45 protein-coding genes and 2 pseudogenes (1 of these 47 only partly in view) are annotated in these 57,671 nt (G+C 63.1%); 27 read left to right on the forward strand and 20 right to left on the reverse strand.

Annotated features, from left to right (window positions below; genetic code table 11):
- From ileS to gloB, 3 genes are all read left to right on the forward strand, one after another.
- Window positions 1-2,329, forward strand: partial view of an isoleucine--tRNA ligase gene (gene ileS / locus QMG80_RS10110; RefSeq protein ID WP_085772703.1) — the 3' portion only. Its footprint begins 746 nt before the window's first position; the window shows 2,329 of its 3,075 coding nt (coding positions 747-3,075); its start codon lies beyond the left edge, outside the window; its stop codon occupies window positions 2,327-2,329.
- Between the two features lie 61 nt (window positions 2,330-2,390).
- Window positions 2,391-3,809 carry a lipopolysaccharide biosynthesis protein gene (locus tag QMG80_RS10115; protein WP_245300276.1) on the forward strand — a complete coding sequence of 473 codons (1,419 nt, stop codon included), beginning with the start codon at window positions 2,391-2,393 and terminating at the stop codon, window positions 3,807-3,809.
- 259 nt (window positions 3,810-4,068) lie between these two features.
- The gene (gene gloB / locus QMG80_RS10120; protein WP_085772705.1) at window positions 4,069-4,845 is read left to right on the forward strand and encodes a hydroxyacylglutathione hydrolase; all 777 of its coding nucleotides are present in this window, start codon (window positions 4,069-4,071) and stop codon (window positions 4,843-4,845) included.
- Window positions 4,846-4,856: 11 nt separating this feature from the next.
- Here gloB and QMG80_RS10125 read toward each other — a convergent pair whose 3' ends face one another.
- Entirely contained in the window at window positions 4,857-5,444 is a 588-nt protein-coding gene (locus tag QMG80_RS10125; protein WP_085772706.1) for a YqhA family protein, read from the reverse strand.
- A gap of 52 nt (window positions 5,445-5,496) precedes the next feature.
- Window positions 5,497-6,576 (reverse strand): CobW family GTP-binding protein, encoded by a 1,080-nt coding sequence (locus QMG80_RS10130; RefSeq protein WP_085772707.1) that lies wholly within the window; start codon window positions 6,574-6,576, stop codon window positions 5,497-5,499.
- Between the two features lie 1,187 nt (window positions 6,577-7,763).
- Here QMG80_RS10130 and ftsH point away from each other — a divergent pair.
- From ftsH to mfd, 3 genes are all read left to right on the forward strand, one after another.
- Window positions 7,764-9,689, forward strand: a complete 1,926-nt coding sequence (gene ftsH, locus QMG80_RS10135; protein WP_085772710.1) for an ATP-dependent zinc metalloprotease FtsH — start codon at window positions 7,764-7,766, stop codon at window positions 9,687-9,689.
- A 149-nt stretch (window positions 9,690-9,838) separates the two neighbouring features.
- Window positions 9,839-10,144: an FAD assembly factor SdhE gene (locus tag QMG80_RS10140; RefSeq protein WP_085773805.1), complete on the forward strand. Its 306-nt coding sequence runs from the start codon at window positions 9,839-9,841 to the stop codon at window positions 10,142-10,144.
- Complete coding sequence (gene mfd / locus QMG80_RS10145) at window positions 10,141-13,692, forward strand: transcription-repair coupling factor (RefSeq protein ID WP_085772711.1); 3,552 nt, start codon at window positions 10,141-10,143, stop codon at window positions 13,690-13,692. The genes QMG80_RS10140 and mfd overlap by 4 nt, the downstream gene beginning before the upstream one ends.
- A gap of 16 nt (window positions 13,693-13,708) precedes the next feature.
- On the opposite strand, the gene QMG80_RS10150 is transcribed toward mfd, so the two are convergent.
- On the reverse strand, window positions 13,709-14,422 hold the full coding sequence (locus QMG80_RS10150) for a hypothetical protein (protein WP_158658833.1): 714 nt from the start codon (window positions 14,420-14,422) through the stop codon (window positions 13,709-13,711).
- Window positions 14,423-14,564: 142 nt separating this feature from the next.
- The gene (locus tag QMG80_RS10155; protein ID WP_432806976.1) at window positions 14,565-15,998 is read right to left on the reverse strand and encodes a tryptophanase; all 1,434 of its coding nucleotides are present in this window, start codon (window positions 15,996-15,998) and stop codon (window positions 14,565-14,567) included.
- 173 nt (window positions 15,999-16,171) lie between these two features.
- Here QMG80_RS10155 and QMG80_RS10160 point away from each other — a divergent pair, with 173 nt between their 5' ends.
- From QMG80_RS10160 to QMG80_RS10215, 12 genes are all read left to right on the forward strand, one after another.
- Window positions 16,172-17,284: a Vgb family protein gene (locus tag QMG80_RS10160; protein ID WP_085772713.1), complete on the forward strand. Its 1,113-nt coding sequence runs from the start codon at window positions 16,172-16,174 to the stop codon at window positions 17,282-17,284.
- A 56-nt stretch (window positions 17,285-17,340) separates the two neighbouring features.
- A complete protein-coding gene (locus QMG80_RS10165; RefSeq protein ID WP_085772714.1) occupies window positions 17,341-18,177 on the forward strand; it encodes a DMT family transporter in 837 nt (278 codons plus the stop codon).
- 153 nt (window positions 18,178-18,330) lie between these two features.
- Window positions 18,331-18,735, forward strand: a complete 405-nt coding sequence (gene msrB, locus QMG80_RS10170; RefSeq protein ID WP_085773807.1) for a peptide-methionine (R)-S-oxide reductase MsrB — start codon at window positions 18,331-18,333, stop codon at window positions 18,733-18,735.
- Window positions 18,736-19,420: 685 nt separating this feature from the next.
- Window positions 19,421-21,151, forward strand: a complete 1,731-nt coding sequence (locus QMG80_RS10175; protein WP_085772715.1) for a formate--tetrahydrofolate ligase — start codon at window positions 19,421-19,423, stop codon at window positions 21,149-21,151.
- 102 nt (window positions 21,152-21,253) lie between these two features.
- Window positions 21,254-22,447 carry an aminotransferase class V-fold PLP-dependent enzyme gene (locus QMG80_RS10180; protein WP_085772716.1) on the forward strand — a complete coding sequence of 398 codons (1,194 nt, stop codon included), beginning with the start codon at window positions 21,254-21,256 and terminating at the stop codon, window positions 22,445-22,447.
- A gap of 101 nt (window positions 22,448-22,548) precedes the next feature.
- On the forward strand, window positions 22,549-23,490 hold the full coding sequence (locus QMG80_RS10185) for a D-2-hydroxyacid dehydrogenase (protein ID WP_085772717.1): 942 nt from the start codon (window positions 22,549-22,551) through the stop codon (window positions 23,488-23,490).
- Between the two features lie 156 nt (window positions 23,491-23,646).
- Complete coding sequence (locus QMG80_RS10190) at window positions 23,647-24,507, forward strand: NADP-dependent methylenetetrahydromethanopterin/methylenetetrahydrofolate dehydrogenase (RefSeq protein WP_085772718.1); 861 nt, start codon at window positions 23,647-23,649, stop codon at window positions 24,505-24,507.
- A gap of 130 nt (window positions 24,508-24,637) precedes the next feature.
- The gene (gene fchA / locus QMG80_RS10195) at window positions 24,638-25,270 is read left to right on the forward strand and encodes a methenyltetrahydrofolate cyclohydrolase (protein ID WP_085773808.1); all 633 of its coding nucleotides are present in this window, start codon (window positions 24,638-24,640) and stop codon (window positions 25,268-25,270) included.
- A 26-nt stretch (window positions 25,271-25,296) separates the two neighbouring features.
- The gene (locus tag QMG80_RS10200) at window positions 25,297-26,466 is read left to right on the forward strand and encodes a malate--CoA ligase subunit beta (RefSeq protein WP_085772719.1); all 1,170 of its coding nucleotides are present in this window, start codon (window positions 25,297-25,299) and stop codon (window positions 26,464-26,466) included.
- Window positions 26,467-26,492: 26 nt separating this feature from the next.
- Entirely contained in the window at window positions 26,493-27,380 is an 888-nt protein-coding gene (sucD, locus tag QMG80_RS10205) for a succinate--CoA ligase subunit alpha (protein ID WP_085772720.1), read from the forward strand.
- A gap of 305 nt (window positions 27,381-27,685) precedes the next feature.
- Complete coding sequence (locus tag QMG80_RS10210) at window positions 27,686-30,424, forward strand: phosphoenolpyruvate carboxylase (protein ID WP_085772722.1); 2,739 nt, start codon at window positions 27,686-27,688, stop codon at window positions 30,422-30,424.
- Window positions 30,425-30,442: 18 nt separating this feature from the next.
- Window positions 30,443-31,414 carry an HpcH/HpaI aldolase/citrate lyase family protein gene (locus QMG80_RS10215; protein ID WP_085772723.1) on the forward strand — a complete coding sequence of 324 codons (972 nt, stop codon included), beginning with the start codon at window positions 30,443-30,445 and terminating at the stop codon, window positions 31,412-31,414.
- 164 nt (window positions 31,415-31,578) lie between these two features.
- Here QMG80_RS10215 and QMG80_RS10220 read toward each other — a convergent pair whose 3' ends face one another.
- From QMG80_RS10220 to QMG80_RS10230, 3 genes are all read right to left on the reverse strand, one after another.
- Window positions 31,579-31,941 (reverse strand): endonuclease domain-containing protein, encoded by a 363-nt coding sequence (locus QMG80_RS10220; RefSeq protein ID WP_085772724.1) that lies wholly within the window; start codon window positions 31,939-31,941, stop codon window positions 31,579-31,581.
- A gap of 73 nt (window positions 31,942-32,014) precedes the next feature.
- The gene (locus QMG80_RS10225) at window positions 32,015-32,401 is read right to left on the reverse strand and encodes a DUF1636 family protein (RefSeq protein ID WP_158658834.1); all 387 of its coding nucleotides are present in this window, start codon (window positions 32,399-32,401) and stop codon (window positions 32,015-32,017) included.
- A 113-nt stretch (window positions 32,402-32,514) separates the two neighbouring features.
- Window positions 32,515-33,861 (reverse strand): alpha/beta hydrolase family protein, encoded by a 1,347-nt coding sequence (locus QMG80_RS10230; RefSeq protein ID WP_085772726.1) that lies wholly within the window; start codon window positions 33,859-33,861, stop codon window positions 32,515-32,517.
- A 201-nt stretch (window positions 33,862-34,062) separates the two neighbouring features.
- On the opposite strand from QMG80_RS10230, the pseudogene QMG80_RS10235 reads away from it, so the two are divergent.
- Window positions 34,063-35,358: pseudogene (locus tag QMG80_RS10235) on the forward strand (APC family permease); the annotation flags it as partial.
- Between the two features lie 1,284 nt (window positions 35,359-36,642).
- Window positions 36,643-37,392 (forward strand): SDR family NAD(P)-dependent oxidoreductase, encoded by a 750-nt coding sequence (locus QMG80_RS10240; RefSeq protein ID WP_085772728.1) that lies wholly within the window; start codon window positions 36,643-36,645, stop codon window positions 37,390-37,392.
- Window positions 37,393-37,471: 79 nt separating this feature from the next.
- On the opposite strand, the gene QMG80_RS10245 is transcribed toward QMG80_RS10240, so the two are convergent.
- The 3 genes from QMG80_RS10245 to QMG80_RS10255 all read right to left on the reverse strand — a co-directional run bounded on the left by QMG80_RS10245 (window position 37,472) and on the right by QMG80_RS10255 (window position 40,943).
- A protein-coding gene (locus tag QMG80_RS10245) for an IS630 family transposase (RefSeq protein ID WP_102938125.1) occupies window positions 37,472-38,414 on the reverse strand; the annotation gives its coding sequence in 2 pieces (ribosomal slippage) (window positions 37,472-38,078 and window positions 38,077-38,414; 945 coding nt in all).
- Between the two features lie 188 nt (window positions 38,415-38,602).
- On the reverse strand, window positions 38,603-39,160 hold the full coding sequence (locus tag QMG80_RS10250; RefSeq protein WP_085772729.1) for a DUF992 domain-containing protein: 558 nt from the start codon (window positions 39,158-39,160) through the stop codon (window positions 38,603-38,605).
- A 286-nt stretch (window positions 39,161-39,446) separates the two neighbouring features.
- The gene (locus QMG80_RS10255) at window positions 39,447-40,943 is read right to left on the reverse strand and encodes an outer membrane beta-barrel protein (RefSeq protein WP_085772730.1); all 1,497 of its coding nucleotides are present in this window, start codon (window positions 40,941-40,943) and stop codon (window positions 39,447-39,449) included.
- A 410-nt stretch (window positions 40,944-41,353) separates the two neighbouring features.
- On the opposite strand from QMG80_RS10255, the gene QMG80_RS10260 reads away from it, so the two are divergent.
- The gene (locus QMG80_RS10260) at window positions 41,354-41,692 is read left to right on the forward strand and encodes a P-II family nitrogen regulator (protein WP_085772731.1); all 339 of its coding nucleotides are present in this window, start codon (window positions 41,354-41,356) and stop codon (window positions 41,690-41,692) included.
- A gap of 182 nt (window positions 41,693-41,874) precedes the next feature.
- Here QMG80_RS10260 and QMG80_RS10265 read toward each other — a convergent pair whose 3' ends face one another.
- Together QMG80_RS10265 and QMG80_RS10270 are read right to left on the reverse strand one after the other, a co-directional pair.
- Window positions 41,875-43,368, reverse strand: a complete 1,494-nt coding sequence (locus QMG80_RS10265; RefSeq protein ID WP_085772732.1) for an ammonium transporter — start codon at window positions 43,366-43,368, stop codon at window positions 41,875-41,877.
- 35 nt (window positions 43,369-43,403) lie between these two features.
- On the reverse strand, window positions 43,404-43,742 hold the full coding sequence (locus QMG80_RS10270) for a P-II family nitrogen regulator (protein WP_085772733.1): 339 nt from the start codon (window positions 43,740-43,742) through the stop codon (window positions 43,404-43,406).
- 419 nt (window positions 43,743-44,161) lie between these two features.
- Between QMG80_RS10270 and QMG80_RS10275 the strand changes: the two genes are divergently transcribed.
- From QMG80_RS10275 to QMG80_RS21705, 5 genes and pseudogenes are all read left to right on the forward strand, one after another.
- Entirely contained in the window at window positions 44,162-44,677 is a 516-nt protein-coding gene (locus tag QMG80_RS10275) for an EF-hand domain-containing protein (RefSeq protein WP_085773809.1), read from the forward strand.
- Window positions 44,678-45,339: 662 nt separating this feature from the next.
- Complete coding sequence (locus QMG80_RS10280; protein ID WP_085772734.1) at window positions 45,340-46,530, forward strand: amidase; 1,191 nt, start codon at window positions 45,340-45,342, stop codon at window positions 46,528-46,530.
- 387 nt (window positions 46,531-46,917) lie between these two features.
- The gene (gene mauJ / locus QMG80_RS10285; protein ID WP_158658835.1) at window positions 46,918-47,955 is read left to right on the forward strand and encodes a methylamine utilization protein MauJ; all 1,038 of its coding nucleotides are present in this window, start codon (window positions 46,918-46,920) and stop codon (window positions 47,953-47,955) included.
- A gap of 63 nt (window positions 47,956-48,018) precedes the next feature.
- Entirely contained in the window at window positions 48,019-48,207 is a 189-nt protein-coding gene (locus QMG80_RS10290; protein ID WP_085772736.1) for a hypothetical protein, read from the forward strand.
- 15 nt (window positions 48,208-48,222) lie between these two features.
- Window positions 48,223-48,405 (forward strand): annotated as a pseudogene (locus QMG80_RS21705) (DUF6602 domain-containing protein); the annotation flags it as partial.
- On the opposite strand, the gene QMG80_RS21710 reads toward QMG80_RS21705, so the two are convergent.
- The 6 genes from QMG80_RS21710 to QMG80_RS10315 form a co-directional block, all read right to left on the reverse strand.
- Window positions 48,331-48,834, reverse strand: a complete 504-nt coding sequence (locus QMG80_RS21710; RefSeq protein WP_432806977.1) for an imm11 family protein — start codon at window positions 48,832-48,834, stop codon at window positions 48,331-48,333. The pseudogene QMG80_RS21705 and the gene QMG80_RS21710 sit on opposite strands and share 75 nt — an antisense overlap.
- Window positions 48,835-49,380: 546 nt before the next feature.
- A complete protein-coding gene (locus QMG80_RS10295) occupies window positions 49,381-50,040 on the reverse strand; it encodes a 4'-phosphopantetheinyl transferase family protein (RefSeq protein WP_158658836.1) in 660 nt (219 codons plus the stop codon).
- Window positions 50,037-50,516 (reverse strand): arsenate-mycothiol transferase ArsC, encoded by a 480-nt coding sequence (locus QMG80_RS10300; protein WP_085772740.1) that lies wholly within the window; start codon window positions 50,514-50,516, stop codon window positions 50,037-50,039. The genes QMG80_RS10295 and QMG80_RS10300 overlap by 4 nt, the downstream gene beginning before the upstream one ends.
- A 120-nt stretch (window positions 50,517-50,636) precedes the next feature.
- Window positions 50,637-51,119, reverse strand: coding sequence for a UPF0262 family protein (locus QMG80_RS10305; protein WP_425351441.1), 483 nt, complete (start codon window positions 51,117-51,119; stop codon window positions 50,637-50,639).
- Between the two features lies 1 nt (window position 51,120).
- Window positions 51,121-52,422, reverse strand: a complete 1,302-nt coding sequence (gene hisD / locus QMG80_RS10310; protein ID WP_085772742.1) for a histidinol dehydrogenase — start codon at window positions 52,420-52,422, stop codon at window positions 51,121-51,123.
- A 143-nt stretch (window positions 52,423-52,565) separates the two neighbouring features.
- Entirely contained in the window at window positions 52,566-53,039 is a 474-nt protein-coding gene (locus QMG80_RS10315) for a DUF2948 family protein (protein ID WP_085772743.1), read from the reverse strand.
- A gap of 361 nt (window positions 53,040-53,400) precedes the next feature.
- Between QMG80_RS10315 and QMG80_RS10320 the strand changes: the two genes are divergently transcribed.
- The gene (locus QMG80_RS10320; protein ID WP_085772745.1) at window positions 53,401-54,495 is read left to right on the forward strand and encodes an ATP-dependent DNA helicase; all 1,095 of its coding nucleotides are present in this window, start codon (window positions 53,401-53,403) and stop codon (window positions 54,493-54,495) included.
- Between the two features lie 90 nt (window positions 54,496-54,585).
- Here QMG80_RS10320 and QMG80_RS10325 read toward each other — a convergent pair whose 3' ends face one another.
- Complete coding sequence (locus QMG80_RS10325; RefSeq protein ID WP_085772746.1) at window positions 54,586-55,752, reverse strand: hypothetical protein; 1,167 nt, start codon at window positions 55,750-55,752, stop codon at window positions 54,586-54,588.
- Window positions 55,753-55,843: 91 nt separating this feature from the next.
- Window positions 55,844-57,139, reverse strand: coding sequence for an adenylosuccinate synthase (locus tag QMG80_RS10330; protein WP_085772747.1), 1,296 nt, complete (start codon window positions 57,137-57,139; stop codon window positions 55,844-55,846).
- Window positions 57,140-57,671 lie beyond the last annotated feature (532 nt).

Consider the following 57,671-nt stretch of genomic DNA (forward strand, 5'->3'; position numbering starts at 1 on the left):
GGGTAATCGGGCGATCTCCTATTCGCATAAGATCGCCTATGGGCTCTATCGCGTGACGGCTGCGCCCGAGAACAATTGGGCCAAGGTCGGGGCCGAATATGTGCTCGCCGACAAGCTCGCCGAGGAGGTCTTCAAGTCTTCGAAGGTTGAAGCCTATGAGCGTTTGCGGGACGCGCCAGCCGAGGAGCTCGCGGGCCTCACTTGCGATCATCCGCTTTCGCATCTGGGTTACAGCTTCCCGGTCCCGCTCCTCGACGGCGATCACGTCACCGACGACACGGGCACGGGCTTCGTGCACACGGCGCCGGGTCACGGCCGCGACGACTTCGACATCTGGATGGCGAGCGGACGCATGCTCGCCGAGCGCGGGATCGGGACGCGCATCCCCTATACCGTCGATGCGGACGGCTTTTACACCGAGGACGCCCCGGGCTTCGCCGGCAAGCGCGTGCTGACCGAAAAGGGCGAGAAGGGCGACGCCAATGAGGCGGTGATCGCGGCGCTCATCGCCGTCGGCAATCTGCTCGCGCGCGGGCGCCTAAAGCATCAATATCCGCACTCCTGGCGTTCCAAGAAGCCGGTGATCTTTCGCAACACGCCGCAATGGTTCATCGCGATGGATCAGCCGTTGGGCGCAACGCCGGTCGCCTCCTCCCCCCTTGCGGGGGAGGGTGAGGGTGGGGGGGCCGGAATTCACGCACAAGGCGCCGTCACCCCCCTCTCTAACTCTCCCCCACAAGGGGGGAGAGAACAGACTCGGGCCGCGGAGACAGGCCACAACGCGCCCACGCTGCGCCAGCTCGCGCTTTCGGAAATCGCTCGCACCCATTGGACGCCGGCGGCCGGCGAGAATCGCATCACCGGCATGATCGCGACGCGGCCCGATTGGGTCGTTTCGCGCCAGCGCGCCTGGGGTGTGCCGATCGCGCTCTTCGTGAAGAAGGGGACGCATGAACCGCTCGTCGACGCGCGGGTCAATGAGCGCATCGTCGAGGCCTTTCGCGTCGAGGGAGCGGACGCCTGGTTCGAGAAAGGCGCGGCGGAGCGCTTTCTCGCCCCGGAATATGATCCCGGTGATTATGAAAAAGTCGCGGACGTGCTCGACGTCTGGTTCGACTCGGGCTCCACCCACGCCTTCGTGCTGGAGGACAAGAATAGTTTTCCGACGCTCGGAAACATTCATCGCAAACGCGACGGCGGCGCCGACGAGATCATGTATCTCGAGGGCTCCGATCAGCATCGCGGCTGGTTTCACTCGTCCCTCCTCGAGAGCTGTGGCACGCGACATCGCGCGCCCTATGACGCCGTGCTCACGCATGGCTTCACGCTCGACGAGAAGGGCCGCAAGATGTCGAAATCGCTCGGCAATACGGTGGCGCCGCAAAAGGTGATCGCGGATTCCGGAGCCGACATTCTGCGGCTATGGGTCGCAAGCTGCGACTACGCCGACGACCAGCGCATCGGTCCCGAAATCCTCAAATCGGTGACCGACCATTATCGCAAGCTCCGCAACACGCTGCGCTGGATGCTGGGAACGCTCGCGCATCACGAGCCGATGCCCTCAGACCTCGACCACCCTGAGGAGCTGGAGCGCTTCATGCTGCACCGCCTCGTCGAGCTCGACGAGGCCGTCCGCGCCGCCTATGCGACCTATGACTTCAAGAGGATCGTCGCGCTGCTGACGCCCTTCATGATCAGCGATCTTTCCGCTTTCTACTTCGACATCCGCAAGGACGCGCTTTACTGCGATGCGCCGTCGTCGCCAAAGCGCAAGGCGGCGCTGGGCGTGATCGACTGGATCTTCCGCTGCGTGACGAGCTGGCTCGCGCCGATCCTCGTCTTCACGGCGGAGGAGGCGTGGCTTTCGCGCTTCAAGGACGCCGGAAGCGTGCATCTCGAGCTTTTCCCGGACATTCCTTCGCATTGGCGCGACGAGGCGCTTGCAAAGAAATGGGCCGATATTCGCGCGATCCGCAGCGTCGTGACGGGCGCGCTCGAATTGGAGCGTGCGCAAAAACGTATCGGCTCCTCCCTTGAAGCCGCGCCGATCGTGCATGTTTCGGATCCGAAGCTGCTGATGGCGCTCGACGGCGTCGACTTCGCCGAAATCTGCATCGTTTCCGACATTAAAATCGAAAGCGAGGGCGGGGCGCCGGAAGCGGCTTTCCGCTTGCCCGAGGTAAAAGGCGTCGCCGCCGTCTTCGCGCCGGCCGAAGGCGTCAAATGCGCGCGCTCATGGCGCTATTTCGATCCCAAGACCGCCGATCCGGCCTATCCCGACGTGACTCCGCGCGATGCGCAGGCGTTGCGCGAGAAGGGCAGGGCATGAGGGGAAATCGGTCGGGCGAGACGCTCAAAGCTGCGCGGAGGATCTCGGGCCGGTGAAGGTGATGCTCGCCTTTTTGGCCAATTCCCTCACGAATTTCGTGATCGGAATTCTCGTCGCCAAATATCTGGGCCCGGGCGAATACGGGCGCTTCGCCATCGCCTTCTCCATCGTGGGCGTGGTGCAGACCGCCCTCTTCGATTGGATGCGTCTCGCGGCGACGCGTTTCTATTCCGAGAAAGTGCGCGAGAACCAGCCGGTGGTGCGCGCAAGCCTGGACCTGTCCTTCGTCGTCGTGACGTGCGGGCTCGCCCTCGCCACGCTGCTCTATGCGCTCTTCGGTCCGAAGCTCGATTTCGACTCGACGCTGATCTTGCTGGCGCTGGCGATCGCCGCGGTCAATGGGCTCTTCGATTATCTGATCGCGCTGGTGCGCGCGCGCTTCGAAGACCAGCTTTTTTGGCGCCTTGTCCTCGGCAAGAACGTGCTGTCCCTTGTTCTGACAGGCGGGGGCGCCTTTCTCTTTCACTCCGCCGCGGTGGCGATGGAGGGCGTCATCGCAAGCCTCTTGGGCACGGTGATCGCCGCACGAGCCTCCTTGACCGACCGGCACGCGCAGTCTCACTTCGCGCGCCGCAACATGGCTGCGACGCTCGCCGCCTATAGCGCGCCGATCGTCGCCGCGCATCTCATCTATCAGGCGGTGCCGCTGGCGACGCGCGCGGTTGTCGCAGACGTCTTCGACTTCGCCGAGACCGGACAATTTGCGCTCGCCTTCGATCTCGGCATGCGCGCAATCCTCGCGCTTGGCTCGGCGCTCGATGTTTTGCTGTTCCAGATCGCGGTCGCCGCCCATGAGAACCACGGCGACGATGAGGCGCGTTGGCAGGTCGGACGTAACATGGCTGTGGTGCTGGCGGTGCTGCTGCCGGGCTGCGTCGGTGTCTATTTCATCATGCCGTCGATCGAGCTGCTGATCGTGCCCGGCCAGTTTCGCGGGCCCTTCGGACATTATCTCAGCTTGCTCCTGCCGGGGCTCTTCTCGATGGGCATGATCCTCTTCGCGGTCAATCCCGTCTTCCAGATCGCCAAGAAGACCGGACCGATGATCGCGGCGGCCCTCGCCGGAGCCCTCGCCGGCGTCGTTCTGTTCTTCCTCTTGCCTTGGGGTGAGGACGCCTCCAATCTCGCGCTTGCCCAATGCGGCGTCTATGTCGTCGCGCTACTCGCGACCCTCGCCTTCGCTGCTCGTGAGAAGCCGATCTGGCCGCGTTTGCGCGACCTCGGCGCAAGCGTGGCGGCGACGCTCGGCATGGCGGGAGCGCTGGCTTCCATGCAGGATCTGGCGCCCGGATTTGTGACGCTGGTCGCGCAGATCTGCGTCGGCGCATTGGCTTATGGCGCGCTGACCTTCGTTTTCGACACGGCGGGGCTCCGTGGGGAGTTGATGGGTTGGGCGAAGAGCCGCAGGCAGCCGGTCTAGAGCGAATTCTCATGTCCAAAAGTTGATCGACTCTTGCGGAATCGGCTCTAGACCACGCTGCATTCAGGCGGACTGAATGCAGAAAGCGTGATCGATTCTAGAAGTTAGAGCGCAATTTGTGCGAAAAGCCGGTTTCCACTTTTTCGCGTCGCGCCAAGTCAAAAAGTTAGAGCATGTCATGACCGGAAAACCGCTTCGCACTTTTCCGTGACATGCCCTAAGTTGCAGACGATGGCTTGTGAGCCTCGAGGAGGAGCGCATGGGGATATCCGTTCATCAATTCATTTGCCTGACCGACAATTTCGGCCTGCTCGCTCGCGACGAGGAAACGGGCGCCGTCGCTTCGATCGATGCGCCGGACGGTGAGGCGATCGCTAGGGAAGCGGGCCGCATCGGCTGGCCGTTGACGGACGTCTGGCTTACCCATCATCACCTCGACCATATCGAGGGCGTTCCCGCTTTGCGTCAGGCTTTTTCAGGACTCCGCGTCGTCGGCGCGCGCCGGGACGAGCATCGCCTAGGCCGCCTCGACCTCCTAGTTGAGGATGGCGATCATGTGATGCTCGGGAATTCCAGCGCTCGCGTCATCGACGTCTGCGGGCACACCAGAGGCCACATTGCCTATTACTTTGCGGAAGACGAGATCGTGTTCGTCGGCGACACGCTGTTCTCGCTCGGGTGCGGCAAGGTATTCGAGGGCAGCATGGCGGAGATGTATGACTCGCTTCAAAAGCTCGCCGATCTTCCCGACGAGACGCGCGTATATTGTGGCCATGAGTACACGCAGACCAATGCGCGATTCGCCCTGACCGTGGATCCGGAAAATCCCCTGCTCGCTCAGCGAGCGAAAGAGGTAGATCGGCTACGGACACAAGGATGCGCCACGCTGCCGACGACGATCGGGCTCGAGCGCGCGACCAACCCATTTCTGCGCGCGGACGATCCTTTGGTTCGGCGCGCGATCGGAATGAGCGAGGGCGAGCCGGTGCAGGTCTTCACCAAGATTCGCGAGATGAAGAGCGCTTTTCGCGGGTGAGAGCTGTCGCCTCAGTATAACGGCTGACCATCTCCAGCCTTCTCTCGGGCGCCGTGCCGCTCTTGAAACCCGTGGCTTTCTTGGGATCCGCGGCCTTCGGCGGGGCTGTGCTTTCCAGCGAGGCGTTCTGCCGCCGCCAGCGCGACGGTCGAGAAGACGAAGGTCAAATGGATGCCGATATAAAAATAGAGGTCGCGATCCGAGGTCTCGCGGACGTCGATAAAGGACTCGAGCAGTCCGATCGCCGTGATCGCGACGATCGTGCTCAAGAGCTTCATTTTCAATTGCCAGAAGTCGATATCGCCCATCCAGCTCGGCCAGGTGCTCCGGTCGTCGCTTGTGACGCGCGAGATGAAATTCTCATAGACCGAGATCGTCACAATGACGATCAGCGCGCTGGTCAGCGTGATGTCGACCAGATTTAAGACCGTCAACGCAGCATGATCGTCCTGCCCATTGGCGAGGAGAAAAACCAGGGTTAGGGCTTTCTTGGCGCCCTTGTAGATAAGGGCCAGCTGAGTCGCCGTCAGCAGCACGAGAAAGGGCGCAAGGAGCCAGCGCGTAAGGAGCAGGTAGGATTCGAACAGCCGCTTCAACATGAATCGATTGCTTTCAGCCGTTGGAAGAGTTTCTGTGGCGCCGAGAAATGGCTCAGGCGACCGTTTCCGCGAAGCCCTTGCGGATCTCAGCTTCCTTCAGCTTGCGGCCGATGAAGACAAGCCGCGTGCTGCGCTTTTCATCCTCTCGCCACGCGCGCTGCAGATCGCCGTCGAGTATCATGTGCACGCCCTGAAACACAAATTGTCGAGGCTCGTTCTTGAAGGAGACGATGCCCTTGCAACGCAGAATGTCGGGGCCGTCGCGCTGCGTCAGCTCCTCGAGCCAAGGCACGAAGCGCTCGGGATCAACGTCGCCCTCATGGCGGATCGAGACGGACTGCATGTCTTCATCATGATAGGCCTTCAGCGTCGGGCGTTCCTGCTGCTCCGCATGGCTGTGATGATGGTGATCGTGATCGTGGTGGTCGTGCCCGCAATCCGGACCGCAGGCGTGATCGTGATGGTGATCGTCGTGCGCGTGATCGCCGGCCGCGAGGAAATTTGGCTCGATTTCCATGATCCTCGAGAGGTCGAAGGCGTTGCGCTCCAGCACCGCCTCGAGCGGCACGGCCGCTTTTACCGTCCGATGAATTACGGCGTAAGGATTGATCCCACGGATGCGCGCCTCGATTTCCGACAATTCGTCGGGCGCGACGAGATCCGTTTTGTTGAGGATCACGACGTCGGCGAAGGCGATCTGATTCTTCGCCTCCGGGGCATCCTGGAGACGCGCCAGGAGAAATTTCGCGTCGGCGAGCGTCACGACGGCGTCGAGCCGCGCGGCGTCTTTCACGTCGGCGTCGACGAAGAAGGTTTGAGCGACGGGGGCGGGGTCGGCCAATCCGGTTGTCTCGACGACGATAGCGTCGAATTTGCCTCGACGGCGCATCAGGCCTTCGATGATGCGAATGAGATCGCCGCGCACGGTGCAACAGATGCAGCCGTTGTTCATTTCGAATATTTCCTCGTCCGCGCCCACGACGAGGTCGTTGTCAATGCCGATTTCTCCGAACTCGTTAACGATGACCGCGTAGCGACGGCCGTGCGGCTCGGTGAGAATGCGGTTGAGCAGAGTGGTTTTTCCGGCCCCCAGATAGCCGGTGATGACGGTGACGGGAATCTTGTCGTTCAAGTCATCTCTCCAAGGCGCCGGACGAGGAGGCGGGTCGGCGCGCCGCTCTTTATAGCGGGTTCGGAGAGAGAAACGGCGTTCGCCTCAATTTTTTTCGCACATGAAAAAAGACCCGGACGCCGCGCGGGCTCCGGGTCGGAAAGGCGGGAGCGAGAGACACCCATGTGGCGCGACCCTACGGGCGGCGCAAGCGGGCAGCAGCCTTCGGTCGGCGTGAACCGTCAAACGGCGACCCAGGAGGTGATGGCGAGCGTGATGGCGGCTGAGGCGGCCAAAATAGCGAGAATGGCGGTGGGAGCGTTCATCGACGTTTCTCGAATTGTTCAAGGGCCGGCCCTGACCCTCACGGACCAAGGCGCCGCCGCGCGTCGGGGGAATTCCCGGACCTTTTCGCGCCGCGGGGCGTAAAAAGTTGAGTCTCAAGCTTTTACGTTGCGACAAAATAACGCATGGAGTCGCCATTGAGTTCAAGGCGAAAATATGTTGCGCCGCCGAGCGCTTAAGTCGCGCGTTGCGGCCGCGCTGACGCCGTTCCTTCATACGCTTCCACCTCTTGGGTAGATATCGCGGCGCAATGACGATTTTTACATAGATCGGCCGCGCTTCAGCTGCTGGCGGACATTCCGCGCTCTCGAATGCGCGGCGAGCGCCTTGTTAAGCTCGCCTGCGTCAAAAGCCAGTCTTGACATGCGCGCTCACTTCGAACGGGCCCAAGGAGGCAACGGCGCTCGGCGTCGCGCAGGCGGTCGTCAAAGGGCGAGCCGTCGGTGCAGTCGTTGCGCAGCGTGACCTCGATTTTTCTGCGCTGCGCGACGACGTCGCGAAGCCGCGCGCTCTTCTTCGCCAGGCGCATCGCCCTTCAGGAAGCGGCAATTGAGGCCGAGAATCGCGCCCTCGCCATAGCGAGTCATGCGCTGGGAGCAGCGCGCGCCACGACGCGGCGAGCCTGTTCGCAGGCATTGCACTTCGCAGAAATGCTAAGTTTAAACAGCTGGTTAGCTCGGCAACGAAGATCTATCTTGGGCATTCCGCTCGCGCGCGTTGGCGAGTCGCGCAGCCAACTTGTTGAACGCGCGATAATGCTTATTTTTGCCACAGGAGCAAAATGCAGTTTAAGATGGCGGCAAGCCCATCTGGCGGTTCGTCTCAATGGAGGCGACGCGTTCGGCATGTCCGGGAGACAGAGGATGAATCCCAAATTGAAAAAATTCGCGCCTTGGATCCTGATCGGCGCGCTCACCGCGCTCGGGATCTATCTCGCGCTGGATCAGCGCGGGCAGCGCACATCGATCCGCGACATCACCTATAGCGAGCTGCTGATCCAAATCGACGAAGGCCGCGTTCACGACGTGACGATCTCCGGCAACGAGATCACCGGCCACTTCAACGACAACCGCAGTTTCGCGACTTATGCGCCAAACGACCCGGACCTCGTCTCGAAGCTCGAGACCAAGAAGGTGCAGATTTCGGCCAGGCCGTCGGGCGACGTGAACGGCTTCTGGATGACGCTGTTGCTCAACGCCTTGCCGCTCGTGCTGTTCATCGGCCTGTGGATTTACATGTCCCGCCAGATGCAGGGCGGCATGGGCGGCCGGGCCATGGGCTTTGGCAAGTCGAAGGCGAAGCTTCTGACGGAGTCGCAGGGCCGCGTGACCTTTGAGGACGTCGCCGGCGTCGACGAGGCCAAGGAGGATTTGCAGGAGATCGTCGAGTTCCTGCGCGATCCGCAGAAGTTCCAGCGGCTCGGCGGCCGCATTCCGCGCGGCGTGCTGCTCGTCGGTCCGCCCGGCACCGGCAAGACGCTGCTCGCGCGCGCCATTGCGGGCGAGGCGAATGTGCCCTTCTTCACGATCTCGGGCTCGGACTTCGTCGAGATGTTCGTGGGCGTCGGCGCCTCGCGCGTGCGCGACATGTTCGAGCAGGCCAAGAAGAACGCGCCCTGCATCATCTTCGTCGACGAGATCGACGCGGTGGGCCGCCATCGCGGCGCGGGGCTTGGCGGCGGCAATGACGAGCGCGAGCAGACGCTCAATCAGCTGCTCGTGGAGATGGACGGCTTCGAAGCCAATGAAGGCATCATCCTGATCGCCGCAACCAACCGTCCGGACGTGCTCGATCCGGCGCTGATGCGTCCGGGTCGCTTCGACCGTCAGATCAACGTGCCGAATCCGGACTTCATCGGCCGCGAGAAGATCCTGAAGGTTCACGCGCGCAAGGTGCCTTTGGCGCCGGACGTGGATCTGAAGGTGGTGGCGCGCGGCACGCCCGGCTTTTCGGGCGCGGATCTGATGAATCTCGTCAATGAGGCGGCGCTGCTCGCGGCGCGGCGCTCGAAGCGCATCGTGACCAAGGCCGAGTTCGAGGACTCGCGCGACAAGATCATGATGGGCGCGGAGCGGCGCACGCTGATGATGACGGATGAGGAGAAAAGCCTCACCGCCTATCACGAAGGCGGGCATGCGCTGGTGTCCCTGAACATGAAAGGCTCGGTGCCCATTCACAAGGCGACGATCATTCCGCGCGGCCGCGCGCTCGGCATGGTGCAGGGCCTGCCCGAGCGCGATCAGATCTCGCAGAGCTACGAGCAGTTCATCGCGATGCTCGCGATGGCGATGGGCGGGCGCGTCGCCGAGGAGCTCGTGTTCGGGCACGACAAGGTCACTTCGGGCGCCGCGAGCGACATTCAGCAATGCACCCGGGTCGCTCGAGCGATGGTGACGCAGCTCGGATTCTCCGACAAGCTCGGCACGGTGGCCTATGCGGATCCTCAGCAGGAGCAGTTTCTCGGCTATTCGCTCGGCCGGCAGGTCACCTTGTCGGAGGCGACTCAGCAGACGATCGACGCCGAGGTGCGCCGCCTCGTGTCGGAAGCTTACGCTACGGCGAAGCGGATCCTGTCCGAGAAGCGTGAGGACCTCGAAACCATCGCCAAGGGCCTTCTCGAATTCGAGACGCTGAGCGGCGACGAGCTGAAGGGATTGTTGAACGGCGTGCAGCCGGTGCGTGAGGATACGAGCAGCGCGCCGCCACAGCCGCCGCGCTCCTCGGCCGTTCCTTCAACCGGCCGCAAGCCCGAGCCGGACGTCGGCGGCCTGGAGCCCCATCCCGTTTGAGGACGGGCGCACTTAAGAAAAACCCGGCGCGACGCCGGGTTTTTTTCGTTGCAGGGCTCCCTCTTTTCTTTCCCGCGCGGCTGGTCTAAGCGAGATTGATCTTCATCGACGCGCGCCGCGCCGAGATCCTCTTCCACTTACCAAGACCCATGACCGGCAAAGACGGCGTTTCGGCCGACGTTCCTGCATATTTCGACGAAGCCGCCGCCGCGCGCCGGAGAATTCGGGTGCGCGCTTGGCGGCGCGGCATGCGCGAGATGGACATTCTGCTCGGGGGCTTCGCCGATGCCCGAGTCGACGCGCTTGACGCGTCGGCGCTCGCTCAGTTCGAGGCGCTTCTGGAAGCCCCAGACGACGAGGCGTTCCGCTGGTTTTGCGCCGGAGTCGCGCCCGCGCCCCATGACACGCCGCTCTTCGCCGAAATCCTCGCCTTTCACAGGGAGCGGGAGCATTGAGCGCGCTGGCCGAAAATCTCAAATCCGCGGATGCGGGGCTTTTGCGTGCGGCGCTCTCGGGTTTCGCCGCCGGCAAGAAGCTGCTCTTTGCTCGCGCGCCGGAAGGCTTCGACGCCTTCGTCGCGGGCGACCTCGCGCGCGCGCTTGCGGCGAGCGCGGAGGGTCAGGCTGCGGTCTTCGTTCATGTCGCGCGCGATGCGCAGCGTTCGGCGCAGTTTCGCGAGGCGCTGCGCTTCTGCGTGCCCTTCTGCGAAATTCTCGATCTTCCGGGCTGGGACTGTCAGCCCTATGACCGAGTCTCGCCCTCGGCCGTGGTCGCGTCGCGGCGCATGGTGGCGCTCGCGCGCCTTGCCCGCGCGAAATCCTCGGCGGCGCGGCCCCGTGTCGTCGCGACGACGATTGATTGCCTGCTTCAGCGCGCGCCGCCGCTTGCACGCGTCGCCGCCGATACGCTTTCGGCCGCGCCCGGCAACGTCGTCCGACTCGACGAGCTGACCGGCTGGCTCGAGACCAACGGCTTCACGCGCGCGACGACCGTGCAGGAGGTTGGAGAATATGCGCAGCGCGGCGGGCTGATCGATCTCTACGCGCCGACCTTGCCTGGGCCTATTCGCCTCGACTTTTTCGGCGACACGCTGGAGTCGATCCGCAGCTTCAATCCCGAGACCCAACGCACGACGGGCCAGTTGCGCTCGCTCGATCTTGTGCCGATGAGCGAGCTGCGCATTGTCACTGAGACTATGCGACGCTTCCGCCAGTCCTATACGGCGCGCTTTGGCGGCGAGACGCGCGGCGACTCGCTCTATGAGGCGATCAGCGAGGGACGCCGCCATCCCGGCGCCGAGCATTGGCTTCCGCTCTTCTATGAGCGTCTCGACACGATCTTCGATTATGTCGGCGATGCGCCGCTGCTGTTCGACGCGCGCTGCGCGGAGGCGGCGAGAGCACGTCTCGCGCAAATCGCCGATTATCACGAGGCCAGAAAGAGCGCTTTTGAGCTCGAGGGCGCGCGCTGCAATTACAAGCCGCTCGAGCCCGAGGCGCTCTATCTCTCGCAAGAAGAATGGTCCGCCCGCCTCGACGGCCGCGCGCAGGCGCGTTTCTCCGCGCAGGAGGCGCAGGCTGGCGAGCGGGACGCGCTCGATTTCGGCGCGCGCGTGGGACGCGATTTCGGGCCCGAGCGGGCGCAGACCGAAGTCAATGTGTTCGAGGTTGCGGCGGCGCATGTGCGGTCCCTAGCGGCTTCCGGCCGCAATGTCGTCATCGCCGCCTGGTCCGACGGCTCGCGCGAAAGGCTTGGCCATGTGCTTGCCGAGCATGGCCTCATCGAGCCGCCTTTCGTTTCTGACTGGCCCCAGGCGCAGAGCTTAGGGCCGGGCGCGGTGTCGCTCTCGGTGCTTGGCGTCGAGCACGGCTTCGAGACGGCCGATCTAGCGATCATCGGCGAGCAGGACATTCTCGGCGATCGTCTCGTGCGCCGCCGCCGCAAGGCGAAGCGCGCCGAGGCCCTGCTGAGCGAGGCCGCGGCGCTTTCCGCTGGCGATCTCGTCGTGCATGTCGATTACGGCATCGGGCGTTTCATCAAGATCGAGACGATCACCGCGGCGGGCTCGCCGCATGATTGTCTCGAGATCCATTATGCGGAAGGGGCCAAGCTCCACCTCCCGGTCGAGAACATCGAGCTCGTCTCGCGCTACGGCACGGAGGACGCGGAAGCTCAGCTCGATCGCCTCGGCGGCGCTGCTTGGCAGAACCGCAAGGCGCGCCTGAAAAAGCGCATTCGCGAGATGGCCAAGGGCCTCATCGCGATTGCCGCGCAACGCATGCTGCGCGCCGCCGAGAAGCTGACGCCGCCCGAAGGGCTCTACGACGAATTTTGCGCGCGTTTTCCCTATGACGAGACCGAGGATCAGGCGGCGGCGATCGACGCGACGCTCAGTGATCTCGCGGCGGGGCGGCCGATGGATCGGCTGGTGTGCGGCGACGTCGGCTTCGGCAAGACCGAGGTCGCGTTGCGAGCCGCCTTTTGCGCGGCGATCGAGGGCAAGCAGGTGGCGGTGGTCGCGCCGACGACGCTGCTCGCGCGCCAGCACTACGCCAATTTCACGCAGCGGTTCGCGGGCTTTCCCATTCGTGTCGGCCGCCTTTCGCGCATGGTCGGCGCGGCGGAGGCGCGCGAGAGCAGGCAGGCGCTCGCCGCCGGAAGCATCGATATTGTCGTCGGCACGCATGCGGTGCTCGGAAAGACCGTGAGCTTCAGGGAGCTCGGCCTCGTCATCATCGATGAGGAGCAGCATTTCGGCGTCGGCCACAAGGAGCGCTTGAAAGAGCTGCGCGCCGAGGTGCATGTGCTGACGCTCTCGGCGACGCCCATTCCGCGCACCTTGCAGCTCGCGATGACCGGCGTGCGCGAATTGTCGCTGATCGCGACGCCGCCAATCGACCGGCTGGCGGTGAGAAGCTTCGTCTCGCCCTTCGACCCGCTCATCGTTCGTGAAGCCTTGCTGAGAGAGCGCTTCCGCGGCGGCCAGGCCTTTTTCGTGTGCCCGCGCATCGAGGACCTCGAAGAGGCTGCAGCCTTTCTGCGCGAGAATGCGCCGGAGGCGAAATTCGTCGTCGCGCACGGCCAGATGCCGCCGAGCGAGCTCGAAGAGAAGATGTCCGCCTTCTACGACGGCAAATACGACATCCTGCTTTCGACGAGCATCGTCGAATCCGGTCTCGACATTCCCAACGCAAACACTTTGATCGTCTGGCGCGCCGACATGTTCGGCTTGGCCCAGCTTTATCAGCTGCGCGGCCGCGTGGGCCGCGGCAAGACGCGAGCCTATGCGCTGTTCACGACGCCGGCGAACCGCACGATCACGCCGCAGGCGCAAAAGCGTCTCGACGTGCTGCAGTCGCTCGACACCCTCGGCGCCGGCTTCCAGCTCGCAAGCCATGACCTCGATCTGCGCGGCGCCGGCAATCTCCTCGGCGACGAGCAATCCGGCCACATCAAGGAGGTCGGCTACGAGCTTTATCAGCAGATGCTCGCCGACCAGATTGCGCTTCTGAAGGCGGGCGTCGAGGAACCGCTGGAGGAGGTCTGGTCGCCGACGATCTCCGTGGGCGCGCCGGTGACGATCCCAGAGGATTATGTCCCCGATCTGACCTTGCGCCTGCAGCTCTATCGGCGTCTCTCGACGCTCGAGACCGACGCCGACATCGAAAGCTTCGCAGCCGAAATGGTTGATCGCTTCGGCAAGGCGCCGCCGGAGGTCGAGCTGCTATTCAGGATCGTCGCGATCAAGGCGCTCTGCCGCCGCGCCCATATCGAAAAAATCGACGCCGGGCCCAAGGGCGTCACGCTCTCGTTCAAGGACAATCTCTTCGCGGATCCGGCGGGGCTCGTGCGATTCATCGGCGAGCAGGGGTCGCGCGCCAAGGTGCGGCCGGATCAGAAGATCGTGTTCACTGGCGACTTCCAGTCCTTGAAGGACCGGCTCGCCGGGGTCAGGCACATTCTGCGCGCGCTCGTCGCGATCGCCGAGAAGAAAAGAAAATAGCGAGAGCGTTGCCGGCTCAGCGCGGATGCATCGCAACCTTGGCGCCCGCGGCATGCTGGGCCTTGGAGATCGTCACGGCGGGAGCCGGCTTGGCGGCGGCGTCGAGACCATCATCTGGCGCTGCCGGCTCGCTAGCGGTCCGCGCAGTGACCGCCGCGACCATCTTGGAGACCAGCACGTCACGCACATTGGCGCCTTCCGCCGTGAGGATGACTTTGTAACAGCGCAGCGGCGCCCCCAGCTGTTTGGCGGGAGCATATTTGTCGCCCGTTCGGATACGCCAATCGACGCGGCTCTTGGTCTCCGGGTCGTCCTCGATCGTGGCCAGTTTTAAATCGTGAAGGCGATCGTCGAGCGTGGCGGCTTCCTCGGCCTTCCAATCTTGCGTGTCGTATTTGCAGAGGTCCTTGAGACTTTCGACAAAGATGAGGCGCTTCATCAAGGGCGCATTCAATTGTCTGATGTCCCGAGCGATCTTACGGCTCGTCTCGCTCGTGAGGTCGTTTTGATCGATATCGAACAGGCGTTCCGCCGCGCGGATGTCCTGCGCGTCGAAGGTGAGGTCCGCGCCGGCGAGCTTCAGCTCGTGCAAAGAGTCGAAGCGGTCGGCGAGATAGCTCACGATCGGCTGGATGTTGAGGGCCGAGTAGAGGATCACTGCGGCGAAAACGAGAGTGCAGAGGCAACGATTGACGAGCGACGAAAGCTCCTTGATGGATTGCATGTTCATTTCCCCCTCCCCGAGCCGAATAGGTCTCGGCGACTTCCAGGGTTAAAATTCCCTTAAATTTGTCGCGGGTCCGTGCGCCGTCGCTCCTATCGACGGGTTTGCTCATTTTCCCGATGAGCTTGGGCTGGTCATGTGCTCTGCTTCACGCGGCTTCAAAGCGCGCTGTGAAGTGGCGCAGGAATGGCGCCTGCTGAACAATGTGATGCGGGCGAATCCGGTCGCGCGTGCGCCAGACAGCGTCAATTACCTCGATCACATAGTCGAAGTGGCTCTGCGTGTAGACGCGACGGGGCAGGGCGAGCCGCACCAGCTCATGCGCCGCCGGCTCTTCGTCACCTCCCGGCCGCGCCTTCCCGAACATGACGCTGCCGAGCTCGACCGCGCGAACGCCGCCTTCCAGGTAGAGGGCGTTGACGAGGCCGATCCCCGGATAATCTCGCGGCGAGAGATGGCTGCAAAAGGCGGCGGCGTCGATGAACACCGCGTGACCGCCCGGCGGCCGAACGAGAGGCACGCCTCGCTCCATGAGCCTTCGAGCGAGATAGTCCACGGTGGCGTGGCGATAGCGCTGGTAGTCCTCGTCGAGCGCCTCCATCAGCCCGACGGCGATCGCCTCGAGATCGCGTCCGGCCAAGCCGCCGTAAGTCGGGAAACCCTCGGTAAGGATCAGGAGATTGCGGAAGTCTTCCGCCCATTGATCGTCGTGGCAGCCGAAAAATCCGCCGATATTGGCCAGCCCGTCCTTCTTCGCGCTCATCGTCGCGCCATCGGCGAAGGAAAACATCGCGCGAGCGATTTCGATGAGGCTCTTGTCGCTCCAGCCGGCCTCGTGGCGTTTGATGAAATAGGCGTTCTCGGCGAAGCGGCAGGCGTCGAGAATGAGCGGAACGCCGTGTTTCTTCAAGAGTTGCTTCGCGTCGCGGATGTTTTGCATCGACACGGGCTGTCCGCCGCCGGAATTGTTCGTGACGGTGATCATGCAGAAGGGGATTTTCTGCGCGCCCTCGGTCTCGATCAGACGCTCCAGCGCAAAGAGGTCGATGTCGCCCTTGAAGCGCTGCTCGGAATAAAGGTCGCGGCCCTCTCGCGTCAGCAGATCGACCGCCTGGGCGCCCACATATTCGATGTTGGCGCGCGTCGTGTCGAAGTGGCTGTTGTTGGGGACGATTTCCTTCGCCTTGAGACGCGTCGCAGCGAGGATGCGTTCGGCCGCGCGTCCTTGATGCGTCGGGAAGATGTGCTTAAATCCAGTGATGTCGCGCACGACGCGCTCGAAATTGCGCCAGGAGCGGCTTCCGGCGTAGCTCTCATCACCCAGCATTAGCGCCGCCCACTGCCGATCCGACATGGCGCCCGTGCCGCTGTCGGTCAAAAGATCAATCGTCACATCCTCGGCCGCGAGCAGGAAGACATTGTTGTGCGCGAAGGCAAGCCGAGCCGCGCGCGCTTCGCGCGTCGTCAGCGGCAAGGCTTCTGTCATCTTAATTCGGAATGGCTCGATGATCGTGCGCAACTTGCGACTCCTGCGCGCGGACTTCGAGACCGGCTCCGCCGCCGAGCGGAGCAGGGCCGGCACGGCGAACCCCCGCGATAGATTACCTTGGCGGGCTGTTCGCAGCGTCAAGCTCCATTTGCGATGGGTTCGGAGGTTTCTCCGGCGCGACTGCGCTGGCGGGAGAAAAGGCTGTTGAAGAAGCGGGCGATCGATCTATCTGCCGGGCTGAATCTTTAACGCTCGGAGCGCCGCCTGTGACCTTTGAACGCTTTTGCCTGCGGCGGGCCGCCGCGCCGCTTTTCATCTTAGCCATCCTCTCGCTTCCGGGCGCACAACGCTCTTTCGCGGCGGACCGCTCGCCCGCCGCCGGGCGGTTCGCGATCCTCGACGCAAAGGCGGAGGCGGGACTCGAGCCGCGCGTCGAATTTCAGGAGTGGGCGACGCCAACCCCAGGCGAGCATCCGCATGATCCGCTCGCCACGCCCGACGGGGCGATTTGGTACACGGGGCAGAAGGCCAACCTGCTCGGACGCGTCGACCCGAGCAACGGCAAGATCAAGGAATTTCCCCTGCCAATTCGCGATTCCGGACCGCATGGACTGGTCTCGGACAAGGATGGGGCGATTTGGTTCACTGCGCAAAGCGGGGGCTATGTCGGTCGGCTGGATCCCAAGACCGGCCAGGTGCGCGAATATTTCCCCAAAGACGCGCGGAAAATCGACCCGCATACGCCCATCTTCGATGCGAGCGGCGCGCTGTGGTTCACGGCGCAATCCGCCAATCTGATCGGCCGGCTCGATCCGGCGAAGGGCGAGATGGAGCTACTGCAGTCGCCGACGAAGGATTCGCTTCCCTATGGCGTCGTCATGGGCGCTGACGGGTCGCTCTATGTCGCCGAATTTGGCGCCAACAAGATCGCGCGGATCGATCCCGCCACGCGGCGCATCCAGGAATTCGGATTGCCGGACGAGGACGCGCGGCCGCGCCGCATCGCCGCGACCAGCGACGGCTTCATCTGGTACACGGATTTTACGCGCGGTCGGCTGGGACGCTTGAATCCCAAGACCGGGGAGGTCGTCGATTGGGAGTCGCCCGGCGGCCCGCAATCTGGGCCCTACGCCATCGCAGTTCTCGACGGAGAGGTCTGGTACGCCGAGACCGGCGCCGAGCAGAACATGCTGGTTCGCTTCGATCCCACGAGCCAGCGCTTCGAGAGCTGGCCGATCCCGGGAGGGGGCGGCGTCGTGCGCAACATGACGGCGACGCCGGGCGGCAGTCTCGCTCTCGCGCTTAGCGGCGTGGATCGAATCGCACAGGTCGCGATCGTCCGTCCGGGGCTGGACTCAGCGCCAAGGCCTCGTCAATAAACTTCGTCGAAGGCGGCCGGTGAAACCGGCCTTTGGCGGAGGATGCTTTCGCTAGAATGAGCGCCCCGGAAACGGCTTCCGTTCTTATCGTCTCGTCCGGATTCCTGCACGCGATTGTCAATTCGCTGCTCAAGGCCGGCAAGGACAAGCTTTCCGGAAGAGCGCTGATCGACGGCTTCAGCGCCCTGCTCGTCGCGCCGCTCGCCCTGGTCACACCCTTCCCGACCGGGGCGTGGAACTGGCTGGCGCTGGCCTGGGTCGTGCGGCTCTTCTATCTCGTGAGCCTCGTCAACGCCTTCCAGCATCTCGACTTGCTCGTCGCCTATCCGATCGCGCGCGGCGTGGCGCCTCTGCTTGCAGCAGCGGCAGCCGTCGCTTTCTTCAATGAGCCGATCTCGGGCGCGGTGCTTTGCGGCGCGCTGCTCGTCAGCTTCGGCATTCTCGCCATCGGCGGCGCCCGCGGCGTGGACCGCCGCGCGCTCGGCTGGAGCCTTCTCAACGGCGGCTGCGTCGCGCTCTACACCGTGATCGACGCGCAGGGCGTGCGCGCCGCGCCCTCGGCGGAAAGCTACATCGTCTGGACGTTCATCGGGCTCGGCTGTGGCGTGTCCGCGGTCTTCGCGCTATGGCGCGGCCCCGCGTTCCTGGTCGCTGCGGTCGAGCAATGGCGCCCGGGGCTGGTCGCGGGAGCGCTCTCCGTTCTCAGCTATGGCGCCGCCTTGGCGGCTTTTCGTCTCGGCGCGACGCCGCGACTGGCTTCCCTGCGCGAGAGCTCGATTCTCTTTGCGACCCTGATCGCGGTCGTGTTTCTCGGCGAGAGGCTGACGAGGGCTCGCGCGTTCGGCATTGGCGCGATCGCTGCGGGCGCTGCGACCCTGCTGTTTCTGCGCTGAGGGATGACGGCGCTGACGAAAGAGATAAACGTCAGCAAAACTCTAGGATCATTTATCGCGACGCGGACGCGCTTCGCTTCCTGGCGTCAGAACTGCATTGAATCGTCGTCCAATCGGCATAAGTGCAGTTCGAGGAGGGACAGAGAGCCCATGATGAACGATATGAAGGCTTTTCCCGTCACCCGCACCGACGAGGAATGGCGCGCGCGGTTGACGCCGGAGCAATATCAGGTGATGCGGCGCCACGGCACCGAGCCGCCGGGAAGTTGCGCGCTCAACCACGAGAAGCGCCTGGGCGTCTTTTCTTGCGCCGGCTGCGACCAGCCGCTCTTCGTCTCGGGCCGCAAGTTCGAAAGCGGCACCGGCTGGCCGAGCTTTTTCGAGCCGCTTCAAGGAGCCATCGAGACGAGCCTTGACGAGAGCTATTTCATGCGCCGCATCGAGGCGCATTGCAGCCGCTGCGGCTCGCATCTCGGCCATGTCTTCCATGATGGGCCGCCGCCGACCGGCTTGCGCTATTGCATCAATGGAGTCGCGCTGAACTTCGCTCCCCAGTAAGCGCTGCTGCAGCAAAATTTTCGACTGCGGCAAGGCGCCGCACGGCGGTGGGCCGGGCCCTGTCTGCGGGGATGGGCGCGCCTCTGCAATGAGACGCGGAACGTATTTGCGCTGGCGGCGCGCTCCCCGCCTGTTGGTTTTCAGTCCACGAGGCGGGCGAGCAAGAAACGCCCCAGACGCAGGGCTATCACCCGCGCAGGTGAACGGCGCCCGTTACCGCCTATGAGGGTAGGGAGAGGATAGGCATGGGCGCCTATTCGAATTGCTTTGCGGATTTCCTGTTCGTCTCGTCGCTCGAGCGGGACGACGTCGGAAAGCGCTCCGTTCAAGCCTGAACGCGCGTAAATTTCCCGATATTTCCGCTTGACGCGGCGTCTCTTGCTCCCGCATAGGGGCGCTCAAGAACAACGAAGCAGGCGCGCGCGAGCCGGCCGGACGCGACGGGTCTTTTTGTGGCTTGACGCGACTTCCTGTCGCTTGATGACCGTTGGATAAAATTCTAGGGTCGCTGCAATAAGGCCGACGACGCATTGATCGTCGGCGCGGCTGCCGTCGGGGGCGGAAGCCAGGCGCATCACGCGTTTTACGCCCTTCCTTCTCCGGCGCGTCGCTTAAGAGCGCCGGCAAAGAGCGCTTTTGAACACGGCGAGACCGCCCGCGCGGCTCGCGAAGGGAGAGACGGATTATGACGACGGCAACGCCGGCGCCGAGCGCGAGCGGGAAGAACAACCAACATATTTCGCCCAAGTCCGACATCGAGATTTCCCAGGCCGCCAAAATGCGGCCCATCCTCGACGTGGCGCGCGAAAAGCTCGGCATTCCCGCCGAGCACGTTCAGCCCTACGGGCATTACAAGGGCAAGATTGCGCTCGATTACCTCGAGCAGCTCGAATCGAAGCCCGACGGCAAGTTGATCCTCGTCACCGCGATCACGCCCACGCCTGCGGGCGAAGGCAAGACGACGACGACAGTCGGGCTGACGGACGGCTTGAACTTCATCGGCAAGAAGGCGCTCTGCTGCCTGCGCGAGCCCTCGCTCGGACCCTGCTTCGGCGTCAAGGGCGGCGCGGCCGGCGGCGGCTACGCCCAGGTCGTGCCGATGGAGGACATCAACCTCCATTTCACCGGCGACTTCCACGCGATCGGCGCGGCCAACAACCTTCTCGCCGCGCTCGTCGACAACCACATCTATTGGGGCAACTCGCTCGGTCTCGACACCCGCCGCATCTCCTGGCGGCGCGTCGTTGATATGAACGACCGCGCGTTGCGGTCGATCGTCTCCTCGCTCGGCGGGGTCTCCAACGGATTTTCGCGCGAAGACGGGTTCGACATCACGGTCGCCTCCGAGGTCATGGCGATCTTTTGCCTCGCCTCAAGTTTTGCGGACCTGCAGAAGCGCCTCGGCAACATCGTCGTCGGCCAGACGCGCGAGAAAAAGAACATTCGCTCCTCTGAGATCAAGGCGGCGGGCTCGATGGCCGCGCTTTTGAAGGACGCGATCGCGCCCAATCTCGTGCAGACGCTCGAGAACAATCCGGCGATCATCCATGGCGGTCCCTTCGCCAACATCGCCCATGGCTGCAATTCGGTCATCGCGACCAAGGCCGGCCTCAAGCTCGCCGATTACGTCGTGACCGAAGCGGGCTTCGGCGCGGATCTGGGCGCGGAAAAATTCTTCGACATCAAGTGTCGCAAGGCGGGTCTGAAGCCCGATCTCACCGTGATCGTCGCCACGATCCGCGCGCTGAAGATGCACGGCGGAGTCGCCAAGGACGATCTCAAAACCGAGAACGTCGCCGCGCTCGAGGCCGGCTTCTCGAACCTCAAGCGCCACATCGGCAATGTTAAGAAGTTCGGCGTGCCGGTGCTCGTCACCGTCAACAAATTCTCCTCGGACACGCCGGCGGAGATGGCGGCGCTGGAGAAGCTCTGCAAGGCCGAGGGCGTCGACTGCGTCGTGGCCGACAATTGGGGCTCGGGTGGTGAAGGCGCTGCGGAGCTCGCCCGCTATGCAGTTGCGACGATCGAGAAACAACCCTCGAACTTCAAGCCGCTCTATGCCGACGATCTGCCGCTCGTCGAGAAGCTGCGCACGATTGCGCGCGAGCTTTACGGCGCTGCCGACATTTCCTACGACTCCGCCATCAAGTCGCGCTTCGCGGAACTCGAGAAGGAAGGCTTCGGCCATTTCCCGGTCTGCGTCGCGAAAACGCAGTACAGCTTCTCGACAGACGCGAATGCGAAGGGCGCGCCCTCGGGTCACGTGATCCCGGTGCGCGAGCTCCGCCTCTCGGCGGGAGCCGAGTTCGTCGTCGCGGTATGCGGCGACATCATGACCATGCCGGGCCTGCCCAAGGTTCCGGCGGCCAACAATATCGAAGTTGGGCCGGACGGGCGCATCCAGGGCCTGTTCTGATCCAAGACACGATGCACGGCCACTGCGCGCCAAGGGCTCAAAGCCCAGGCCGCGGCGGCGATCCCACTCAAACCAGCCAAAGGCGCTCGAAGGGAGCCAGAAATGTCGAATTCCAGAATTCCCGGCCGCAATTTTCTCTTTGTGCCGGGCCCGACCAATTTGCCGGATCGCGTGCAGCGCGCGATGATGGTCGCGTCCGAGGACCATCGCTCGCCCATCTTCCCCGATCTGGTGAAGCCGCTGTTCCCGCAGCTCAAGAAGGTCTTCGAGACCGAAAAGGCTCACGCCTTCATCTTCCCGGCGTCGGGCACTGGCGGCTGGGAAGCAGCGATCACCAACACGCTTTCGCCCGGCGACAAGGTGCTTGCGCAGCGCTTCGGCCAATTCTCGCATCTGTGGATCGACCTTGCGAACCGTCTCGGTCTCGAGGTCGTCAAGCAGGAGCGTCCCTGGGGCACCGGCAATGATCCGGAGCTGATCGAAGAGACGCTGAAGGCCGACAAGAACCACGAGATCAAGGCCGTCTTCGCCACGCACAACGAGACGGCGACAGGCGTGACCTCCGACATCGGCGCGGTGCGCAAGGCCATCGACGCGGCGAAGCACCCCGCGCTGCTCTTCGTCGACGGCGTGTCCTCGGTGGCGTCGCTGCCGTTCCACATGGACAAGTGGGGCGTCGACGTGATCGTGTCCGGCTCGCAGAAGGGCTTCATGCTCCCGGCCGGCCTGCTGCTGATGGCGGCGAGCCCCAAGGCGGTCGAGGCGGGCAAGTCCAACAAGTCCAGGCGCGCCTATTTCGAATTCCAGGACATGATCAAGAACAACGAGACCGGCTATTTCCCCTACACGCCGTCGATCCCGTTGCTGCACGGCCTCAAGGAATCGCTGGCGATCCTCTTCGAGGAAGGTCTCGATCAGGTTTACAAGCGCCACCATCACCTCGCCAGTGGCTGCCGCGCCGCAGTCGAGGCGTGGGGCCTCAAGACCTGCGCCAAGGAGCCGAAGTGGAACTCGGACACGGTGACGGCGATCGTCGTGCCGGAGGGCTTTGACGCGGCCAAGGTCATCGCCACCGCCTATAAGCGCTACAATCTGGCGCTCGGCGCCGGTCTCTCCGAGGTCGCGGGCAAGGTCTTCCGCATCGGCCATCTGGGCGATCTCAACGAGCTGATGCTGCTCGGCGCCATCGCCGGCGCGGAGATGGCGATGCTCGACAACGGCATCAAGATCCAGCCCGGTTCCGGCGTCGCCGCCGCCCAGGCTGTCTTTCGCGCCGACCCGCTTCTGAAGGTCTAAAAACAATAGGCAGTCGGCGATAGGCGGTCGGATTTGACGACTGCCTATTGCCGACTGCCGCTACAAAAATATCCAATATTCGCCGGATGGGGGGAAACGGCATGTCGCATAAAATCGTCTTTCTCGATCGCGAGACGCTCGACGCAAATTTGCGCAAGCCGAATTTTCCTCACGAGTATAAGGAATATGCGCAGACCGCCTCCACGGAAGTCGTCGAACGCTTGAAGGGCGCCGACATCTGCATCACCAATAAGGTGCCGCTGCGGGAGGATGCGCTCAAGCAGCTGCCGGAGCTGAAGCTGATCGCCGTCGCTGCGACCGGCACGGACGTGATCGACAAGGCCTATACGAGCGCGCACGACATCACGGTCTCCAACATCCGCAACTATGCCTTCAACACGCTGCCCGAGCACGTGTTCGCGCTGCTTTTCGCGCTGCGGCGCAACCTCGTGAACTACCATAATTCGGTGTTCCACGGGCGCTGGGGCTACAATAGTCAGTTCTGTTACTTCGATTATCCGATCTACGACATTGCCGGCTCGACGCTCGGCATTATCGGCTATGGCGCGCTCGGCAAGGAGATCGAGAAGCGAGCCGAGGCGCTCGGCATGAAGGTGCTCGTCAACGATGTGGTCGACCTGCCCAACAAGGTCGATGTGCCGACGCTGCTGCGTGAATCCGACATCGTCACGCTCAATCTGCCGCTGACGCCGCAAACCAAGAACATGATCGGCGCGAAAGAGCTCGCGTCCATGAAGAAGACCGCTTGCATCATCAACACGGCGCGCGGCGGCATCATCGACGAGGCGGCTCTCGCCGACGCCTTGCGCAAGGGCGTCATCGCCGGCGCCGGGATGGATGTGTTGACCGTCGAGCCGCCGAAGAATGGCAATGTGCTGCTCGACCCGACGATACCGAACCTGATTGTCACGCCGCATGTCGCCTGGGCCTCGAAGGAGGCGATGCAGGTGCTCGCTGATCAGCTCATCGATAATATCGACGCCTATGTCGCCGGCTCTCCACGCAACGTGGTGGCGGCTTAACGTTTAGAATGAGGGTTGCGACGCTCTGCCGTCATTGCGAGCGAAGCGAAGCAATCCTGAAGCCGTAAACAGCGGCAAAACGAGCAGCAAACCGTAATCCCGCTGATGGGTTCGCTTCGCTCGCAATGACGCTCTAGACCGCCATCGAGATCCGACATGACCAAGAAACTTCTCTTCCTGCTCGACACCGATCCTGTTCCCAGCGTCTTCGACACGGTCGTCGGCTATGACGGCGGCGCGGATCATGTGATCGGCTACGGCGGCGTGACGCCGGAGAATGTCGGCGCGCTGGTCGATGGCGCGATTTACACGCGCGGACCGAAGGAAAAGCAATTCACCGCGCTCTTCGTCGGCGGCGGCAGCATGGTGAAGGGCGAAGAGCTGTTCAAGGTCGTCAAGAAACGCTTCTTCTCCAGCTTCCGCGTGTCGACCATGCTCGATTCGAACGGCTCCAACACGACGGCCGCGGCCGGTGTCGCGCTGCTCGCCAAGGCCAAGCCGCTTGCGGGCTTGAAGGCGGTCGTGCTCGCCGGCACGGGGCCGGTCGGCATGCGCGCCGCGGCGATGCTTCATATCGAGGGCGCCGAGGTCGCGCTGACCTCACGCCAGCTGTCGCGCGCCAAAGCTTCAAGCGAGGCGATCAAGGAGCGTTTCGGCTTCGCGCCGACTCCGATCGAGGCTTTCGACAATGCGGCGCGCGCCGCCGCCGTCAAGGGCGCGCAAATCGTCTTCGCCGCTGGCGCGATCGGCGTGCCGCTGCTCGACGAGAAGGACTGGCAGAACGATCCCACGATCGAGCTGCTCGCGGATTGCAATGCGCAACCGCCGCTGGGGCTCGGCGGGGTCGAGGCGACGGACAAGGCGAAGGAGCGTCACGGCAAGATCGTCATCGGCGCGCTGGGCTTGGGCGGGTTGAAGCTCAAGCTGCATCGCGAATGCGTGGGCAAGATGTTCGAAGCCAGCGACAAGGTGTTCGACGCCGAGAACATTTACGCCTTGGCCAAGGAACTCGCTTAGCGTCGCTTGGCCCTCGAACGAATTCGGTCGGGCGACAGGAAATTACGTAAGAACAATAAGTTGGGGCGAATACCGGTCGCAAGAGGATCAACTTTTGCGCGAGTTTGCTCTGAACAGAGGGGGCGCCGCAGTGAGCGCGAAGAACGAACAGATTGGCAATTTCCTCGATGCGCTGGCGAGCGAGAAGCCCACGCCCGGCGGCGGCGGCGCGGCGGCGATCATGGGGGGCGTCGGGGCGGCGCTCGTCTCGATGGTCGCCAATCTCACGATCGGCAAGAAGGGCTATGAAGCCCATGACGCCGATCTCAAGGCCGTCAATGAGAAGGCGGAAGCCTTGCGCGCGGAGCTGACCGCCGCGATCGACGAGGACGTCGTCGCCTTCAACGCGGTGATGGGCGCTTATGGCCTGCCGCGCGGCACCGACGAGGAGAAGGCGGCGCGCGCCGCGGCGATCCAGAAGGCGCTGAAGGAAGCGACCGACGCGCCGCTGCGCGCCGTGAAGGCTTGCCATGAAGTGATCAAGCTCTCCACGATCGTCGCGGAGAAGGGCAATTTGAACGTAATCAGCGACGCGGGCGTCGCGGTGCTTGCCGCCAACGCTGGCCTTCGCAGCGCCGCGCTCAACGTGTTCATCAACGCCAAGTCGATCAAGGACCGAGACTTCGCCGAGACGCGCCTTGGCGAGGTCAATGCGCTGCTCGACCTCTCGGCCAAGAAGACCGAAGAGGTCTACGACGTCGTGCGCGGCAAGATCGGCTCGTGAAACATATCGGTTGAAGGAGGTCGAGAATGGACGTCCACGAATATCAAGCCAAGGAACTTTTAGCGAAGCACGGCGTCGCGGTTCCGCCCGGGACGATCGCCTTCAGCCCTGACCAAGCCGTCTATGCGGCGACGGAGCTCGGCGGATCGCATTGGGTCGTCAAGGCTCAGATTCACGCCGGCGCGCGTGGCAAGGCGGGCGGCGTCAAATTCTGCCGCACTTACCACGAGGTGCAGCAGGCGGCCCGCGAGCTTCTCGGCAAGCGCCTCGTCACCGGGCAGACCGGCCCGGAGGGCAAGCCCGTGCAGCGGGTCTATGTCGAGCTCGCCGACCCCTTCGAGCGCGAGATCTATCTCGGCTATGTCCTGGACCGGAAGCTCGAGCGCGTGCGCGTGATCGCCTCCAAGCATGGCGGCATGGAGATCGAGGAGATCGCCAAGAACACGCCCGAGGAGCTCCTGCAGGTCATCGTCGAGCCGGCGGTCGGCCTGCAGCCGTTCCAGGCGCGCGAGCTCGCCTTCCAGCTTGGCCTCAATTTGAAGCAGGTCTCTCGCGCGGTTCAGACGATACTGGGCGCCTATCGCGCCTTTCGCGATTGCGACGCGACGATGCTCGAGATCAATCCGCTCGTCGTGACCAAGGACGACAAGGTCCTGGCGCTCGACGCGAAGATGTCCTTCGACGACAACGCGCTTTTTCGGCGCCGCAACATCGTCGACATGCAGGATCCTTCGCAGAGCGATCCTCGCGAGGCGGAGGCTGCGAAATATAATCTCAACTACATCGGCCTCGACGGCGAGATCGGCTGCATCGTCAATGGCGCCGGATTGGCGATGGCGACGATGGACATGATCAAGCACGCGGGCGCCAGCCCGGCGAACTTCCTCGACGTCGGCGGCGGCGCCTCGGCCGAACGCGTAGCCACCGCCTTCCGGCTCGTGCTCTCCGACTCTCGCGTCAAGGCGGTGCTGGTCAACATCTTTGCCGGCATCAACCGCTGCGACTGGGTGGCGCAGGGCGTCGTCGACGCGGTGCGCGAGACCAATATCGCCGTGCCGCTCGTCGTGAGGCTTGCGGGCACCAATGTGGAGGCGGGCCGCAAAATCCTCGAGGAAAGCGGCATCAACATCATCACCGCCGACACGCTGAAGGAGGCCGCGGAAAAAGCCGTCGCCGCCATCGGCAAGACGGCCTGAGAAGAGGCGCGGTCGCGGAGGACAGCATGAGCATTCTGATCGACGAGACGACGCCAATCCTGGTCCAGGGCATCACCGGCGACAAGGGCAGCTTCCACACCAAGGAGATGCTCGATTACGGCAGCAAGGTCGTGGCCGGCGTGACGCCCGGCAAGGCCGGCAAGGCGATGCATGGCGTGCCGGTCTTCAACACGGTCAAGGACGCCGTGAGGGAGACGGGCGCGACGACGAGCATCACCTTCGTCGCGCCGCCCTTCGCGGCGGACGCGATCATGGAGGCGGCCGACAGCGGCATTAAGCTGATCTGCTCGATCACCGACGGCATTCCGGCGCAGGACATGATGCGGGTGAAGCGCTACTTCATGCGCTACCCCAAGGACCGCCGACCCATGATGGTCGGGCCGAACTGCGCCGGCATCATCAGCCCCGGCAAGGCGATGCTCGGCATCATGCCCGGCCATATCTACAAGCGTGGCAATGTCGGGCTGATCTCGCGCTCGGGCACGCTTGGCTATGAGGCCGCCTCGCAGCTCAAGGCGCTCGGCTACGGCATTTCGACGTCAGTCGGCATCGGCGGCGACCCGATCAACGGCTCCTCCTTCCTCGATCATCTCGTGCTGTTCGACAAGGATCCGGAGACGGCTGCGGTGCTGATCATCGGCGAGATCGGCGGCCCGCAGGAAGCGGAGGCCGCCGCGTGGATCAAGGACAACTTCTCCAAGCCGGTGATCGGTTTCGTCGCAGGTCTGACGGCTCCGAAGGGGCGCCGCATGGGGCACGCCGGCGCCATCATCTCGTCGACCGGCGACAGCGCGGCCGAAAAGACCGAGATCATGCGGTCCTTCGGCCTCGTGGTTGCGCCCAGTCCCTCGGAATTCGGCGAGACCGTCGCAAAGGTGTTGAAGAGCGCCTAGAGCATGTCCCGGAAAGGCGCGAAGTGGTTTTCCGGTCAAGACATGCTCTCAGTTCTTGATTTGGAGCTTAGTCCTTTCGGTCGCGTGGTTCCACGCGATCGGGACGCGCTCTAAGGCCTCGTCGGCGCCTGGCGGCGTAGGCGGATGCGAGGCTTGAAGCGGCAGAGCGAATTTTGCGCAAAAGTCGGTCGGCTTTTGCGATGGGAATTCGCATATTGATCCGGCGATTTTCTTGATCCGCGAACAATTCCGTTCGATGGACAAGGCGCTACAGGAATTCGCGAGACGAAGGGGATTAAGTCCGCATGAACGACGCCGGTCCCGCATCCTCGTCCGCTGCGCCCTCGGCTTTCGCGACGCGTTCCGTCAAAGAAGCCTCGGCATGGCTCGTCGAGCAGCTTTTGCTCGTCGTCGAGCGGCAACTGCCGGAGATCGCTCCCGTGCTGCGCGGCTTCTCCGCGGGCTCGAAGCTCACCGACTATGAGATGGGCCGCACCCTGCAGGCGCAGGGCATTCTGTTTCAGCTCGTCTCGATCGCCGAGCAGGCCTATGCGATGCGTCGGCGCCGCCATATCGAGCGAGAGCGTGGGCACGATCAGCTGCTCGGCACCTTCGATCAAGTGCTCGCCGGGGCGAAGCGGGCGGGCGTCACGGCCGACGAGATCCGGGCGCAGCTTCAGACCCTGCGCATCCGGCCGGTGATCACCGCGCATCCGACCGAAGCCAAGCGCGTTTCGATCCTGGAGAAGAACCGCAAGATCTATCTCTTGCTGCGCGAGCTCGAGTCCACGCGTTGGACCGACCGTGAACGCAACGCGCTCGGCGCGCAGCTGCGCGATCAGGTCGAGCTTCTGTTTCTGACCGGCGATCTCCACCTCGAGAAGCCCACGGTCGAGCACGAGGTCGCCTGGGGCCTGCATTTCTTCTCGGAGACGATCTTCGATCTTGCTCCCGAGGTCCTCGCGACCTTCGAGCAGGCGCTCGCCAAGCACTATCCCGATGAAACCTTCGAGGTGACGCCCTTCTTCCAGTTCGGCTCCTGGATCGGCGGCGACCGCGACGGCAATCCCTTCGTCACCAATGCGGTGACGCGCCAGACCATGCGCGACAATGCGCTGGCGAGCCTGAATTATTATCGCGGCCGCACCACCGAGCTTGGCCGCATGCTTTCGATCAGCCCGCGCGCCTCGCATATTCCGCAGATGTTGCGCGACGAGCTGGAGAAGCGGCTGTCGGCCTTGAAGGACGCGAGCTCGATCAGAGCGCGCAACCAGATGGAGCCCTATCGCCAGTTCTGCAATCTCATCCTCTATAAGCTCAATCAGACCCTGCTCGCGACGCGTGGAGAGCCGACGACCGATCAGCGCTACGCCAACGCCGACGAGCTGATCGCCGATTTCAAATTGATGGAGGCGGCGCTCGCCGAGGGACGCTCGGCGGCGCTCGCGACCGATCTCGTGCGGCCGCTGCGCCGGGCGGTGGAAGTGTTCCGCTTCTCGACCGTGCGGCTCGACCTGCGCGAGAACACGACGCGCACGACCCATGCGCTCGCGGACCTGTGGCGGGCGACGCGGGAAAACGATCCGCCGCAGGTCGACTCCGCCGAATGGCGCGCCTGGCTCGACGAGCAGCTGCAAACCCCGCCGCTCAGCATCGAGGAGCGCGAGCGCTTTTCCTCGGAGACGCGCGACACGATCGAAATGTTCGAGCTCGTCGCCGAGCTGCAGTCGAAGCTCGACCGCGAAGCCTTCGGCAGCTTCATCCTCTCGATGACCCATAGCGTCGCGGACGTGCTCGGCGCCTATGTGCTCGCCAAGGAAGCGGGGCTCGTCAAGCAAGGCTCCAAGGGCGTCTACTGCTCGCTGCCGATCGTGCCGCTGTTCGAGACGATCGAGGATCTTCGCGACGCGCCCGCCATCATGCGCGAGCTCCTCGCCATACCGATCGTCAAGCGCAGCGCCCAACGCCAGGGCGATCTGCAAGAGGTGATGATCGGCTATTCCGACAGCAACAAGGACGGCGGCTTCCTGCCGTCGAACTGGGAGCTCTACAAGGCGCAGGCGCGGCTCACGGCGGTCGGCCTGGAGCAGGGCGTCGCGATCGCCTTCTTTCACGGCCGTGGGGGCTCCGTCTCGCGCGGCGGCGCGCCGACGGGGCACGCCATCTCCGCTCAGCCGGCGGGCTCGATCCGCGGGCGCTTCCGCGTCACCGAACAGGGCGAGGTCGTCTCGTTCAAATACGCCAATCGCGGCACTGCGGCCTATCAGATGGAGCTTCTCGCCTCATCCGTCTTCACCCATGCGTTGAAGTCCGAGCGCGAGGATGCTCTGATCCCCCGCGCGGAATTCGAGCAGGCCTTCGAGGACCTCTCGAGCGCGGCGCTGAGGGCCTATACGGAATTCGTGGGCGACGCCAATCTCGTGCTTTATTTCCAGGCGGCCTCGCCGCTCGAGGAGATCTCGCTCCTCAATATCGGCTCGCGCCCAGCGCGGCGCTTCGGCGCGAAAAGTCTGGCGGATCTGCGCGCGATCCCCTGGGTGTTCGCCTGGGCGCAGAACCGCCACGCGATCACGAGCTGGTTTGGCGTCGGCTCCGGCCTCAAGCAGTTTCTCGATGAGCGCGGCGAGCCGGGCTTGGAGCTTCTGCGCCGGATGCATGCGGATTCACGACTTTTCCGCCTCGTGCTCGACGAGGTCGAGAAGGCGCTGATGCTGGTCGATCTGGAGATCGCCGGCAAATATGCGAGCCTTGTCGAGGACGTCGCCGTCCGCGAGAGCATTTTCGCGAAGATTGCGGCAGAGCATGAGCTCACCCGCGCCATGGTCCTGAAAGTGACGGGAGCGGCGACGGTCGGCGAGCGCTTCAAGGCCTATAAAGCGCGGCTCGATGATCGTTTGTCAACGATCAATCAGGTCAATCTCGAGCAGGTCGAGCTGCTGCGCCGCTTCCGCAGCGCGCAGGACGAAAACGCGCGGGAGCTGATCAAAATTCCGCTCCTGCTCTCCATCAGTTGCATCGCCTCTGGCCTTGGCGCCACGGGCTAATCAGAAAGGAAGGGATACATGTCTTTCACGCTCATCGAACAGGCCACGTCGCGCCTGCATCGCTCCGAGCTCGCCGTGCCGGGCTCGGCGCCCGGCATGTTCGAGAAGGCCGCGGCGTCCAAGGCGGACGTGGTGTTCCTCGATCTCGAGGACGCGGTCGCGCCCGACGATAAGGAGCAGGCGCGCAAGAACATCATCCAGGGCCTCAACGACATCGATTGGGGCAAGAAGACGATGACGCTGCGCATCAACGGCCTCGACACGCATTACTGCTATCGCGACGTCGTCGACGTGCTCGAGAACTGCCCGCGCCTCGACGTCGTGCTGATCCCGAAGGTCGGCGTGCCGGAGGACGTCTATGCGATCGACATGCTGATCACGCAGATCGAGCAGTATAAGAAGCGCACGAAGAAGACCGGCATCGAGATCCTGATCGAGACGGCGCTCGGCATGGCCAATGTCGAAGCGATCGCGAAGTCCTCGAAGCGCCTCGAGGCCATGTCCTTCGGCGTCGCCGATTATGCGGCCTCGACCCGCGCGCGCACGACCGTCATCGGCGGCGTCAACCCGGACTACGGCGTGCTCACCGACAAGGACAAGGACGGCAACCGCGACTATTACTGGATGGACCAGTGGCATGCGGCGCAGACGCGCATGATGGTGGCCTGCCGCGCCTATGGCCTGCGTCCGATCGACGGGCCCTTCGGCGACTTCAACGATCCGGAAGGCTACAAGGCCGCGGCGAAGCGCGCCGCCGTGCTCGGCTATGAGGGCAAGTGGGCCATCCACCCCTCGCAGATCGAACTCGCCAACGAGGTCTTCACGCCGTCCGAGGCCGAGGTGACCAAGGCCCGCCGCATCCTCGACGCGATGGCCCAGGCCGCCAAGGAAGGCAAAGGCGCTGTCTCGCTCGACGGCCGCCTTATCGACATCGCCTCGATCCGCATGGCCGAGGCGCTGATCGAAAAAGCCAGCGCGATGGCTGCGTAATTACGCCTCGCGAATGCCTTCTGCGCCCTCTCCCGTCCGCGGGGGAGGGCGTTTTTTTCAGGAGAGCATCTTCATCTTTGCCGCGCACTCCTTCTCCCACTTGTGGGAGAAGGTGGCCCGCCGAAGGGGGGTCGGATGAGGGCCTCGCCCGCATCGCAGCCTCTTCATTCCCCCTGCATGATCGCCTCGCGGATCATGTCCAGCGCAATGTCGCCGCCACCGATTACGACGTCATTCTTCAGCCGCAAGATGCGGTAGCCGCGCTCGCGCAGATAGGCGTCGCGAAGCGCGTCATGATCCTGCTGCTCCAGAGCCTCATGCGGCGCGCCGTCCAGCTCCACGACGAAGCGCCGCTCGACGCAGAGAAAATCGACGACGAAACGTCCAATCGGAACTTGGCGGCGGAACTTCAGATTGGCGAATTTCTTTCCGCGCAATGCGCGCCAGAGCATTTCTTCCGCCGTCGTCATCCGGCGGCGCAAGCTGCGCGCGAAGGCGGTCTTTGATTTTTCGACCCGGGCGGGCATTCCGAACCCTCATCCGACCCTCGCTAACGCGAGGGCCACCTTCTCCCACTTGTGGGAGAAGGACTCCGCAGCGTTACCCCTCCCTTGGCGCTTCCCCAAGCGGCGGCGTGCGCGAGACGACGTTGCGCTTGAAGCATTCGGGACGGTCGCGCCAGGGCGGCACGCCGTCCTGGCTCAGGGCGTGCTGTTTCGCCGCCGTCACGATGTCTTCGACATGCGGCGCGGACTCGAGGCCTGTCATCACATAGGTCCATTTGCCGGGAGCCGCGAGCGCGACGCTCGTGGGCCGCTTGCAGATCGAGAGACATTCGACAGCGACCGCGCGGATCGGCGCGGAGTCGCCGCTCTTTAGGCGTTCGTCGAGCGCCTCGTAGAAGTCGCGGCCCGGCCGGGCCTCGGCGTCGTCTTGCCCGCGACAGGTCACACAAACGAAAATCGTCGTCGCCGCGTCCTGCGTCACTTTTGCCTCTCCCAAATCTAAGCTTCGCGCCTCTCGCACGGGCGCCGTCACAAAGGCAAGCCGCCGCCGATGTGCTCGGCGGCGGGCCTTTTCGCTTCGACTTAAGCTGAACGTTACCGCGCCGCTGTCCGATCTCGCAGCGCCGGGCTCTGCGAGGCGACATTGTCGCTCGGGCCGACGCCCGGAATGCGGGCGAGCACATCCTTGATCGGGAACTCCGTCCAGGCCTGCGTCACATAGCTCTCGTGGGTATAATCCGAGCCCGTGTCGAAGAAGGTGACGCCGCGGCCGACCTTCGAATCGTCGTCGTTGAACGGCACGCCCCTCGAGGCGAGCATGTGCTTGAGGTCGTTATTGTGTCCCTTCGTCGATAGCGTGTAGGAGCTCACGAAGAAGCCGCCGGTCTTATGCTCCCGGGCGGCCCATTGGGCATAGGTCTCCAACTCGCCATAGGCGGCGTCGAGCAGCACCACGCCCTTCACCCGATTGGTCGAGGCGATGTCCCTGAGGCAGAAGGCCGCTGGCGCGAAGCCGCCGCTATAGGCGACCATGACGATCGGCATCTTCTGAAAGACGGCCTCCGAATCCGGGTCCCCGCGCAGCGTGGCCAAATGATGCGCCGCCTCGCCAAGGAAACGGGTGAAGGCGCCATGCTGCCAGAAGCGGCCGGCGCTGCCGTCGCGGGCGTCGACGGCGAATTGCGGCGCGACGAGCACCGCGTTGGCGCCCGAGGCCGTCACTTGCGCCGGCACCTTCTGGCGACGCAGCACGTCGCGCGTGAGCGTCGCCCCGAAGCCGTGGAAGAATACGACCATCACGGCGGGCTTGGTCGGGTCGAAGGTTTCCGGCACGTGAACCAGCACGCGCGAATCGCCGAAAGTCTCGTTCTCCCAAAGAACCCTGCCGGTGTACGAGCGGTGGCCGCGCTGGTCGCCGTCCCTCACGTCGAGAAAGGCCCGGCCGCCGGGAACGAGACCGTCGTAGGGAAAGGGCGCCGAGCCGAAGGCGACGAGCTTCGTCAGGCTCTCGGAAGGGCGATTGTTCATGCTCGGCATGCTCGGCGTGAAGACGCTGGCCGCGCGCTGCGGGGGTTCGTCCTCGACAGCGGCTGCGCTTTGCGACCATAGGCGCAGGTCGGTTGGCGGAATGGCGAAGGAGACATCTTTCGGCTGCGGCTCCGCTGCGCGGGCCTCGACCTTTTCCGACCTCAGCCGGGCAAGGCGCTCCCGGCGCGCGCCACTGGCGGAAAGGCTCTGGGCGTCCAAGCCGTTGTCCATTCCCTGGGGGCGCGTCGCCACATTCTGAGCCGCATTGCGATCGCAGGCCGCAACGAGCGTCAAGAGTCCGAACGCTGCGACCTTGAGCAGCGCGGCGCCCCCATTGCGGGCGGAGATCGCGCTTCGTCGGCTGGCGTGCGGCCTCAGCTCGACGCGCACGGCGGCTTTTCGCCAAGAGTTCATCGCGTCTACCTTTTTACGGACGCTCGGCGCTGCCGCGCTCAATCTCTGCAAGCTATGCGTCCTTGGTTACCAATTGCTTTCCCTTGAGCCGAGACACGCCCGAAGGACCTGTCTGGCGTTGGGGTTAATCGAAATTACGCATTGCGAAGGCGGCAGGTTTATGGTGTAAATGCGATAAATTCTTGCAAGGTCCCGCGCGCAATGACCTCTCCCTCCCAAAGCAATACGAACGTCGCCGCAGTCTCTCTGGTCGCCGCCACGGCCATAGTCATAGCAGACATGGTCGGAGTCGGAGTTTTTACTAGTCTCGGCTTTCAGGTTCAGGGTTTGTCTTCGCCTCTGGTGGTGCTGCTCCTTTGGCTTGTGGGCGGCGTCGCCGCTCTTTGCGGGGCGATGTGCTACGCGGAGCTTGCGGCGATGTTTCCGCGCTCGAGTGGGGATTACAATTTCCTCACCCACGCATTCGGGCCCGCCGTCGGCTTTCTCGCCGGCTGGCTGTCCGCGACGGTCGGGTTTTCCGCGCCGGTGGCGCTCGCGGCGATGGCGCTTGGAGAATATGCGAAATCTCTCTTGCCCGGCGTTTCGCCAATGATGCTCGGGCTGGGCTCGATTCTCTTTGTCACCATGGTTCACCTGAGCGGCGTCCGTCAGGGCAGCGTCTTCCAGATCGCCTCGACGGGGTTGAAGATCGCGGTGATTGTCGGCTTCATTGTGGTCGGCGCCGTCGCCGGTTGGCGCGCGCCGGCGCTGGATCTGGCCGGTTCGTTCCAGGCCAATCAAGTGTTCAGCGCACCCTTCGCGATCAGCCTCGTCTTCGTCATGTATGCTTATTCGGGCTGGAACGCCGCCACCTATATCGTCGGAGAAATCCGCGATCCGCAGAAGAACTTGCCGCGCGCGCTGTTCATGGGAACGGGCGTGGTGATCTTCCTCTATGTCGCGCTGAACGCAGTGTTCCTCTTCACCACGCCGATCGCAGAGTTTTCGGGCAAGATCAATGTGGCGGAAATCGTGGGAACACACCTGTTCGGGGAAGCCGGCGGACGTCTCGTCGACGCGCTGATCTCGATCGGTCTCATCTCTACGGTGAGCGCGATGATGTGGATCGGCCCGCGCGTCACGATGGTTATGGGCGAGGACCTCCCGGCGCTGCGGCCTTTCGCACAGCGCAGCCGGAACGGCGCGCCGACCTTCGCGACCCTCGTGCAGATGGTCGTGGCGAGTCTGATGCTCTTTTCGCAGAGCTTTGAGTCGGTGCTTGAATTCACGCAGTTCAGCCTGACCTTCTGCTCCTTTTTGACTGTTTTCGGAATGGTGAAACTGCGCTATACGCGTCCCGATCTCCCGCGCCCTTATCGAGCCTGGGGGTTTCCGCTGGTCCCGCTTGTCTTCCTCTCGGTGACGCTCTTCATGATGTACTATCTCCTCGAAACGCGTCCGCTGCAATCCGTTGCCGGATTGGCGGTTATGCTCGCCGGTCTCTTGGTTTACGCCGTCGTTTCGTCGGCACAGCTCGGCGCGATGGCGACCCGGCTTTCAAAACTGCGGCTCGGCCTGATCTTCGCCGTTGCAGCGCTGGGCGGGCTCAGCTTGGCGTCGCCGAAGGCGCAGGCGGCGAGCCCAGACGACAACGCCCGCTTTCTCGCGGGCCTGCCCGTGCCGGCCGAATCACCGCTGGCGCCGCTGACCAAGACCGCCGCCTGGGAGAATCACGCAAGGAGCTTCGACGGGGCCTTCAAGCTCGTCGACGCCACGCAGCTTTCTCACGTGCGTAATTGGGCCAAGGACAATTTGAACCTGCCGAAGCGGTCGAATCTGTTCTATCTCTTCAGCGGGCCGGACTTCCTTTACGCCAACGCCTTCTTTCCCGACCGCAACACCTATGTGATGGCCGGGCTGGAGCCTCCGGGCACGCCGCCGGACGTAAGCAAGATACCGGAAAAATTGGTCCCCACCGCCTTGCAAGGGCTCGAGAGAGCGACGCGCACGATCCTCCAGGTGAGCTTCTTTCGCACGGCGGAGATGTCCGGCCAGTTCAGCCTGACGCCGACGAAGGGAACGCTGCCCGTCCTCTATGTGTTCCTGACGCGCTCGGGCAAAGTCATCCACGACGCGCAGGTCGTGCGGCTGCTTGAAAACGGCGATATCGTCGAGGGTGAGAAGGCCATGGACGCGTCCACCGGCGGGACCAAGGGCGCCAAGATCGTGTTCTCGTCGCCCGGCGGTCCCGATCAGACGCTCTATTACTTCCAGGCCAATGTCATTAACGGCTCCTTCGCCAAGACCGGGCTCGACGCCCTGTTCACGAAGCTTGGAGACGGCGACGCCTTGGTCAAGAGCGCCTCCTATCTGCTTCACGGCACGCCCTTTTCCGACGTGAGGAACTCTCTCCTCAATCACGCCAGCGCGATCCTGCAGGACGACACCGGCGTTCCCTACAGGATGTACGGCGGGGGCTGGAGCGTGAAGCCCTTCGGCCATTATTCGCGCCCCATTCCGATATTCCACTACGCCTGGCAAGGCGATCTGGCGAAGCTCTATCAGAAGGAGGCGCCCGCGGCGCTGCCTTTCGGCATCGGTTATCGCTGGCGGCCGAACCAATCGAGCCTCATCCTCGCGGTCAAGAAAGAAACCAAGGCCGCGGCGTCGCAGAGCGCGCCGGGGGCGGCGGCCGCCGCTCCGGCACAGGCGCCGACTCCGCGAAACTAGGCGGTCAGCCCGGGCAGGGAGCGGTCGACGACCGACCGCCCCCTGTGAGGCCGAGCGCGCTCATTCCTGAACATGTCGGACACGCCGCCCTCCCGAATTGCGCTGGTGACCGGCGCCTCACGAGGCGTGGGCCGCGCGCTGGCGCTAGCGCTGGCGCGAGAAGGCGCGCATGTCGTCCTGCTCGCGCGCACGATGGGCGCGCTCGAGGCGCTCGACGACGAGATCGCCGGTTTTGGCGGGGCGGCGACCCTAGTCCCCTGCGATCTCGCGGACTTTGAAGCGCTTGACCGGCTCGGCGCCGCGCTCAACGAACGCTTTGGCCGGCTCGACGCGCTCGCGTGCGTTGGCGGCCAGCTCGGGCCGCTCACGCCGCTCGCCCATGTCGAGCCGAAGGACTGGGAGATGCTGGTGGCGGTCAATCTGACCGCCAATTGGCGGCTGCTGCGCTCGCTCGATCCTCTGCTTCGGGCCGGCCGTTCGCCGCGGGTGCTCGTCGTCACCTCGGGGGCGGCGCATCGCGCGCGGCTCAAACCCTATTGGGGACCCTACGCGGTCACGAAAGCGGGGTTGGAGGCGCTCGCGCGCACCTACGCGGCCGAATGCGCCAACATTTCTGAAATTAAGGTGATGCTCGCGAACCCCGGGCCCTTGCGCACCGCGATGCGGGCGAAAGCCATGCCCGGCGAGGACCCGGCGAGCTTGCGCACGACGCAAGAGTTTGCGCAGAAGGCTGTCGCGCTCCTTCGACCCGAGTGGAGCGAAAGCGGGCGGCTTTATGATTTCCCCTCCGACCGGCTGCTCGACTTCGCAGCGCCTTCATAAACGGGGCAGGGGAGTCGGCGAATTTCAGCTAACTCGCCGCCGCTTGAAACAAGCATTTGATGGCTAGAGTCTTTCCGACTTAGGCTGAAGCGTATCCGGCGCCCTTGAGGTATGCGGCGCATTCTTGTGGCGGAAAGTCATCGAGGAGAATCCCGACCCTTCGCCAGAGCGCGTCGATGGTTCTCTCCTCGGCCTTGCGCAACATGCGTTTTAGCTTCGAGAACACCTGTTCGATCGGATTGAGGTCGGGCGAGTATTTGGGCAGGAAGATGAGGCGCGCGCCTTTCGCGCGAATGGCTTCTCTGACGGCGGCGCTCTTATGCGAGCCGAGATTGTCCATGACGACGACATCTCCCGGCGAGAGCGTCGGCGCCAAAATCTGTTCGACATAAGCGAGGAAGCTTTCGCCGTTGATCGGCCCGTCGAACACGCAAGGCGCGGTGATTTGGTCGCAGCGCAAGGCTGCGAGAAAGGTCGTGGTCTTCCAATGGCCGTATGGAGCCTTGGCGAAGAGCGCGAGACCGCGCTCCGTCCAGCCATGGGTGCGCGTCATATTGGTTTTCGCCCAAGTTTCGTCGATGAAGACGAGGCGCTTCGGGTCAAGCTTCGACTGGATCTTTTTCCAGCGCGCGCGATGGCGCGCGACGTCGGGCCGATCCTGTTCGGCGGGCAGAAGCGTTTTTTTTGAAGCTGATTTTCTCCTTGCGCAAGAAACGCCACAAGGTGTCGCAGGACACGACCACGCCGCGTTCGCGCAATTCGCCAAGCAGCGCGTGAAGGGTCAAATCCGGCTTCTCGGCAAGGCGCGCCAGCAGAAAATCGCGCTGGCCCGCGAGCAGATAGGGACGCTTGCCGCCCATAGGCTTCGCCGCCGCGCTGCCCGTCGACCGCGCTGCTCGCGCGAAACGCACCGAACTCGCGACGCTCACCTGCATGAGCGCCGCCGCCGCCCGAACCGTCAACCCACTCAACACCAACGCAGCAACACGCTCACGAAGATCATTCGAGTAGGGTCGCGCCATTCCTTCCGGCCTCCGAATCCCGGCCGCCCATTTGAATCAGATCGCGCCACAAAAGGGAATCCCTCGCCGATTCAGTCAGTGTCGGAAAGACTCTAGTTGAGCGATCGCGCTCTAAGACTTTGGAATCGATCGCTTTAGATGCGTTTGAGCGAATCCGCTCAAACGCATCGTAATCTAAGCCCTGTCACTTAGCCGTGGTGATGGTGACGCCTGCGGTAGCTGTGCGGGAACGCCGGCGGCGGGGCGTCGGGCACATAGGTGAGCGCCAGGTTTTCGATGCCGGCGGTCAGCCCGAAGCCCTTGCCAGCTTCGGCCTCGAAAGGCTGCAGCGAAATCGTGTTGTTGTTGCCGCCAATGAGGATCGCGCCGCCGCCGCCCACGCCGACCTTCACCGTGGTTTCGGGACCCGCATAGGTCCCTTGCAGCGCGCCAGGGCCGACATGACCCGTGGCCGCGATAACGCCCCAGACCATCTCGCCCGGTCCGTTGATGCTGATATTGGCTCCGACCTTGGAGAGCGTGCCGACGTAATGCGCAGGCGCGACGCCCTCCGCATCGTCCTCGAAAAGGCAGTCCACAGTCTGGTTCTCGACCAGAATGCCGAGCGAGTTCCCGGAAAGCCGGCACTGCAGCGACCCGATGCGATCTCCGGCCAGAGCCTGGCTCGGAACCAGGACCGCGAGCAGCGCCGCCGTCGAGAGCGCGCCGGCCCAGCCGTTCAGCCGAAATGCAGATAGTTTGCGCATTCTTATCCTCCCACTGCAGGCCCGCGAGCGCTTCCGCCAGAGCCAGCCACATTCTACGGGTTCTACCTAACCATCGGCCGGCAAAATGCCAAGACTCAGCCTGTCCCTGGCGGGCGGGGCGCAATGCCGCATCGGGCGCGGGGCCGAGAGAGGTCTCTATTTCCAAAAAGCCGCAAAGCTTTCGCCGGCAAAGTCTTCGCGCGCAAATTCTTAGGCTTGCAAAAAAGGACGCCACGAGCCCTTGCGAGCTCGTGGCGGGATCGGAGATGCTCTGGTTTACTCGACTTTATTTGAGCGTGAAGGGCACGACCACGTCCATGCCGATCGTGACCTGGTTGCTTTTTCGACCGCCGCCGAGCCACGGCGAATAGCCGCCGATCGTGGTGTAGTAGGCCGCCGGTCCGTTGAGCGACGTGAAGAAAGGCTGCGCACCGTTCAACGTCGTGTCGTAACGCACTTCCGGACGCAGGATGATGTTCTTGATCCAGTCATTCTTCGGCAGTTCGGGTGTAATCTGCGCGCCGGCCGTCAGGGAGAAGTAGGTCGTGCCGGCATTTTGAGGGCCCGCAAAGATGGTGGAGGGCGCCGCGAAGCCGTGAACGTTATTGACTTCGTCGAAGTAGCCAGGATAGCCCGCGACGAAGAAGTTATTGTTGTCACGGAAGATCTCAACACGCCCGCTGAGCTTGATAACATCGGTCCACTGATAGGTGATGTAGCCTGTGGCCCCGTAAGCGGAGACGCCCGCAGATCTCACCGGGATCAGCCCGGTGTTGATCCCCGTCAGCCCGTTGAGGAGAGCCAACCCTCCGGGGTTCAGTCCGCTCACCGACTGCGTGTTCCAGCCGTTGTCGTGATAGTAAGCCGAGTCGAGGATGAGGGTCAGCTTGTCGGTCGCTTTATAGGTCACGTTGAAGTTGTTGAGGAAACGCCAAGTGTCCGTTGGGTTGCACCCGCAGGCGACGGGCGTGCCGCCGATGACGCCGCCGGGCCAGCCCACGAGGTAGGGATCGAGCTGTTTGGGATTCTCGGGGCCGGCATGCGTGGCGGCGTTCATCACGAGCTTGCCGTCCAGCAGGGTGGCGGTCATCCCCACGAGCAGCGACGGCGAATTCTGATTGTCGCCGGACCAGCCGAGGCCGGTGTTCTCACCGGTCGTGATGCCGGCGAAAACGTCGAGCCAGGAGGTGAAGTGGTCGGTGGCAAGAACGCCGGTGTGTTGGAAGGGTCCGAAGTTGAAGAGGTAGGTGTGCGAGTAGAAGATGTTGTCCGGCGAAGTAATGAGCTCGGTGCCGAGCGGCGTCACAAATTGACCGATTTTCAGATCGATGCCGCCTTCGCTGAACGCTGACACCCAAGGCAGATGCATGATCGCGAAAGCCTCAAGCGGCGTGATCTGCGTGCGGTCGTGCATCGCGTAGTCCAGCTCGCCAGTATAATGCGAATAGCGCACGTCCGCGCCGATAAGTCCGACGAACTTGTAGCCGAAGTCATATCCCGTCGCCTTCGGATCGAGGGGGCGCTGCATGACGATGCCCGCCTGATTGAACATGGGCGTGCCCGCCCGGTCATCGAACAGGCGACCATAGTTCAATCCGTTGTACGGATTGTTGAAGTTGGGCGTTGCGCCGCCGTCAACCCAGCCGGTGATCGTGGTGTCATCCCACAGCGACTTGAGCGGCGCCGGCTCATCTTTCTTCTTCGTTGCGTCCACGTCCGCCGCGAAGGCGGGAGCGGTGAGGAGCGCCATGGCCGCGACGGCCGAAAGGTAGGGCAGCTTCATTGTTGGACTCCTTATCCGTGAGAAAAGCTGCGCCTATACTGCTATCTTCCGCGCGTTTCGCAAGATTAACTCTCGGATTCCTGCCTATTTTTTGATCAAATGTGGCGGTGCAGCGAATTTTTCCGGATCGCGTGGCAAAAATGTCACAATCACTTTTCGACTGTGGCAAATATGCCACACTCAATCTTTCGAAAACATGGACTTCCGTCGAGTTTTTGGGCGTGTCGCCAAGCATGACTTGACTAAGCGCGGCTCAGGCAAGCTTTGCGTCTATCAACGCACGGAATGAGAGGCCCGAATCGTCAGCCGGCCCTTCCGACGATGATTCGCGTGCTCCCAAAAATTTCTCTTGTGCGGCGGCTGCGCTTCGCCCTGAATAGGCGAATTCTGCTGCCGGGGAGCGCTCGCCTATGAAGGTGGTCGTCGCAATCATCAAGCCGTTCAAGCTCACCGACGTTCATGACGCGTTGCATGCGATCGGGGTTCATGGCTTGACCGTCTATGAAGCCAAGGGGCACGGGCATCAAAAAGGCCATTCGGAGATCTATCGTTCGGTCGAATATGTCGCCCATTATCTCTCGAAGCTTCGCGTCGAGGTGATCGTGGCGGACGAGCGGGTCGACAAGGTCGTTGCGACAATCTCCACCGCCGCCCGCACCGGACAGACGGGAGATGGAAAGATCTTCATCCAGGCGATCGAAAAAGTGGTGCGAATACGCAATGGCGAAGCGGACGAAGCCGCTTTGTGACTTCAGGAAAGCAAAACACGCTTTCTCGCAGGATATAATTGCGCAGCGTCGGACTTTTGCCCGCCTGGCCGGATTTTTGAGCGCAATGCGAAAAAGCGGAGATCGGCGATTTCGTATCGATCACGCCGCGTTCCGGGGGTTTCGCCTGAACGCGGCGTGATCTCGTCGTCGAGAGAGGAAGCTCAGTAATTGTAAGCGCGCTCGCCGTGATCGGTGATGTCGAGGCCCTCTCGCTCCTGATCGGGCGCCGGGCGCAGGCCGATGACGAGATCGACGACCTTATAGAGGATCGCCGAGCCCACGCCCGACCAGATCAGCGTCGCGACGACGGCGGTGACCTGCGCGATCATCTGCGCCACGAGGTCGTATTTGCCGGCGTAGCTCTCGGCGATGTTCGTATAGTCGGTGATGCCGACGCCGCCCAGCGCGGGGCTGACCAGCAGGCCCGTCGCCAGCGCGCCGGTGATCCCGCCGATGCAATGCACGCCGAACACGTCGAGCGCGTCGTCATAGCCGATGGCGTTCTTCACCTTCGAGACGAAGAACAGGCAGATCGGCGAGACGATGAAGCCCAGCGCCAGCGAGCCGATCGGACCCGCAAAGCCCGAGGCCGGCGTCACCGCAACAAGGCCCGCCACCGCGCCCGAGATCAGGCCCAAAAGCGAGGGCTTGCCCTTCGTCGCCCATTCCGTCAGCAGCCAGGAAAGCGCCGCCGCCGCGGTCGCCACCATCGTGTTGACGAAGGCCAGCGCCGTCGTGCCGTTCGCCTCGAGGTTGGAGCCCGCGTTGAAGCCGAACCAGCCGACCCACAGCAGCGAGGCGCCGACCATCGACAGCGTCAGCGAATGCGGCGGCAGCGCTTCCTTGCCATAACCGATGCGCTTGCCGACCATGATCGCGCCGACAAGGCCCGCGATGCCCGCGTTGATGTGAACGACCGTGCCGCCGGCGAAGTCCAGCGCGCCCACGCCCTTCATCCACGGAGCCAGGCCGCCCGCGAGCCAGCCGACCGAGGAGGTCGCCGCGTCGATCTTGGCCTGCGCCGCCTGCTTCGCCGCATCCGTCGTCGCCGCCGCCAGCTCCGCCGCCGCATCGACGATCGCATTCGGATCGGCAACCGCCCACACCCAATGCGCGATCGGGAAATAGATCACCGTCACCCACAGCAGGATGAAGACGAACACCGCCGAGAACTTCATGCGCTCCGCAAAGGCGCCGATGATGAGCGCCGGCGTGATCATCGCGAAGGTCATCTGGAACACGAAATAAGCGTATTCCGGAATGACATGGCCCGGCGTGAAGGTCGGCGACACGGCGTTCGCGTCGACGCCCTTGAGAAACACCTTGCCCAGCCCGCCGATGACCGCGTTGAGCGCGCCGCCGTCGCCGAAGGCGAGCGAATAGCCGTAAAGCGTCCACAGCACGCCCACGAGCGCCACGATCGTGAAGGTCTGCGTGAGGATCGAGGCCATGTTCTTGATGCGGACGAGGCCGCCGTAAAACAGCGCCAGGCCGGGAATCGACATCATCAACACCAAGGCGCTCGACGTCAGCATCCAGGCCGTGTCGCCCGGATTAGGCGTCGGCGAACCGGCTAACGCCGGAGACGCAGCGGCGAGGAATGCGGCAGAGACGATCGCGGCCTTATGCAGTCCGCGAGGGAGGCGAGAACTCATCTGTTGCTCCTGATGACCTTTTTTGAGGTGGGCAATCAAAGTGCGTCGGCGTCTTTTTCACCGGTGCGGATGCGAAGGGTCTGCTCTATCGGCAGGACGAAGATCTTGCCGTCGCCGATCTGGCCCGTGCGGGTGGCGTTCTGAATGACTTCCACCGCCTTGGCCGTCAGCTCTGCGGGCACGGCGACCTCGACTTTGATTTTCGGCAGAAAATTCACGACATATTCGGCGCCGCGATACACTTCGGTGTGTCCTTTCTGCCGCCCATATCCCTTGACCTCCGTGACGGTGAGGCCGTTGACGCCGATCGCCGTCAACGCGTCCCGTACGTCATCCAGCTTGAAAGGCTTGATGATCGCGATGATGAGCTTCATTCGATGTTCCTATCGTGACGTCGCGCCAGCGCTCTGCTCAATGGCGCGGCGCAGCGCCGGCCGCCGGGGCTGTGCCCTTTCAACCAAATGTTATGCCATAGAGAAGAGGAGGCGCTCTCCCGGAAAATACGTTATAAATCAATAAGCTAGTGGAGAGTCGTGGGCGGGTCCTGGCGCCCCCGGATGGGAGACTGCGGCGCCTAAATATTCATCTATCGCTCATTAAATAGGCTGCGCGGCCGGCTGATTGCAGGCAATCCAGTCGCTGTTTGTGCAGTCCATGCCGGTTTCCACTTTTTCGCAATCGCGCTCTAAAGGAAGTCTGCGATTTTTCGATTGCGTCGGCTCGAAAGTCTTGGATATGCGTGGATTGGCGGTTGCCGAGCGAAAAAATCCTGCATGTCGCGAAGGAGAAGGTGATGAGAAGATTGATCTTATTGTTCGCCCTCGCGGGAGTTCTCGCGCCCGGGGCCTCGCTCGCCCAGCAGAGCGACGACCTTCTGGTCTCGACGGCGCGCGATTGGGGCGGAGAGGGCGGCGCCTACACCTGCGAGCAATGGCGCGCTTACATGGCCAGGCTCTATCGTCTCGCCGACCCCAAGAAGCGCGGCTATATCGACGAGAAGAGCTTTGCGATCATCCCCAGGACGAGCTCGGTTTTCGCCTCGGCGACTTTCGATTACTTCGACCAGGCCGGCAAAGGCCGCGTGACTCGTGAGGAGTTTCTGGAGTTCCAAAGCCCCTTCTTCGCGCGCTTCGACAAGAAGCACAGCTGCCGCGTGACCAATGACGAGTTGCGCGCCGCCACCGGTCCGGCACCGCAAAAGGAGGAGAAGCCGCAGCAGATCGGCGGCCATCACGGATTTGGCGGGGGTGCAGGGGCCGGCGGCCTCGGCGGCGGAGCGGGCGGCGGCTTTGGCGGCATGGGTCGGTGACGGCTGGACGTCCGCTTTCGCGCCGGGAACGCGTCGCGAACGTGCTTCCGTCGCTGATTCGGACGCGATCCGTTCGGCTTAGAGCCCAAGGGCTAAGAGTCGCGCAAGGTGAAGCGAAAGCGCCGCGCCATAATCGGATCGCCGGCTTAACCTTGTCAGGCGCCTGTCGAGCGCCTCGCGCCTGTGCCGGGAGGCAGGCATGAGGCCCGCGACGCTTTGGCGCAGGCTCCCGTTCCTTTTTGGGAACTGGCGCGAGAGACGAATTTATCAACATAATCAATAGGATGTCTCAGCAAAATATTGCTTCCTCGTCGCGGCGGTCGACATTGACAAAAGCCGACTGCGGAGTCTCACCTGATTCCCGAGATTCCCCGTCGTCAAGAGACGGCTTGCCAACAGCTAGTGGCCCTCGGCATTCGTGCCGCCACATCTGGGCGAACAGAGCGCGATTCTGGTCCCTCGTCCGATTCGGGCGTGATTTGTTCCCATTGCGTTCGGATTGTGAATGTCGCGCGCCGGAGGGTTTCATTTTGGGGCAGCGGGCGCCACGGGGTCTCCGCAAATGTTAAGAGGGCAGGGCCGTTTCGAGTGATCGCTTCGCTCTTCGGGTGGCGCCGGGCTCGCAAAAGGGCCCTATGACAACGCCGCGAAAGGACTCACAAATGTCTCGAGATCTCGGCGCCTTCAGCGCCACGCTCGACTTGAGCCTCGGTGCGGCCGGCCCGCTTGCTGGGCTGGCCTTCGTCGTCAAGGAGAACATCGACGTCGAAGGCCTCGTCTCGACCAACGGCCATCCTGAGTTCGCTGCAAGCCACATGGCCGCGCGCGCAAACGCGCCGGTCGTCGAGGCCCTGCTCGCCGCGGGCGCGACGCTCGTCGGCAAGACTCACATGGACGAGATGGCCTATAGCCTGATGGGCGCGAACGCCCATTACGGGACGCCTGTCAATGGGCGCGCGCCGGACCGCCATCCCGGCGGCTCGTCCTCGGGCTCGGCGGCCGTCGTCGCGGCGGGGCTCGCGGACTTCGCCCTCGGCACAGACACCGCGGGCTCCTGTCGCGCGCCGGCGTCGTTTTGCGGGGTTTTTGGCTTTCGCCCGAGCCATGACGCGCTGTCGCTTGCGGGCATCGTGCCGCTCGCGCCAAGCTTCGACGTCGTCGGCTTTTTCGCGCGCGACGCCGCGACGCTGGCAAAGGTCGGCGACATCCTCTTGCCTCAGGACCCAGACCGCCGCCCGCTTGCGCAGGGGTTGGTTCTTGCCGACGTCTTCGCGGACTGTCCGCAGGCGGAGGGCGCGCGCTTCGTCGCCGCGATGACAGCGCTCGCGCCCGAGCTCCCGATGCGCGAGGTTGCGCTCGATGCGTCTTTCTGGCCGCAGGCGCTCACGCATTTCCGCAACTATCAAGCCTTTGAGGCCTGGCGCTCGCATGGCGCCTGGATCGAGCAGCGTCGCCCAGGCTTCGGACCCGGCATCGGCGAGCGTTTCGCTTACGCGGCGACGGTGACGCAAGCGCAAAGGTTAGAGGCGGAAGCCTTTCGCGAGGAGGCGCGCCCCAAGATCGAAGCGCTCCTCGGGGAAGACGGGCTTCTTGTCCTGCCGACGACGCCCTTCTTCGCGCCCCGCCTCGACGAGAGCGCGGAAGCGCTCGACGCCAAGCGTTATCAGATGTTTCGGCTCTTCCTGATCGCGAGCTTCTTTGGTCTGCCGCAGGTGAGCCTGCCGCTCGCCTCAGACCCGCCGCTCGGCCTCTCGCTCATCGGAAGGCGTGGGACGGACCGGGCGCTTTTGGCGCTGGCGTCCGGGCTGGCGCCGCGAGTTTGCGGGCTGGCTGAAGCGGGCCCTTCGTTCTGAGCTACCCGTTAAAATCTGACGTTTGGAGCCGCTTGAGACATCGAGGTCTGGTGCGCGCCGGTCGCTTTCGCGAAGGCTAGAGAAGCGCCATTTTTGAGCCTTCCCTAGGAACGCTAGGCTATTAGGTTTACCCGCCTCAATGGACGCAGACTGAAAAACGCGCTCCGCCGTCCTACGCAGGACTGCAGCAGGAAACGAGCATTAACGCGTCTGAATCAGGGTGCCTGCTTTGCCCGGCCACAACTTGAAAAAAGCTTGGGGGCTGAGAGCGCTGCGCTCGTGCCCGCAGGCTACGGAAAAGCCGCATTATGTATGGGGACTTACGCGGCTTGCAGCATATCCGAAAGTGAGAGCATGATAGGCCCTACTCTTACGAGGAGGCGGTTTATGCCCAACGATCAAGGCAGGAAGCAAGGAGGGGTAAAGTTTCTCGGGACCACAAGCGCGCCATTCATAAATATTAATCTATCGAAACTGGGTTATCCGGGCAGTAAGAGCGAGTTGCATGTTTTAGCACAAGCGCCGGGAGAGCATCGTACAGACAGCGAGCGACTGTACGATACCTCGAAGCGTCAATTCGTGGTGTCAGCGAGATTATCAAAAGCGCCCATTGGGGGTGACACCATAAAGGGCGATTTTACGGAACAGGATGGCAATTCATATTTTTTATTGGCACATCAAGCCATGCGTGTCGCATTGGCAGAGGGTGCTTTCGAAATCAGAAAGAACGCTAAAGGTGAGGTGTCCATAGCAACAATGATCTGTATAGCTAGCACCGTCGGCGAAGCAAGAAGTATATTCTTGAAGGCTACCACGCAGTTTCTTGATCATGTGGCATATATTGCTACATGTCCCGTTTATATTGTATCGCTTCGGATCGAAGATGTGATAAATATGCATGTAGCTATTGAATTTTTTCAACCTTATGGATCATCACTGATCAACGAAACCGCGTCGTTCCTGCCATTGCCACTTAAGCCAGCATACGCCTTGTATCGCGAAGGAATCTCTTCCAACAGTGAGTTGTATAAGTTTCTTTGCCTCTATAAGATACTTGATCGGTATTTTTCAAAGCTTAAACCAGCTCTGTACAAAGCCTTTCTCCGGGCAGGCGCTGACTCCCCGAAGGCAAAGGACTTGGTTCCTGAGCACCAAGAACTTCCGCAGAGTGTGCGACCGTACGTAGGAAAATCGATCAAGTCCTTCATGGATGAAATTCTCACACCGAAATTTCGAGACGTGGTTGCGCATTTTCAAAAAGAAGGAGAAAGCCCATTGGTTACTAGTGACCCGGATAATCTTGCGCGCTATGAGGAAATTCTTCTGTCTTCAGAGCTTTGTGCTCGCACAGTCATCAAGAATTATGAGGAGGCCTTTCGAGTGGCGCAGGCAAAGGGAGTAGATTTGACGTCATTGACGGCGTAACCGGCATAGAGAAAACCTTATAATATCTAGACTTAGTGATACTCTGGTATAAGGAATTCGTCCATGGTGAAGCGCGCAACGCGCAACGCAAGCCAAGTCTTCCTAAGTGTCCTGATTCAGGCGGAACAGCGTTTGGCGTTGGATGCGGAGCAGGCGGCCAACTTCGAGCACAAACTCGTTCGCGGCGATGAACGAGCGGCGGCTCTCGCCAGTTTCTTAACGCCCCACCTGCCCCGTGTTTTCGCAATCTGAAAAGGTGAAGCGCGTGACTGCTACGACCACGTCACCGGCCAATTGGATCTCTTGATCTATGATCAGTCGACAGCAGCGCCGATTCATACGGCCGGCGAAAATCTAATCGTCCCCGCTGAAGCCTTATACTCCGTGGTTGAGGTAAAGTCTGTCTTGTCGCAAGCCGAGCTCGATATTTGCCTGGGCGCGGCTCAGAAGATTAGATCGCTGCGACCGTTCAAAAAGCAATTCATCGCCTCCCCCACGGAGGGTCAAGTCGAGAAGGATCACTATCTCTGCCCATATTATATATTCTCCTATACATAAAACTTGGGTAAGAGAGGATAGGCTACAAAAAAATATCAACGACTGATCGATCTGGCGAAATATATAAACTGTACACCCGATGTTGTTGATTAAGTTGTTGTAATATACCGTGGTATCATTCGCCCGCAGGTAGGAGAAGCTCTTCTGAAAGAGGATTCGCGTAGCTTGTTTCTTGAGTTGTACATTGGTTTGATGAATTTTCTCATGAGGGAGCGCAGTTCGGCTGACCGTGCACAGCCACCGCTTTGGACCCTCGTCTCCGGAAGGAGTCACGACAATACAGGAGCGAAAATCGCAGCCATCTGGGGCGACTTCCTCCAAAAGCGACTTGAATTATGGAGATATAAGCCACTTGTGATTATGACTCTCTATATTGGTAAGTCGACCGGACTTTCTTCCATCGAAGTGGAACTTGGGTGTTTCGCATGTGTCGGCAAATCGCCACGGACCGCGAGGAAGGACATGCCATCCGTCGGGCCATTGCTTTTCTGGTCCGAAGCCGACCCCGAGCCCCGCGTGCACGTCGTTCGGCTGCAACAACGCTGCGTTGATAAGCTTGAATCTGGGGTTGATTTGATACGGCGCGCCGACGAAGTAGAATTCCCTTTCCGCCATATCTGTCCCCACTTTGATGGGCGCTGAGCCAGCCTTAAATTTCAGCTCGGTTCAAGTCGGATTTCCGGGTTTCGACCTCCAGTTTTGACGACTCACGCCCCGAATTTTCGGGCCCGGTTTGGATGCAGACTGAACAATTCTATGCCGCCGGCGGTACGGGCGACGTTCGCGGCTCTTCGACCATGAGGCGTCGACCGAGAAGGGCCGCTAAGGGTCAAAAAACGACCTTTGAAAATGCTGCTCGCCTTGTGCTCAAGAGCCGCGCGAAGCCAAGCATTCGATGTACCCGCTGAGCACGACGCAGGCAATGAGAAACCTTTTGCCCGCAAGCTCGATGGCCCGCCATTCGCCAACCAGGAGACGAGGCTCGGTTCCCCCATCGACAACGCGGAAATCGACATCGACCGCGATCGCCGCGGGCTCGCGCGTAAAACCCGTGCCCAGCGCCTTGAGATAGGCTTCCTTCGCGGTCCAGAGCCGCAGAAAGCCCTCGCCCTGAGCGCTAGCCGGCAGCGCGCGAAGAAGCGCCGCCTCGCGCGCATGCAGCGCGCTCCAGACGGGCTCCGTCCCGGGCTCGAGCGGCTCGATGTCGACTCCGACAGGGCTCGACGCGATCGCAATCGCGCAAAAATCCGAGCGGCCTGAGACAGAGAGATAAAGTCCCGCCTCGGGACGCAGCAGGCGCGGTGCGCCCCTTTGATCGTGACCGACCTCGACCTCGGCGGGGGCGACGGCCAGCCGTTCCGCCACAACGCGCCGGGTCGCGGCGCGACGGCGCAGGAAGGCCTCGCGCGTCGGGCCTTTCGGCGCCTCCGTCAGATCGCGCGCGTTTAACGCGAGATCGTCCCTGTCGAGGAGGCGCGCGAAGACTTGCGCGTCCTTCGTCGCGAGGCGGAATGCCTGGCGCCTCAACGCTGACTCTCCCACGGACGATGGAGATAGCTCTTGATGCGCTGGGCCAGCCGTTCCCGCGTCTCGCGGTAGGCGTCGAGAATCATTTCCCTCGACCCATGCGTGGCGGTCGGGTCGGGCGTCGGCCAATAGACGACCTCGGCGGCAAGATCGCGCGCAAATTCCAGCGCGCGATGATGCGCCTCGGGCGACAGCGTGACGATGAGGTCGTAATTCGCGTCCTCGAGCTCATCGAAAGTCCTCGGCCTGTGGCGAGAGATGTCCATGCCGATCTCCGCCATCGCGGCCGCGGCGAAGCCGTTCGGCTCGCCCCGCTTTAGTCCTGCGGAGGCGAAATGGATGCTGCGTCCGAAGTAATGGCGGGCGATCGCCTCGGCCATCGGCGAGCGCACGGCGTTGAAGGTGCAGGCGAACAGCACGGACCGCGGGCGCGCGGGCGCCTTGACTGCCGGCTGGGCTCGCGGCAGATCGGCCATTCCGCGCTAGCGCGTTTCCCGCTCGAACGGAATCGTTCGAGCGATAAGGAACCGCGCCAAATCAAAAGTTTGGAGCCTGTCCTGACTGGAAAACCGCTTCGCACTTTTCCGGGACATGCTCTAGCCCCGCCAGTGCAGCGCCGTGACCAAGGTGAATATCCGCCGCGCCGTGTCGATATCGATGTCGAGCTTGCCGGTCAGGCGCTCGAGCAGGAGTTGCGCGCCCTCATTGTGCAGCCCGCGCCGCCCCATGTCGATCGCCTCGATGCGGCTCGGCGAAGCGGTGCGGATCGCCGCGTAATAGCTTTCGCAGATCATGAAATAGTCTTTGAGAATGCGCCGGAAGGGCGTCAGCGACAATATATGCGTGACGACGGACTTGCCCTCGGCGTCGCTCACCGCGAGCACGAGCTTGGCGTCATGGAGCGAGATGTCGAGCGCATAGGGCCCACCCTCATGGCCAATGACGCCAAATCGATTGTCGTCGATCAGATCGTAGATCGCGGTCTCGCGCTCATGCTGCTGATCGGCCGTGCCGTGGCCGATCGAGTTCTCATCCAGCGTGACCCGGGTCAGGCGGCTGAGAACGCTGTCTCGCGCCACATCAGACTCCAAGCGAATTCAACCGGATCGAGACGGAGCGCGCATGCGCGGTGAGCCCCTCAGCCTCGCCCAGCGTCACGGCCGCGCCGCCGATAGCCCGTAGAGCCTCCGCATCGCATTTCAGGATCGAGCTGCGCTTCAAGAAGTCGAGCACGTTGAGGCCCGAGGAGAAGCGCGCCGAGCGCGCCGTGGGAAGCACGTGGTTCGAGCCGCCGACGTAGTCTCCGATGGCTTCCGGCGTATAGCCGCCCACGAAGATCGCGCCGGCGTTCTTGATCTTTGCGGCCAGCGCCTCGGCGTCCTCGCAGACGAGCTCCAGGTGCTCGGCGGCGATCCTGTCGGCGAGCGGCAGAGCGTCCGCAAGCGATCGCACGAGAATGACGGCGCCGTAATCGCGCCAGGAGGCGGAGGCGATCTCGTGACGCGTGAGCGTCTTGAGGTGGCGTTCCACGGCGGCGACGACGGCGTCGGCGAGGGACGCGTCGTCGGTGATCAGGATCGATTGCGCGGACTCGTCGTGCTCGGCCTGGGCAAGGAGATCGGCGGCGATCCAATCGGGATTGGCGCTGCTGTCGGCGAGAATCAGCACCTCGGAGGGGCCGGCGATCATGTCGATGCCGACTTGACCGAACACGCGGCGCTTGGCGGCGGCGACATAGGCGTTGCCGGGGCCGACGATCTTGTCCACCGGCGCTATGGTCTTGGTGCCGTAGGCGAGCGCCGCGACGGCTTGCGCGCCGCCGACGCGATAGATCTCCTCGATGCCGGCGCGCTTGGCGGCGGCGAGCACGAGCGGCGCGACCTCGCCGCCGGGCGTCGGCACGACCATGGCGATCCGGCTGACGCCAGCGACCTTCGCCGGCGCGACGTTCATGAGCACGGAGGAGGGATAGGCCGCGGTGCCGCCCGGGACATAGAGTCCGACCGAATCGATCGGCGTCCAGCGCCAGCCGAGCTCGACGCCGAGCGGATCGGTGAAGCGCAGATCCTGAGGCCGTTGCTTTTCGTGGAAGACGAGAATCCGCTCGAGCGCGAGGTCGAGCGCGTCGAGCTGCTCCTTCGAGCAGCGTCCCTCCGCGGAGGCGATCTCGGCCTTTGAGACCGCGATTCCGCTCTTCTCGAGGTCGATGCGATCGAAGCGTCGTGAATAATCGACAAGCGCCGCGTCGCCGCGCGCGACCACATCGTCGATGATCGCCTTGACGGTGGCGTCGACGTCGGGCGCGAGGTCACGCTTTTGCCCAAGCAACGCGCTGAATTTCTCTTCGAAATCGGGCGCTTGAGCGTCCAATCGCTGAGCCATGTCCTTCTCCCGCCATCTGGCGAGCTCGTCCTCCGAACGGGAGACGTTCGAGGGCCGAAAAGTCGCGCCAGATCAGAATGCCGGAGCGAGCTCCAATCGCAAATGCCTGTCGGCATTTTCGAAATTTCGCGCCGGGGCGGTTGTCATGGCCCCGCGACTTGGCCTTCGTCAAGTTTATGTGACGGCCGCGACGAGATTCGCCAACGCGGTCCCCTGTCGCTCAGCTGGGCCTCGATGCTGTCCACATCGAGCGCGATGACCGCTCCGCCCGAGAAAATCAGGCGAATCCGTCCTTCCGGCCCCGCGCCTTGGGCATCGTAAATTATGGTGAGAAGCGCCAGCATGGCCTCTTTGTCGTCGCGCGGAACGCTGAGGCAGCGGACGGCTCGAACCGCATCGAAATGGAGGACCGCCGCGCAGCGCTCGGGCTGGGCGCCGGCGTTCCAGTCGAAACGCGCGGCGACCAGGGCGAAGCGGCGCTTTTCCTTGAGATAGGCGATGTCGCCGACCCGCACCGCCGCATCCTGGAGATGGGCGGACAGGAAGGCGAGATCTTCGGGGTCGAGCGCCTGCAGGCGAAGCGGCGCGGGTTTGGAAAGTCGGTCGACGGCGGACATGGCAGGTCTCCCCGCAGTTATTTGGCGGTCGCGCCGCCCGCTCGCAAGGGAAAAGCCGCGCGAATGCAGAAAGCGTCCTCGAATCCAAAAGCTCGGAGCGCAGGGTTCGCAGGCGGCAGGGGCTCGCGCTCAATCGCAAATTGTGGCTCAATGCGTCGCGGTCGGCGCGAGAGGAGGCGAAGCGGGAGACGAAATGCATAGGAATCCGAAATTCTGGGCTCTCGCCGTCGGACTGTTCGTCCTGCTCTGTCTGGCGCTGGTGAATATCATTGAGAAAGTGAACATGCTCGTGCATCTCACGGAGAACGGCTAGCGACTCTTTCGGGCCGGAGCCCCTCTCTATGACGCAAGCCCCTCTGTAATGCCGCATTGGACACCCGACCAGGATCAAGCGTTGAAGGCCGCGGCCGCCTGGCTCGAGTCGCCCTCGGCGCCTCAGATTTTTCGGCTCTTCGGCTTCGCCGGGACGGGCAAGTCGACGCTTGCTTGTCATCTTGCCGCCCATGTCGATGGGCCGGTCTCCTTCGCCGCTTTCACGGGCAAAGCCGCGTTGGTCATGCGCTCCAAGGGCTGCGACGACGCGCGCACCATCCACAGCCTGATCTATCGCGCGACCGAAAGCGAGACGGAGGAGCCGAGCTTCGTTCTCAACGACGACAGCGAGGCGGCGGGAGCGAAGCTCATCATCGTCGACGAGTGCTCGATGGTCGACGAGGAGCTTGGCCGCGACCTGCTCTCTTTCGGTCGCAAGGTGCTCGTTCTGGGCGATCCAGCGCAGCTTCCGCCGATCAAGGGCGGCGGCTTCTTCACCGAGGCGGAGCCGGACGCGATGCTTACCGAGGTGCATCGCCAAGCCGCAGACAATCCGATCATCAGACTCTCCATGTCCATTCGCGAGGGAGGCCGGATCGCGCCGGGCGTCTATGGCGAGACGCGCGTGGTGTCGCGCGGGGAGCTCGATCCCGAGCTTGTCACCAAAGCGGACCAGGTGCTCGTCGGCAGGAACAAGACGCGGAGGGCCTACAACCGGCGGCTGCGGGAGCTGCGCGGCTTTTCCGGCGCCTTTCCGCAGTCCGGGGAAAAGCTCGTTTGCCTGCGCAACAATCGAAAGAAGGGCCTGCTGAACGGCGCGCTCTTCACGGTGAAAAGCAGCGGCGTGTTGCGAACGCGGAAAGTCAGAATGCTGGTCACGCCCGAGGAGAACCCCGGCAAGCCCCAGCGCGTCGGCGTGATCCCGCAGTTCTTCGAGGACGTGGAAAGCGAGATTCCCTATTCGCTGCGCAAGGATTCCGACGAGTTCGACTTCGGCTACGCGCTCACCGTGCACAAGTCGCAAGGCTCACAATGGGACGACGTCGCGCTGTTCGACGAATCCTTCGCTTTCCGAGAGCATCGCGCCCGCTGGCTTTATACCGGCGTCACGCGCGCCGCACGGCGGCTGACGCTCATATTATGAGGCCGTGCTCGTCTGCAAGCTATTGAAAGCGTTATAGGTATTGCTGTGCTGCGCGGAGGCGCCTATGCGGGGACAAGCGCGTCAAGACCTTCACCGCGACCAGGCGTCGAGGGCGTCGGAAAAAACGCGGTCGCCGGAGGAGCCTTTTTCGAGATTGATTGACGCATCGCGGTTGTCGGAAAGCTTCAGCGGAATGTCGATGATCGCGGGCAGCCTCAGAAGCAGGAGGTTGCGGGCCTCAGAGGGGCCGCGCATGAGTCCGATGAGGAAATTCGATTCGTTGATGGGCACCGGGATGCCCTCGACCGGTTGCCCTCTCTTTGCGTCCGATCGTCGAAACTCCACATTGCCGATCTGACTGACCCCTTTCACGTCGCCGCCCTGGAACTTGAAGGCGATGTTGATCGTGTGCGAGGCCGAAAGGGCCTGGTCCGTGTTCTTTTGAATGAGAATCGTCGCCTTGACCTTGGCGTCGGGAAAATCGACTTCGCCGCGAATGGCGGGGCGAAGCTGACCGCCGTCGGCGCCTCCCGAGTTTTCGAGTCGCCAGAGCACCGTGCCGCTGTAGATGTGCTCGACCTTGTCGGGCTGGTTCGGGTAGGCGACATAGAACGCGGCGTGCTGCGCGACCGCGACCGGCGGTCCGGAGTCGGCGGCGGCGCGGCGACGATCGGCGTCGCTGACGCGATCGCCGATTTTGCCGTGCTCGTCCGCGGCGGCGCCGTTTTCATTGGGATTGAACTTCGCGAGGTCCTCCGGCCGCTCCCGGAAATGCAGCGCAATGAAGGCAAGGAGGCCGACGATGAGGAGGGACCCCGCCGCCATCAGCACGAACCAGCGTTTTTGACGAGCAGCCGGGTTCGCCTTGGTGACCGGCGCGGCGGGCCGGGGCCGCACGGGAGTAAGGGGCGCAGGCTTTTGATCCTGAGCTTCCGAGGCGGGTTTGGTCGCGGGCTGCGGCTGTTGGGCGGGCGCTTCGTCCTTGGGTTTCTCGGGCGTCGAATCGGGTTGCTTGGACTTCTCGGTCGGCGAATCCGGCAGATCCTTCACCGCACATTCCGCTTCGAGCCGCGCCACAGCCGCGTCGAGCGCACGCTCCTCCCCGGCGATGACCTCGTCAGCGATGGGCGGCTTTATGGCGCGCAGCTGATTGAGAAGCGCGCGACGCGCCAAGTCATAGACCGCCTTCCGCGCCTGCGGAGTCGACTGCTCGAGGGAGGCGACCTTGCGCGCCAATAAGGAGTAATAGTCCGCCATGCGTCCCCTAGACCATTGTTGCTAAAGCCGCGTCAAGCGCCGGCGCGGTTGATGGAGGGGAAGCGCGTTCTGGCCTTGCCGCCTGTCCTACTCAGTCTCGGAACGGATTATGAACAAGTATCGTGTCGTCTCGCTCTCGCCCCGTCGAGAGCAGGGCCACGGGCGCTTCGATCAGCTCCTCGATCCGTCGCACATATTTGATAGCCTGGGCGGGGAGTTCGACCCAAGAGCGGGCGCGCCCCGTCTCGCCTTTCCAGCCCTCGATCGATTCATAAATCGGCTTCACCCGCGCCTGCGCCGATTGCGAGGCCGGCAGGCGGTCGATACGAGCGCCGTCGAGCTCGTACTGCGTGCAGATCTTGATCTCTTCGAAACCGTCGAGAATATCGAGCTTGGTCAGCGCGACGCCGTTGATGCCGGAGGTCTTGACGGCCTGGCGCGTGAGCACGGCGTCGAACCAGCCGCATCGCCGGCGTCGTCCCGTATTCGTGCCGAACTCGGCGCCGCGGTCTCCGATGAGCTCGCCGATCGCGTCGGTGAGCTCGCTTGGGAAGGGTCCGCCGCCCACCCGTGTCGTATAGGCCTTTGCGATGCCGAGCACATAGCCGATCGCGCCCAATCCAAGCCCCGAGCCCGCGGCGGCGGCGGAGGCGACGGTGTTCGAGGACGTCACATAGGGATAGGTGCCGTGATCAACGTCGAGAAGAACGCCCTGAGCGCCCTCGAACAGGATGCGCTTACCGTCGCGGCGCTCGCTTTCGAGCAGTCGCCAAACCGCCGTCATATACGGAAGAATGCGAGGCGCGACGCTCAAAAGCTCCTCGCGCAAGGTCGCGGCCGCAATTTCGGGGAGGCCCAGGCCGCGACGCAGCGGATTGTGGTGGGCGAGCGCCCGCGCGATCTTCTCGTCGAGCGTGTCGGGCTCGGCGAGGTCGACAAGTCGAATCGCGCGCCGACCGACCTTGTCCTCATAGGCCGGTCCGATGCCGCGCTTCGTGGTGCCGATCTTCACGCCCTCACTCGCGCTTTCCTCTCGATGGGCGTCGAGCTCGCGATGCAGCGAGAGGATTAACGGCGCATTTTCGGCGATCTTGAGATTGCTGGGAGAAATCTCGACGCCTTGCTCGCGAAGCCGGTCGATCTCGCCCGCGAGAAAATGCGGGTCGACGACGACTCCATTGCCGATCACCGACAGCTTGCCGGGTCGGACGATGCCGGACGGCAGGAGCGCCAGCTTGTAGGTCACGCCGTCGATGACCAGCGTGTGGCCTGCATTGTGGCCACCCTGAAAGCGCACGACGACGTCCGCTTCCAGCGAAAGCCAGTCGACGATCTTGCCTTTGCCTTCGTCGCCCCATTGGGCGCCCACGACCGCGACATTCGCCATGGTCTTAAGGTTAATTCCCTATTTGCAGCGGCACTCTAGCGCGCTTGTCCCTGGACCGAACCGTTCGATCGAAGAGGACCGCGCCCGTGGCGGCGTGAATCCTCGCCGAGAAAGTTTGAGAGCTTCTGCGAAACTCGCTCAGCCGGTCGCACGAAAAAAGCCCCGGCGGCATCGCCAGGGCTCGTCGAAGCGCTCTCATATCCCAAGCCAAAGGGCGGGTAAAGCGGTTCGTAGGTTTTGAAGAAACGCGGGGCCTTCAGCCGCTAAAGCATGTCCCGGAAAAGCGCGAAGCGGGCTTCCGGTCAGGACATGCTCTAAGTTTTTGATTTGGAGCGAGTCACTTTCGATCGCGTAATTCCGCGCGATCGGGACCCGGCTCTAAAGCAGTTCTTAACTAGATTCGCCATTAACTGTCATCGCGAGGCGACGCGTCGGCGGTCGGCGCGTCCCGGTTCATCCTCGCCCGGCGCCACGCGCCGGAGCCGACGTCGTTTGCTGTTTGCGGCGCAGGGCGAGCCCGGATTGTGGCGCG

The sequence above is a fragment of the Methylocystis bryophila genome (assembly GCF_027925445.1).
GTDB lineage: Bacteria > Pseudomonadota > Alphaproteobacteria > Rhizobiales > Beijerinckiaceae > Methylocystis > Methylocystis bryophila.

Bases quoted from the DNA above. Each gene is read 5' to 3' on its own strand.
- QMG80_RS10115 (WP_245300276.1), top strand. From the start codon at position 2,391: ATGCTCGCCTTTTTGGCCAATTCCCTCACGAATTTCGTGATCGGAATT.
- gloB (WP_085772705.1), top strand. From the start codon at position 4,069: ATGGGGATATCCGTTCATCAATTCATTTGCCTGACCGACAATTTCGGC.
- QMG80_RS10125 (WP_085772706.1), bottom strand. From the start codon at position 5,444: ATGTTGAAGCGGCTGTTCGAATCCTACCTGCTCCTTACGCGCTGGCTC.
- ftsH (WP_085772710.1), top strand. From the start codon at position 7,764: ATGAATCCCAAATTGAAAAAATTCGCGCCTTGGATCCTGATCGGCGCG.
- QMG80_RS10140 (WP_085773805.1), top strand. From the start codon at position 9,839: ATGACCGGCAAAGACGGCGTTTCGGCCGACGTTCCTGCATATTTCGAC.
- QMG80_RS10150 (WP_158658833.1), bottom strand. From the start codon at position 14,422: ATGAACATGCAATCCATCAAGGAGCTTTCGTCGCTCGTCAATCGTTGC.
- QMG80_RS10165 (WP_085772714.1), top strand. From the start codon at position 17,341: ATGAGCGCCCCGGAAACGGCTTCCGTTCTTATCGTCTCGTCCGGATTC.
- msrB (WP_085773807.1), top strand. From the start codon at position 18,331: ATGAACGATATGAAGGCTTTTCCCGTCACCCGCACCGACGAGGAATGG.
- QMG80_RS10175 (WP_085772715.1), top strand. From the start codon at position 19,421: ATGACGACGGCAACGCCGGCGCCGAGCGCGAGCGGGAAGAACAACCAA.
- QMG80_RS10180 (WP_085772716.1), top strand. From the start codon at position 21,254: ATGTCGAATTCCAGAATTCCCGGCCGCAATTTTCTCTTTGTGCCGGGC.
- QMG80_RS10185 (WP_085772717.1), top strand. From the start codon at position 22,549: ATGTCGCATAAAATCGTCTTTCTCGATCGCGAGACGCTCGACGCAAAT.
- QMG80_RS10190 (WP_085772718.1), top strand. From the start codon at position 23,647: ATGACCAAGAAACTTCTCTTCCTGCTCGACACCGATCCTGTTCCCAGC.
- QMG80_RS10200 (WP_085772719.1), top strand. From the start codon at position 25,297: ATGGACGTCCACGAATATCAAGCCAAGGAACTTTTAGCGAAGCACGGC.
- sucD (WP_085772720.1), top strand. From the start codon at position 26,493: ATGAGCATTCTGATCGACGAGACGACGCCAATCCTGGTCCAGGGCATC.
- QMG80_RS10210 (WP_085772722.1), top strand. From the start codon at position 27,686: ATGAACGACGCCGGTCCCGCATCCTCGTCCGCTGCGCCCTCGGCTTTC.
- QMG80_RS10215 (WP_085772723.1), top strand. From the start codon at position 30,443: ATGTCTTTCACGCTCATCGAACAGGCCACGTCGCGCCTGCATCGCTCC.
- QMG80_RS10220 (WP_085772724.1), bottom strand. From the start codon at position 31,941: ATGCCCGCCCGGGTCGAAAAATCAAAGACCGCCTTCGCGCGCAGCTTG.
- QMG80_RS10230 (WP_085772726.1), bottom strand. From the start codon at position 33,861: ATGAACTCTTGGCGAAAAGCCGCCGTGCGCGTCGAGCTGAGGCCGCAC.
- QMG80_RS10240 (WP_085772728.1), top strand. From the start codon at position 36,643: ATGTCGGACACGCCGCCCTCCCGAATTGCGCTGGTGACCGGCGCCTCA.
- QMG80_RS10250 (WP_085772729.1), bottom strand. From the start codon at position 39,160: ATGCGCAAACTATCTGCATTTCGGCTGAACGGCTGGGCCGGCGCGCTC.
- QMG80_RS10255 (WP_085772730.1), bottom strand. From the start codon at position 40,943: ATGAAGCTGCCCTACCTTTCGGCCGTCGCGGCCATGGCGCTCCTCACC.
- QMG80_RS10260 (WP_085772731.1), top strand. From the start codon at position 41,354: ATGAAGGTGGTCGTCGCAATCATCAAGCCGTTCAAGCTCACCGACGTT.
- QMG80_RS10265 (WP_085772732.1), bottom strand. From the start codon at position 43,368: ATGAGTTCTCGCCTCCCTCGCGGACTGCATAAGGCCGCGATCGTCTCT.
- QMG80_RS10270 (WP_085772733.1), bottom strand. From the start codon at position 43,742: ATGAAGCTCATCATCGCGATCATCAAGCCTTTCAAGCTGGATGACGTA.
- QMG80_RS10275 (WP_085773809.1), top strand. From the start codon at position 44,162: ATGAGAAGATTGATCTTATTGTTCGCCCTCGCGGGAGTTCTCGCGCCC.
- QMG80_RS10280 (WP_085772734.1), top strand. From the start codon at position 45,340: ATGTCTCGAGATCTCGGCGCCTTCAGCGCCACGCTCGACTTGAGCCTC.
- mauJ (WP_158658835.1), top strand. From the start codon at position 46,918: ATGCCCAACGATCAAGGCAGGAAGCAAGGAGGGGTAAAGTTTCTCGGG.
- QMG80_RS10290 (WP_085772736.1), top strand. From the start codon at position 48,019: ATGGTGAAGCGCGCAACGCGCAACGCAAGCCAAGTCTTCCTAAGTGTC.
- QMG80_RS10300 (WP_085772740.1), bottom strand. From the start codon at position 50,516: ATGGCCGATCTGCCGCGAGCCCAGCCGGCAGTCAAGGCGCCCGCGCGC.
- hisD (WP_085772742.1), bottom strand. From the start codon at position 52,422: ATGGCTCAGCGATTGGACGCTCAAGCGCCCGATTTCGAAGAGAAATTC.
- QMG80_RS10315 (WP_085772743.1), bottom strand. From the start codon at position 53,039: ATGTCCGCCGTCGACCGACTTTCCAAACCCGCGCCGCTTCGCCTGCAG.
- QMG80_RS10320 (WP_085772745.1), top strand. From the start codon at position 53,401: ATGCCGCATTGGACACCCGACCAGGATCAAGCGTTGAAGGCCGCGGCC.
- QMG80_RS10325 (WP_085772746.1), bottom strand. From the start codon at position 55,752: ATGGCGGACTATTACTCCTTATTGGCGCGCAAGGTCGCCTCCCTCGAG.
- QMG80_RS10330 (WP_085772747.1), bottom strand. From the start codon at position 57,139: ATGGCGAATGTCGCGGTCGTGGGCGCCCAATGGGGCGACGAAGGCAAA.